Here is a 51,182-nt window from a genome sequence, read left to right on the forward strand (position 1 = left end):
GCATCAAGGGTCTGGTCGTGGGCGTCCAGCAGCGCCTGATAGGCACGGCCGATCAGCACGAAATCGGCATCGGTGCCGCGCAACGCCGCCAGCCGCGCCGACTCGCCTTCCAGCAGGCTGCGCACTTCGAACAGGTCGTAGAGGGTGCGCGGCTGGGAGCTGAACAGATGCATCAGCGCCGAAGTCGCACCCTGCCCCGACAACTGGGCGACAAACGAGCCCTTACCCTGTTCGGTTTCGATGATGCCCCGCGCCCGCAGCAGTTTCAGGCCCTCGCGCAACGCCGTGCGCGACACCCCGAGCTTTTCCGTAAGGCGCCGCTCCGAGGGCAGCAGCTGGCCGGTCTTCAGTACGCCGTCGACGATCAGGCGTTCGATGCGTTCACAGACCACATCCGCCACCTGGTGCCGGGTCGAATCCTTGCTGTGCATGCGCCCTCCACTGGTATGACCAGCTGTGAAGAAAAAACCCGATCAAACGGATCATCAGGCTAGTCCACTGAAATACTTAAGTTTTTATAAAAAACCCGGCATCGCTGGCGAAACAAACTGGTTCGACCAGTCCCCGGCCCCGTGGACAGTAAGGCCAGCCGGGCCAATGATGCAACTGAGCGGCCTGTCCGCCGAGCGCTCATAAAAACAACTCAGGGTCGTTAGCCACCCATGAATATCCTCTACGACGAACGCGTCGACGGCGCGCTGCCCACAGTCGATAAAACGGCACTGCTCCAGGTACTGCGTCAACGCCTGCCCGACCTGGACCTCCTGCACCAGAGCGAAGACCTCAAACCCTACGAATGCGACGGCCTTTCGGCCTACCGCACCACACCGATGCTCGTAGCCCTGCCACGGCATATCGAGCAGGTGCAGGAACTGCTGCGGATCTGCCATGAACGCCGCGTGCCGGTGGTCGCCCGGGGTGCCGGCACCGGCCTGTCCGGCGGCGCCCTGCCCCTGGAACAAGGCGTGCTGCTGGTAATGGCGCGCTTCAACCAGATCCTGCATATCGACCCCGCCGCCCGCACCGCGCGGGTCCAGCCCGGAGTGCGCAACCTGGCGATCTCCCAGGCCGCCGCGCCGTTCGGCCTGTATTACGCCCCCGATCCGTCTTCGCAGATCGCCTGTTCCATCGGCGGCAATGTCGCGGAAAACGCCGGCGGCGTGCACTGCCTGAAATACGGCCTGACCGTGCACAACCTGCTCAAGGTGGAGATCCTCAGCGTCGAAGGCGAACGCCTGACCCTGGGCAGCGACGCCCTGGATGCGCCCGGTTTCGACCTGCTGGCGCTGTTCACCGGCTCCGAAGGCCTGCTCGGGATCATCACCGAAGTCACGGTCAAGCTGCTGCCCAAGCCGCAGCTGGCCAAGGTGCTGCTGGCGGCCTTCGACTCGGTGGAAAAAGCCGGCCGCGCGGTGGCCGATATCATCGCCGCCGGCATCATCCCCGGCGGCCTGGAGATGATGGACAACCTGGCGATCCGCGCCGCCGAAGACTTCATCCACGCCGGCTACCCGGTGGACGCCGAGGCCATCCTGCTGTGCGAGCTGGACGGTGTCGAAGCCGATGTCCACGACGACTGCGACCGGGTCCGCGCGGTGCTCGAACGGGCCGGCGCCACCGAGGTCCGCCAGGCCCGGGACGAAGCCGAGCGGGTGCGTTTCTGGGCCGGGCGCAAGAACGCTTTCCCGGCGGTGGGCCGGCTGTCGCCGGACTACTACTGCATGGACGGCACCATCCCGCGCCGCGCACTGCCGGGGGTGCTCAAGGCCATCGCCGCGCTGGCCGCCGAATACCAGCTGCGGGTGGCCAACGTGTTCCATGCCGGCGACGGCAACATGCACCCGCTGATCCTGTTCGACGCCAACCAGCCCGGCGAACTGGACCGCGCCGAAGCCCTGGGCGGCAAGATCCTCGAACTGTGCGTCGCGGTCGGCGGCAGCATCACCGGCGAACACGGGGTCGGCCGGGAGAAAATCAACCAGATGTGCGCCCAGTTCAACAGCGACGAGCTGACCCTGTTCCACGCGGTCAAGGCGGCCTTCGACCCCGGCGGCCTGCTCAACCCCGGCAAGAACATCCCGACCCTGCACCGCTGCGCCGAATTCGGCGCCATGCACGTGCACGCCGGGCAACTGCCCTTCCCCGAGCTGGAGCGTTTCTGATGACGGCACACGCGGATAACGATGCCAGCGGCGCACTGCTGGAACAGGTCGAGCAGGCGCTGGCCGACGGCACGCCGCTGCTGATCCAGGGCGGCAACAGCAAGGCCTTTCTCGGCCGCATGACCGCCGGCGAGGTGCTCGACACCCGCGCCCATCGCGGCATCGTCAGCTACGACCCCACCGAGCTGGTGGTGACGGTCCGCGCCGGCACGCCATTGCAGGAACTGCTGACAACGCTGGATGCCGCCGGGCAGATGCTGGCCTGCGAGCCGCCGGCCTTCGGCGACGGCGCCACCGTTGGCGGCATGGTCGCCGCCGGGCTGTCCGGCCCACGGCGGCCCTGGGCCGGTTCGGTGCGCGACTTCGTCCTCGGCAGCCGGGTGATCACCGGCACCGGCAAGCACCTGCGTTTTGGCGGCGAGGTGATGAAAAACGTCGCCGGCTACGACCTCTCGCGCTTGCTGGTGGGCAGCTACGGGTGCCTCGGGGTGCTTACCGAGGTGTCGCTCAAGGTCCTGCCCAAACCCCGCCAGTGCCTCAGCCTGAGCCTGGAAATGGACAGCGCCAAGGCCCTGGCCCGGCTCGCCGACTGGGGCCAGCAACCGCTGCCCATCAGCGCCGCCAGCCATGACGGCCAGCGCCTGCATCTGCGCCTGGAGGGCGGCGAAGGTTCGGTGGCCGCGGCCCGCGATCGCCTGGGTGGCGAGCCCTTGGCCGCCGATTACTGGGCCGACCTCAACGAGCAACGCCTGGTGTTCTTCGACGAAGGCCTGCCGCTGTGGCGCCTGTCGCTGCCCAATAACACCGGCGTCCTGGAGCTGCCCGGCCAGCAGTTAATAGATTGGGCCGGCGCCCAGCGCTGGCTGAAATCCGCGGCGCCCGCGGAGCGCATCCGCAGCCTGGTGGAGCGCGTCGGCGGCCACGCCACCTGCTACAGCCACGGCCTGCTGGACAGTCCGTTCCAGCCATTGCTGGCGGTGCTGCTGCGCTACCACCGCCAGCTCAAGGCGCAACTGGACCCGCAAGGGATCTTCAACCCCGGCCGGCTCTACGCCGAGCTCTGAACGGAGACCCGCAGCATGCAAACCACCTTGAGCGAACAGGCGCGCCAGCTGCCCCGCGCCGCGGAAGCCGAAAGCATCCTGCGCACCTGTGTGCATTGCGGTTTCTGCAACGCCACCTGCCCCACCTACCAGCTGCTGGGCGACGAACTGGACGGGCCGCGGGGGCGCATCTACCTGATCAAGCAGGTGCTGGAAGGCCACGAGGCCACGGCCAAGACCCAGCTGCACCTGGACCGCTGCCTGTCATGCCGCAACTGCGAAACCACCTGCCCGTCCGGGGTGGATTACCACAACCTGCTGGACATCGGCCGCGCCGTGGTCGATGCCGCCGTCCCCCGGCCCCTCGGCCAGCGCCTGCTGCGCCAGGGCCTGCGCGCCCTGGCGCCGAACCCGGCGCTGTTCAAGGCACTGATCGGCACCGGCGCCACCTTGCGCCCGTGGCTGCCCGAGGCCGTGCAAGGCAAGCTGCCGCGCCAGGTACAGCCGGCCAAGGCGCGGCCGACCACCGCCCACGCGCGGCGGGTCTTGCTGCTGGAAGGTTGCGTGCAGGCGAGCCTGTCGCCCAACACCAACGCGGCGACGGCGCGGGTCCTCGACCGCCTGGGCATCGCCGTGGAGCCGGTGGCCGAGGCCGGCTGCTGTGGCGCCGTGGATTATCACCTGGACGCCCAGGACGCCGGCCTGGAACGGGCCCGGCGCAATATCGACGCCTGGTGGCCGCACCTGGAAAATGGCGCCGAAGCCCTGGTGCAGACCGCCAGTGGCTGCGGCGCCTTTATCAAGGATTACGGCCACCTGCTGGCCCACGACCTGCGGTATGCCGCCCGCGCCGAGCGGGTCAGCGCCCTGGCCCGGGACCTGGTGGAAGTGCTGCGCGACGAGCCGTTGGAACAGTTGCACGTCCACAGCGACCAGCGCCTGGCCTTCCACTGTCCGTGCAGCCTGCAGCACGCGCAGAAACTCGGCGGCGCGGTGGAGGCGGTGCTCAAGCGCCTGGGTTTCGAACTCACCGAGGTGCCCGACAGCCACCTGTGCTGCGGCTCGGCGGGCACCTACTCGCTGACCCAGCCCGAGCTGGCGCGACAACTGCGCGACAACAAGCTCAATGCCCTGGAAAGCGGCCGCCCCGAGCTCATAGTCACCGCCAATATCGGCTGCCAGACCCACCTCGACGGCGCCGGACGCACCCCGGTGCGGCACTGGATCGAGCTGGTCGAGGCCGCCCTGCCGCCCCTGGATTCTTCCCCTCAACCCAATACCCCTTGAAAGGAGCACGCCATGCACAGCAAAGCCATCCTGGGTCATCGCGAAGTCCAGCGCATTCTTATCGCCGCGCGGGACGAGGCCGAGCGCAACCAGTGGCCGGTGAGCATCGCCATCGTCGACGACGGCGGCCACCCGCTGGCCCTCGAACGCCTGGACGGCGCCTCGCCGATCAGCGCCTATATCGCCGTGGAAAAGGCCCGCACCGCCGCCCTCGGCCGACGCGAGTCCAAGGGTTATGAAGAGATGGTCAACGGCGGACGCACCGCGTTTCTCTCGGCGCCGCTGCTGACCTCGCTGGAAGGTGGCGTGCCCGTGGTGTTCGACGGCCAGGTGATCGGCGCCGTCGGTGTGTCCGGGGTCAAGTCCGGGGAGGATGCCCAGGTGGCGCTGTTCGCCGCCCAGGCGTTGGATTGAGCTGCGAAGGCTGATCCATCAAGAGGGGTTGCAAGAAAAATATCAGGCAGACAATTACCGCCAGCCTTTCAGATTCCCCCGATTTTTTTTGCCTGAAAGGCGTTGCTACGTTCCCAAGGAAAACCTCATGTACAGGACGTTGCAACATGGCTTTCGTAGCACGACAAGGCGACCCCACCACTACTGGAGGTGTGGTCATATCGGGATCCGATACATCATTCATCGAGGGCCAAAGAGTCGCCCGTGTCACTGATACCGTCTGGTGCCCCATGTGCCAGACGGTCGGTTTCATCATCGAAGGACATGACACCTGGCTGGATACCCGACAACCCACGGCGGTCGACGGCAGCCTGGTGCAATGCGGCTGTCCCACAGGGACCCACCGCCTTGTCGCCACTCAGAAATCGACTCTCTCGGAAGACCAGCCGCCCATCCCCATCCACCCCGAATGGCTGCCACTGGGAGTCGCGAACTCGCAGCGCTGGGCCGAGGCGATACAGGAGGGATGGCCACAGAATGAGTTCGCGGACTCTGTACCCGGCGAGCAGGCCCGCGGGATGCGTTTCAAGGGTGCAGAAATCGTCCCGGAACTGCGCCCCATGCTCACCGACCACCAAAGCGTGGAGCCGGGCTTTCATATCGTCCAGTCGCCGATAAGCCGTGCCGCCCTTGAAACGCTTCTTTTCGGCCAACCCGATCCGGCGGTCCTGGAGAAATTTCGCCAGCTCAATTCCCAGCTACCGGAGCGGCTAAGACCAGGACACCTCGTAGTGTTGAGCCATCCCGACAATAACCTGTGTACCCGGGAAGAGTCGTTGTTGATGGAGGCTGCCGAAAAGGTCAGCATCGAACTGGAATCTCTTACGGATGAAGAGACGACATTCATGCTTCAGTACAGGTCTCAGGTGGCCTCGATCCTTGCATACAGCGGAACAGCTACTGGCGTGGGAACAGCGGCGATTGGTAGCCATGTCAACGAATTGAAAGGCACCTTGCAGGATATCGAGAGGCTCCACCAGACGTTCTTCCAACGAGATGGGCACCTGCGTAGCGCCGAGTTCTTTAGCGAGAGACGAAAGCTGTTTACACGCCTGGATAGCCAGTTGATCGGTATCACCAAAATGAGCGTTGCCTTTCCCGAGCATCCAAAGCTCAAAAGCGCCCTGGGAATTTCCAGCAGCCGCCTGGTCCACCGTTGGACCCAAGCGGGCGCAGCGGGCCAGATACCGGGTTACGCCACACACATGGAGGGCATTTCAAGGGCTTCCAGAGTGCTTAAATATGGCGGCTGGCTCGGTATGGCGCTCAGTGGAGAGGCGTCATACATGAAGGTTCAGGATGTTTGTACAGCAAGCAACAAAGACGCCTGCGAGAAGGTGAAACTCACCGAGGCCGGAAGCCTGACCGGTGGGATAGCTGGCGGAGTCATCACAGGCCCGCTACTGGGGACAGGCGTCGCAGGGGGTATTTGCGTAGCGATCGGGGTTCCGACCATGGGTGTCGGGGCTGTGACGTGCGGTCTGGTGGTAGCTGGTGGGATTGCTTACGGGCTTGGAACAGGTGGAGAGTCGGCCGGGGCGTTTTTGGGGGAGCTTATCTATGAAGCAGGGAAGTGAATGATCATTACCACCGCACACATCGTGCTGGGTGCCTGTATCGGGACCACCTTTCTAGGCATGTTCGGCTTGGGTGGGTATTACCTGTACCTGGGTTGTCGGCACATGGGTATCTTGCTGAGCAGCTCCAGGCACTGCTTATTGGTCAACAGGTACAAGTTCCATCTCCAGAGTGGACCCTGGGGAAAAATGGCGCTGGCGGGCGTGGTGGGGAGCGGCTTGTTGCTCGCCCCCTATCTCACCCGACACGGTTTGATGGACAAGGAAGATGTCGCCAACTTTCCTGAGCCGCTTAAAAGCAGATTGATTGTATCGCAGTGCGTTGGCTGGTTTCTGGTGCTGACTCTCTTGCTGGAAGTCGTCGCAGTCAAAGCGACCCACTATCAATCCTGACAAAAGGCCTCTGCTGAAAGCCGTTCAAGGGCCCTTCTCATGATCTAGCCTGTCCCAGTCATCGCCACATGCAGTTGCGTGCTTACACCACCAACTGCGCAATCAGCCAGGCATTGGCCCCGCTGATGATCGCGAACAGGCTCCAGGCGAGGATGCGGGTCGGCCAGCGGTTGACGAACACGCCCATCAACTGAGGGTCGCTGGTCATGCGGATCAACGGGTAGAGGGCGAATGGCAGTTGCAGGCTGAGCACCACCTGGCTCAGCACCAGCAGCTGGCCGACCGCGCCGTCGCCCATCAGCCACACGCCGACGAAGGCCGGCACCAGCGCCAGGCCACGGGTGATCAGGCGCCGTTGCCAGCACGGCAGGCGCAGGTTGAGGTAGCCCTCCATGATCACCTGGCCGGCGATGGTGCCGGTGAAGGTCGAGCTCTGCCCCGACGCCAGCAAGGCCACGCCGAACAGCACGCTGGCCAGCGCCCCGCCCACCAGCGGATCGAGCAGGTGATAGGCGTCCTGCAGCTCCACCACCTCGGTGTGCCCGGTACCGTGGAAGGCCGCGGCGGCGAGGATCAGGATCGCCGCGTTGACCAGCAGCGCCAAGGCCAGGGAGCCGATGGTGTCGATGCGCGCCAGCTTGATCGCATCCCGCCGGCTGGCCTCGTCCTGGCCCACCAGGCGGGTCTGCACGATGGAGGTGTGCAGGTACAGGTTATGCGGCATCACGGTGGCGCCGAGGATGCCGATCGCCAGGTACAGCGGCGCCGCCTCGCCGATCGCCGCCAGCGATGGCGTGAAGCCTCGCGCCACGTCCGGCCAGTAGGGTTTGATCAACAGCAGCTCGACGAAAAAGCACAGGCCGATGGTGCCCACCAGCACTAGCATGATCGCCTCCAGCCGGCGGAAGCCGCGGTTCTGCAAGGCGAGAATCAACAGGGTGTCGAAGGCGGTGATGACTATCCCGGTGGTCAGCGAAACCCCGAGCAACAGGTGGAACGCCAGGGCGCAGCCCAGGACCTCGGCAAGGTCGGTGGCGATGATCGACACCTCCGCCAGCAGCCACTGGGTACGCGCCGTGCGGGTGCTGTAGCGCTGCCGGCAAAGCTGCGCCAGGTCGCGCCCGGTGGCGATGCCCAGGCGCGAGCACAGGCACTGCACGGCCATGCCCGCAAGACTCGCCAGCAGCACCACGAACAGCAGGTTGTAGCCATAACGCGAGCCGGCCTCGATGGCGGTGGCCCAGTTGCCGGGGTCCATGTAGCCGATGGAAATCAGCAGACCGGGGCCGGCGAAGCGCAGGATGCGTTTGAACAGCGGCGCGGTGGGATCGACGACGATGGTGCCGGCGACTTCCGGCGGGCAGAAGGGTGCGGTACCGACTTTGGGGAGAGTGAATTTCACGCGGGCATCCGGAAGGCTGGAACGGTGGCCCAGCTTAGACGTTTCAGCGGACCGGCCCAAGCCTTGATAGCGCCCTGCCCCGGCCTTTTGCCGCCTTGCTTCTGTAGGAGCGAAGCTTGCTCGCGATAGCGGCCTATCAATCACCACAACAGCTGAGCCGCCCCCTTTTCCCCAACCATCCCACACCGCCCAACCACTCCTACAGCACCCGCATTTTCAGGCATGATGCGGGGCAGCCATCCGCGGAGCCGCGCCATGAACACTCCAGCCCAACCCACTGTCGCCCTGGCGATGCGTTCGTATTCCGGGCAGGTCGAGCTGCACGATCACGATTTTCCGCAGATCGTGCTGCCGCAGTCGGGGGCAATGGAGATCGAGGTGGACGGCCGCGGCGGCAAGGTCGATGCCAGCCAGGGCGTGCTGATTGCCCCGGGCGCCCGGCATAGCTTCCTGGCCGAGCGCCGTAACACCTTTCTGGTGCTCGACCTGGATAGCCCCGGCAGCGAACCATCCCTGGCCGATAGCCGCTTCTTCGCCATCGACCCGCAGATCCGCCACCTGCTCGGCTATGCCAGCCACAGCGGCGCCTTGCTCAGTTCCTCCAGCCAGGTCGCCAGCGCCTGGAGCGCCCTGCTGCTGGCCTGCCTGGCCCGCCCGACGCCAAGCGCGCCGCAACGCCAGGCACTGGCGCGGGCCCTGGCCTATATCGAACAGCACCTGGGCAGCCCGCTGAGCGCCCGCGCCATCGCCCAGGCCGCGGGGGTCAGCGAGCGCAGCCTGTACCTGCTGTTCGAGCGGGACATGCACAGCACGCCTTTCGCCTACATTTCGACCCTGCGCCTGGACCGCGCCATCGACCTGCTCGGCCGTACCCTGCTGCCCATCAGCGAGATCGCCCAGCGGGTCGGCTACGCCGATCAGAGCGCCCTGACCCACGCCTTGAAAAAGGCCCGCAACCAGACCCCGGCCGCCCTGCGCAAGGCCGCTCGCGACACCCAGGCGCAGGCTGCGACAAGAGTTCGGCAGGCCTGATCAATACCGCCGTCGCGGCGGCTTCTATGCTGGCCACACCGCCCTTGCCTCGGTGTGCCTATGACCGCCATCCACTCAACCCGCCTCGCCCCCTCCCGCAGCGGCGCCGCCACCGCCATCGGCGTGATCGCGGTGTTTCTCTGGTCATGCCTGGCGCTGCTGACCACCCTCACCGCCGGCATTCCCCCCTTCCAGTTGCTGGCCCTGAGCTTCGCCGTGGCCTGCGGCGCCAGCCTGGTATTGCTCGGCTTGCGGGGGCGCGCCGGTTTTCGTGGCTGGCGCCAGCCCTGGCCGGTCTGGGCCCTGGGGTTCGGCGGGATCTTTGCCTACCACGCGCTGTATTTCTTCGCCCTGAAAGCCGCGCCGGCCGCCGAGGCCAGCCTGATCGCCTACCTCTGGCCGTTGCTGATCGTCCTGCTGGCGGCCCGGGCCGGCGGCGAACCGCTGCGCGACCGGCAACTGACCGGCGCCTTGCTGGGGCTGGCCGGCACCGCGTTCATCATGCAACAGCGCGCTGCCAGCCAGGTCGGCGCGATGCCGGTGGCGGGTTACCTGGCGGCGTTCGGCTGCGCCCTGGTGTGGTCCGGCTACTCGGTGCTCAACCGCCGTTTCAGCAGCGTGCCCAGCAGCCTGATCGGCGGCATCTGCGGGCTGGTGGCGCTGGCCGGGGCGCTCTGCCACCTGATGTTCGAAAGCCCGGTGCAACCGGACTTCAAGCAATGGCTGGCGATCCTCGGCCTGGGGCTGGGCCCGGTCGGCCTGGCCTTCTTCGCCTGGGACCACGCCACCAAACACGGCAACCTGGCCACGCTCGGCGCGCTGTCGTACCTGGCGCCCTTGATCTCCACCCTGCTGCTGATCGTCATCGGGCAAAGCCCGGCCAGTGTGTGGCTGCTGGTGCCGGCGTTGCTGATCATCGCCGGGGCGGTGCTGGCGACCTCGGGCGCGCGCTCTACCCAGGGTTGAGGAGCGTCCGACAAGCGCCACGAAGGCCGCTCCCGCTCCCTTTTATCCGAAATTTCGTGCCACCGCATATCCCGCTGGAGTGCCCCGCGACAGCCGTGGGAAGATGCGCGCCCCCAACGCGTTCACTCTGGAGAATCTGCATGCCCCTGTTCGGTAAACACGCCGCGGTCCTGGTCCTGGCGGCGCTGGCCGGTTTCAGCGCCCTGGACGTGTCCGCGGCCCAGCCGACGAACAAGAAGGCCAAGGTCGAGACCGTCTCGATGCTCGGCGGCAAGTTCAAGTTCAGCCTGCCCAAGGGTTTCATCGCCAACCCGCTGCCGGCCGGCGACGAAGCCAGCGGCACCGCCGGCGCCACCGGCACCATGTACACCAACGCCAGCACCAAGACCGTGGTCATCGCCGCACAAAACCTGATCCCCGATGCGGTGCAGGCCAAGGACAACGACGCGCAGTTCCTCGACAGCGCGGTCTCGGGCTTCCTCTCGCAACAGGCGGCGGCCCTGCCGGATTTCAGCAAGCAGAGCGAAAAAAGCATGACCCGCGGCGGCCTCGGCCTGCGCCAGATCGACAGCACCGCGACCCAGGGCGGCGGCATGACCCAGAGCTCCACCCTGCTCGCCGGCTCCGGCAACCGCATGGCGGTGGTGCAGGTGATTTCGCGGATCAACGACAAGGCCAATCACGACAAGCTGATCAGCCAGATCGTCGGCCAGTAAGCCCTCAGGAACCCGCAGCGACAACGGCCGCTACGGGCTCACCCGCTTCAAGGATTGAGGCTGAGCAACCAGCGGTTCAGGTCCTGGAGTTCGGTGTCACTGATGGTATGGCCGATGCCCGGGTAGGCATGGAACTGCGGAGCCAGGCCCAGCCCGCGCAACAAGCTGTCGGCCTCGGAACCGTCGCTGTAAGGCAGGCGCATGTCCGCAGTGCCATGGGCGATGAAGATCGCCAGCCGCTCCAGGCCCGCGCCGCTCTTGAGCTGCGAGCGCAGCACCGGCAGGATCTTCCCGCTCAGCGCGGCGATCCCGCGGACCGCCTGGGGATGGCGCAGGCCCAGTTCGTAGGACATGATCGCGCCCTGGCTGAAGCCCACCAGGAACACCCGGTCGGCACGGGTGTGGTACTTGGCGACCGCCTGCCGGACGAACGCGTCGATCAGCTTCGCACCGTCGGCCAACTCGGCGGTCACCCCGTCATAAGCGCCTTCGCCCTGCTTGTGAAACCACTGGTAACTGCCCTCTTCCACGGTTTGCGGCGCCCGGACCGAAAGGTAGGTGTAGTCCGCCGGCAACCCGTCCTTGAGGCCGAACAGGTCCTCTTCGTTGCTGCCGTAGCCGTGGAGAAAAATCACCAGGGGCCGGTCGCGCGCGTCGGCCGGGGCCTGTTCCAGATAGAGCAGCGGCAGGTCGTCGTGCAGTGCGCCTTGGGCCTGGACGGAGGCAGACACGCACAGCAGCAACAGGGCCAGGAACTTGAACATGGGATGTCCTTCTGATGACACCGGGGGAAAGCGCCCGTTGCCTGGTTGTTTTGGCCGCGTAGCGGCCATCGCGAGCAAGCTCGCTCCTACAGGGAACCACCTGAATATCAAGGCCGGCTTCAATCGTTGGTCAGCTTGCCGCTGCGGATCGGTTCGCGGCCGGCGACCTTGGCCTGCCAGATACCCGGCTCGGTGTAGCGGCTGCGGTCCAGGGCGAACAGCACGCCGCTGGTGGCGGCGCGCACCACGGTGACGATGTCGTTCAGCGGGTCGACCACCTCGAAGATCGCGTCGCCCCGCTCCACCCACTCGCCGGCCTCGCGCAGGAAGCTGACCACCCCATGGTGCGGGGCGAACAGGTATTGGGTGCCTTCGAACGGCATGCCCTCGCAACAGGCGTCCGGAGTGGCCGGCCAGTGGCCATCAATCAACCCTTGCTCGGCGAGAAAACCGAGGATCGCTTCGCAGTTGGCCTGGGCCTGTTCGACCCGGGTGTCGCCCATGCTGCCCAGCTCCAGGGTGGTGGCGAGGTTGGCCGCTGGAATGGCCGCCCGCGGGAAGTCGCGGGCCAGGCGCAGCCAGGGCGTGGAGCAGGACTCGTCGAACGAACTGCCGCCGGAGTCTTCGCAGAGCAGCGCCACCCCGGCCTTCAGCCGCGCGGCCAGGGACTGCCACTGCGGCCAGTGCTGGGGTAACGCATACAGATGGATCGCCGCCTCGAAATCGCAGTGCAGGTCGAGGGTGATGTCGGCGTCGCAGGCATGGCGCAGCAGCAGGCGCTGCAGGGCTTGCAGTTGCGAAGCCGGGGCCGGCAGGCGGTCGAGGACTTCGCCCATGGTCTGGCGGATCAAGGCGACGTTGGCCGCCGCATCGCTGCCCAGGCGGTCACCGATCAGGTCGCCCACCGGGCCGCTGAGTTCGACGAAGGCGCGGTTGAAATTCTTCCCGCTGCCGCTTTCAAACCGCCCCAGGTGGCTGCTTTGCAGGTGCTGGTCGAGGCCGATGGGGTTGGCCACCGGCACCAGTTCGATCACGCCCTTGAGCTGCCCCTGGGCTTCCAGTTCGCTCAGGCGTTTTTTCAGTTCCCAGGCGGTGCGCATGCCCGGCAGCTCGTCGGCGTGCAGGCTGGCCTGGATATAGACCTTGCGGCTGCCGCTGCCAAAACGGAACACGCTGAGCTGGCGCTGGGTGCCCAGGTGGCTCCAGGGCAAGGAATGGTCGATGCGTTGCATGAAGGGCTCCGGAAGAAAAATGGAGTTCGGCGGGGGCCGTAGCCTGAGGCATTTGCGCGGCCGTGAAAAGGTCGTCGTCCGCTGCCAGGCGGCGCGAGCTTCCTGTAGCCGCTGCCGCAGGCTGCGTTCGGCTGGCACGGCCGTGACGCCCTCAAGATCGCTGAAGGTCCTGCGGACCTTGGCGCAGCCTGCGGCAGCGGCTACAGGGGATCGCCCTGCTCCTCGGCAATCCTGCATCCAGGCGCTACGTCGTCCAGTCCGACACAACAACGCCAACAAAAAAGGCGGCGCCGTCTTCACGGTAGCCGCCTTTTTCAGTGCAGCGAATTACTCGCCGTAGACGTCGAACTTGAAGTACTTGTCCTGCACGGCCTTGTACTTGCCGTTGGCGCGGATCTCAGTGATGGCGGTGTTGAATTTCTCGGCCAGGGCGGTATCGCCCTTGCGCACGGCGATGCCGGCGCCGCCACCGAAGTATTTCGGATCGTTGTACTCGGGACCGACGAAGGCGAAGCCCTTGCCGGCGTCGGTTTTCAGGAAGCCGTCGTCGAGGTTGACCGAGTCGGCCAGCAGCGCGTCGATGCGACCGGACACCATGTCCAGGTTGGCTTCCTGCTGGGAGCCGTAACGCACCAGGTTGATCCCGGCCGGCACCAGCACTTCGGTGGCGAAACGGTCATGAGTACTGGCGCGCAGCACCCCGACTTTCTTGCCCTTGAGTTCGGTCAGCGGGTCCTTGACCTCGGTGCCTTCCTTCATCACGAAGCGCGCCGGGGTGTGATAGTACTTGATGGTGAAGTCGACGTTTTTCTTGCGATCGTCGGTGATGGTCATGGACGACAGGATGGCGTCGATCTTGCGCACCTTCAGCGCCGGGATCAGGCCGTCGAATTCCTGTTCGACCCAGGTGCATTTGACTTTCATCTGCTCGCACAGCGCATCGCCGATATCCACGTCGAAGCCGGTGAGCTTGCCGTCGGGGGTTTTCATCGAGAATGGCGGGTAGCCGGCTTCGATACCGATGCGGATCGGCTTGGCATCGTCAGCCACGGCGGTCAGGGACAGCATGGACAGTGCCAGGGCACCGAACATCACAAGCTTCTTCATTTATAACTCCCGTAGACGGAGGCTCTTATTGGCAGAAAGGTTCGATTGGGGGAAATCGAAGTGGCCAGCAGTCTAGAGCGGCGCCCGGGCGGCAAATTGTGTTTATGCGACAAATACTTACAGAAAAACCACTTCCCGATCAGGACGACGCCGGGCCCGCCCCGTACTGGTGCAATGACCGCGGAAAACCCCGCCGATCCCTGCATGTTTTCGGGTTTTCGTGCCTGGATTGCGGCCTGCAAGTCGTGTGGAGAACGTCTTGGGCAGAGAGCGTCGAACCTGTACCTCGCCGACCGAATACCCTATCGCGGGCAAGCCTCGCACCTATAGAAGCTCCCCTCAATCCTCGGGCTTACGCAACAGATAGGTGTCCATGATCCAGCCATTGGCCTGCCGCGCCGCCTTGCGCACCTGCTGGATCTGCCCGGCGACCTCCTTGAGCCGGCCGGCGATCAGGATTTCCTCCGGCGTGCCGAGGTAGGCGCCCCAGTAGATCTGCAGGTCCTGGTCCGCCACCTGGCGATAGGAGTCCTCGGCGTCGAGCATCACCACCAGGCTGTCGGCATCGCTCACCTGCCCCGCCGCCAGCCGCCGGCCGGTGGTGATCTCGACCGAGCGGCCGATGCGGTTCAACGGCACCTTGTGCTGCGCCGCCAGGGCCTGGACGCTGGTGATGCCGGGGATCACCTCGAACTCGAACGCACAGCGGCCGCTGGCCAGGATCGCCTGCAGGATGCGGATGGTGCTGTCGTACAGCGCCGGATCGCCCCAGGCCAGGAAGGCCCCGGTCTCGCCGTCCGCCAGTTCCTCGTCGATCAGCCGCTCGAAGGTGCGCTGCTTGTCGCGGTTCAGCTCGGCGACGCTGGCCCGGTAATCCACCTCGGCACCGCGCAGCCGTTCCGGGCTTTGCGCTTCGACAAACCGGTAGCCGGGCTGCTCGATGTAGCGCTCGCAGATTTCCCGGCGCAGGTCGATCAGCGCGTCCTTGCTCTGGCCCTTGTCCATCAGGAAGAACACATCGGTGCGATTGAGCGCCTTGACCGCCTGCATCGTGATGTAGTCGGGGTTGCCGGCGCCGATGCCGATGATCAGGAGGGTTTTCATGGGAGCGGGTCTCGGGTGCTGCTCGGGGGATGGAGTATGGCTGGGTTGCGACGGCGCGTCACAGGGCGGCCGCTCTGCGGCCTATCGCGAGCAAGCTCGCTCCTACCATGATTTGCGCCAACCCGGTAGGAGCGAGCTTGCTCGCGAAAAAATCCCCAGGCCACGCCGAGCCAAGCCCGCTAATCGCGCTGATCCAGGCGCAATCTCCAGCGGCCATTGAAGCGCAGTTCGACCTGGGCCAGCGGCTCGACATCGATGGCATTGAAACTGGCCGGCGGGCATTGCATGACGTGCAGCAGCGCCGCGCGGATGACCAGCGGATGGGTCACCGCCAGCACATGCCCGGGCTGCTCGCTCAGCGCCGCCAGCCACGCCGCGACCCGCTCGCACAGCTGCGCCACCGACTCGCCGCCGTGGGGCGCCGAGTGGCTGTCGGCCAGCCAGGTTTGCAGGGCCTCGGGCTGCCCACGGTGCAGATCGTCAAGGGCCAGGCCCTGCCAGCGGCCCATGTCACAGTCGCGCAGCGCCGGCACCGTTTCCACGCTGGCGCCATACAAGGCAGCGGTCTGCCGCGCCCGTTGCTCAGGAGCGCTGAGCAGGCGCGGCGCACGCTTGAACGCCGCGGCCCGCGAGCCCGCCTGCGCCTGCCAGTCCATCTCCAGCGGCTCGTCCAGCGGAAAACACGCCAGCTTCTGGGCGACGGTTCGGGCATGGCAGATCAGGGTCAAGCGGGTGGCCGGCACGGGGAATCTCTCGACGTTGAATGGACGCAGGGGGCAATGTGGCTGCGTTTGTATCATGTGTCGCCGGGGGATTCCCAACTTGTCGCCGCCAGACTTAAGCGCTGGCGAGCCCCGGCCGGGCCAGGTACAGCACCTCATAGCGCTCGGCGCCGCGTGTACTGTCGGGCGCGCTGGCCGAAAGGGTGAAGCGCACCAGCTCCCAGGCCTGCAGGTCGAGGGCGACGAACACGGCGAAGGTGTCCGGGTCATCGGCCAGCCGTTGATTGTGTTCGACCTGCTCGGCCAGCAACCTGGCGCGGTCCGCCAGCGGATCGATCGCCAGGTGTTCGCGATAGAGAGTCCGCGCCTGGTTGCTGGAACCGCGGCGCCAGTCCAGGGGCAGCCAGGACTCGATGTGCGGACGGCCGAACGAGTCGATCACGCTGTCGAAACCGCTGCCCATGAGAAACCGCGCGGCGCCCGCCGGATCGGCCCAGAGGTAGATCGAGGCGTACAGGTTATGCCGCGCGCCGTGCACGCCCCGCTCCTGGCCGGCGAAGACCTTGAACAGCAACCCGTCGACCTCGTCCCACAGGGGCCCGCGATCCGCGGCGCGATGGCGGATCACGCCCATGTCGTAATCGGCGGGCAGGCGGTGTGAATACTGTTTGGCCAACATGGCGATGCTCCTGTGCGTGAAGGTATTGCCAGCTTGCGCAGGGCCAGCCATTACAACAAGATATCGACACATATATCTGCGATAAGTATCCGATATGAGCGAACCCCTCAGGCCGCTGGACATCGACACCGTGCACGCCTTCGTGCTGATCGCCGACTTCGGCAGCTTCACCCGCGCCGCCCAGGCGCTGGACACCTCCCAGGCCGCCATCAGCCTCAAGCTCAAGCGCCTGGAGGAACGCCTCGGCTATCGCCTGCTGGAGCGCACGCCGCGGCATGTGCGCCTGACCCCGGTCGGCGAGCAGTTCATGCAGGCCGCCCGCGACCTGCTGCGCGCCCATGAGCGGGCCCTGGGCGACATGCAGGCGGCACCGGCGCGACGGCTGGTCATCGGCATCAGCGACCACGTGGCCGGCGCGGAATTGCCGCAACTGCTGAGCCGCATCGCCGCCTACGATCCGTTGCTGATCATCGAGGTACGCATCGCCTCCTCCCGGGACCTGACGGCGGCCTTCGACCGCGAGGAACTGGACGCAGTCATCGTGCGCAACGAAGGCGCGCGCCAGGACGGCGAAGTGCTGGTGGTCGAGCGCTTCGGCTGGTTCGCCGCGCCAGCCTGGCAGCAGGTGCCGGGTACCCCGCTGCGGCTGGCGACCATGGCCGCGCCCTGTGGCGTGCGGCATATCGCCGTGCGCGTACTGGACGACGCCGGCATTCCCTGGACCGAAGTGTTTATCGGCGGTGGCGTGATGGCCGTCTGCGCCGCGGTCAGCGCCGGGCTCGGGGTGGCGGCGCTGGCCCATCGGGTGGCGCCGGCCGGTGCGGCGGAGGTTGGCGAACGCCTCGGCCTGCCGCTGCTGCCGGTCAGCGAAATCGTCCTGCTTGCGCGGCCCACCGACGCCCGCTCCGAGGAAACCCTGCGCGCCCTGAGCGCGGCCTTTCGCGGCACCCTGCCGCGCTGATGGCGTGCCCCAAAAAACCTCGAACAGCCAATAAACCTGGGCTTTTTCGCCCTCTTTTGGGGCGTTCGCGGGCGCTTCCATTTTTCACTAGACATGTAGCGTAAATTACATAAATACTGTTTTCACTTTCAGTGAAACAAAAACGACATTCCACTCGCGAAGGCGTTTTATGCCGTCTCTCAGAGACCAGATCACCGACCCGGCCCTCGACCTCACGCCTTCGGAGCGCAAGGTCATCCGTGCCCTGCTCGACCATTACCCGCGCAACGGCCTGGGGCCCATGTCACGGCTGGCCGAGCACGCCGGCGTCAGCGACCCGACCATCGTGCGGCTGGTGAAAAAACTCGGCTTCGGCGGTTATGCGCAGTTCCAGGAAGCGCTGCTCAGCGACATGGACGATCGCCTGCGTTCGCCCAGCACCCTGTTGCAACCGCGGGCCCAGGTCCCTCGGGACGATGCCTGGAGCCATTACCTGCAAGGCAGCCTGCGCAGCCTGGAACAGACCCAGGCCCTGACCCAGCCCGAAGACGTGCGCATCCTGGTCGACTGGCTGCTGGACAGCCGACATGCGCTGTACTGCTACGGCGGACGCTTCAGCAACTTTCTCGCCAGCTACCTGCTCAATCACCTGCGCCTGATGCGCCCCGGCTGCATGGCCTTGGACGACAACGCGCAACTGCCCGACCGCCTGTATGACGTGCAGCGCCAGGACATCGTCCTGCTGTTCGACTACCGCCGCTACCAGAGCCAGGCCCTGCGCGTGGCCAGCGCGGCCAAGGCGCGGCATGCGCGGGTGGTGCTGTTCACCGACATCTACGCCTCGCCCCTGCGGGAGCTGGCGGACCTGATCATCAGCGCCCCGGTGGAGTCGGCTTCGGCCTTCGACACCCTGGTGCCGGCCCTGGCCCAGGTCGAGGCGCTGGTCGCCAGCCTGAGCCTGCGCAGCACCGACCTGGACCGACGCCTGGAAGGCATCGACGCCCTGCGCAACGAATTCGCCACTCACCTGCTGGAGGACAAATAAGGATGGTCTGCCTTCCCCACCACTCGCCCCGCGACCTGCCATTCACCCTCGACCGCACCGCCCTGCTGCTGGTGGACATGCAACGGGCCTGGCTCGATCCGCAGCTCGACCCGCATTTGCAGGTGCCGGACGCCGAGTACTTCATCAAGCGCACCCGTGAGCAGGTGATTCCCAACCAGCAGAAGCTCCTGGCGGCCATGCGCGGCGCCCGGCAGAACGTGCTGCACACCATTATCGAAAGCCTGACCGCCGATGGCCGCGACCGCTCGCTGGACCACAAGCTGTCGGACATGCACCTGCCCAAGGGCAGCCCGCAGGCGGCGATCATCGAGCCGCTCGCGGCACAGGAGAACGAAATCGTCCTGCCCAAGACCTCCTCCGGGGTCTTCAACTCGACCAACATCGACTACGTGCTGCGCAACCTGCAGACCCGCCACCTGATCGTCGCCGGCATCGTCACCGACCAGTGCGTCGACATGGCGGTGCGCGACGCCGCCGACCGCGGTTACCTGGTGACCCTGGTGGAAGACGCCTGCGCTACCTACACCGACGCCCGGCACCAGGCCTGCCTGAATGCGATCAAGGGCTACTGCTGGATCACCGATACCCGGACCGTGCTCGGCCGCCTGCGGGAGATGCAGGCATGAGCCGGAACAACGAGCCGTTGCAGCCGGTGGCCATGACCACCCTGCTCACCACCGACCTGATCGGCGTCAGCCGTGGCCGCTCGTTCCCCAGCGACGAACTGGACAGCTACACCAGCGCCGGCTGCGGCTGGGTCCCGGCCAACAGCGCGTTGACCCCGCAGGACATCATTGCCGAGCCCAATCCCTGGGGCGCCCGTGGCGACCTGCGGCTGATCCCCGACCTGGCCAGCCGGGTCCAGGTCGGCAACGGTCCGGACGCCAGCGCCTCGCCGCTGGACTTTATCCACGCCGACATCTGCGAGACCGACGGCCAGCCCTGGGCCGCCTGCCCGCGCACCCTGCTGCGCAACGAAGTGCAGCGCTACGCCAGCGAGCTGGGGCTGCAGATCACCGCCGCCTTCGAGCATGAATTCAACCTGCACAGCGCCACCGCGCAACCGGAACGCCTGGCCTTCTCCCTGCAGGCCCAGCGCCAGGGCGCGGACTTCGGTGGCTGGCTGCTCAGCGCCTTGCGCGCCGCGGGCGTCGAGCCGGAAATGTTCCTGCCCGAATACGGCAAGCACCAGTACGAAATCACCTGCCGCCCGACCCAGGGCGTGGCCGCCGCCGACCGCGCGGTGAACGTGCGCGAGATCACCCGCGAGATCGCCCGGCAGCTCGGCCATGGCCTGAGCTTCGCGCCCAAGACCGCGGAACACGCAGTGTGCAATGGCGTGCACCTGCACCTGAGCCTGCAGAAATTGGATGGCACGCCGGTGCTGTATGAGGAAGGGCGGGCCAACAGCCTGTCGTCCCTCGGCCAATTCTGGGCGGCCGGGGTGCTCAAGTTCCTGCCCGCGCTCTGCGCCTTTACCGCGCCGACGCCAATTTCCTACGCACGCTTGCAGCCCCATCACTGGAGCGCCTCCTACGCCTGCCTGGGCCAGCGCAACCGCGAAGCCTCGTTGCGCATCTGCCCCACCGTGAGCATCGGCGGCAAGCCCGTGGCGCCGCAGTACAACCTGGAATTTCGCGCGCTGGACGCCACCGCCTCGCCGCACCTGGCCATGGCCGCGGTGCTGATCGCCGGGCGCCTGGGCATCGAACAGAAGTTGTCACTGCGCGCCGTGACCGACGAAGTGCCGGACGAACTGAGCGCAGAACAGCGCCAGGACCGCGGCATCGTCGCCCTTCCGGCCTCGTTGCCGCAGGCGCTGGACTGCCTGCGCAACTGCCCGGAACTGCTGCAAGCCCTGCCAGCCCCGCTGCTGGAAACCTATTTCGCCGTCAAACACCAGGAAGTGAAACTGACCGAGCACCTGACCCCTGCCCAACTCTGTGAGCACTATGCACACCTGTACTGAAACCGCTGAACTGGGGCTGTACACCCGACCGGCCTACCGGCTGCTGCGAGAAGACTCCGCGCACCCGCTGATCCTCGTCTGCGAACACGCCAGCCGTTATATCCCGGCGGCGCTCAACGACCTCGGCCTGGACCCGGAAGCAGCGCGCGAGCACATCGCCTGGGACCCCGGTGCCCTGGAGCTGGCGGAAAACCTCTCGCAGACCCTCGGCGCCACCCTGCTGACGGCCAATTATTCGCGGCTGCTGATCGACCTCAACCGCCCGTGCCAGGCCCACGACAGCATTCCGTTGCAGAGCGAGATCTACCAGATCCCGGGCAACCAGCACCTCGACGAAGCCACCCGCGAGTACCGCCGCAAGCAGCTGTTCAGGCCCTTTCATGCGCGCCTGAGCGGGCTGATCGATGCGCGCCTGGCCGCGGGCCGGCCGGTGCGGGTGGTGGGCATCCACAGTTTCACCCCGCTGTACTACGGCCAGCGCCGCACCCTGGAGATGGGCGTGCTGTTCGATCGCGCCGAGGGTTACGCCCGGCGCCTGCTGGAAGGCATGTCGGTCCACGACGTGAAGATCGCCGGCAACGAGCCGTACAAGATCGACGCCCTGGGCGACATGACCGTGCCGGCCCACGGCGATGCCCGCGGCCTGGATTCGGTATTGATCGAGGTGCGCAACGACCTGCTGCGCACCCCGCAGGCCATACAGTGCTGGACGGATTATCTGGCACCGCTGTTGTAGAAAAGGCTGTGAACCAGGATGGAGCTGTGGTTGTAAAAAAGCTGTTTGCTGTACCGGTACAACAACTATAAAAAACCGCCGTGGCGTGTCTTTAAACCTGCCAGGTTCAAATACATTGCCTGCCGCTCCAGGTCGTCCATCGACATCAGCGTCAGGCATCCGCCCCCCCTTTGGCTGACAAGGAGAACCTCTTCATGGAGATTGAAGAATTCGGCTACAAACAGGAACTCAAGCGCGGCCTGACGCTGCGCGACCTGGTGGTCTACGGGATGATTTTCATGATCCCGATCGCCCCGTTCGGGGTCTATGGCTATGTGAACCAGGAAGCACCGGGCATGGTGCCGCTGGCCTACATCATCGGCATGCTGGCGATGCTCTTCACCGCCCTCAGCTACGGCAGCATGGCCCGCGCCTTTCCCATCGCCGGCTCGGTCTACTCCTACGCCCAGCGCGGGCTCAACCCCCATGTCGGGTTCATCGCCGGCTGGCTGATGCTGCTCGACTACCTGCTGATCCCGCCGCTGCTGTACGTCTATGCGGCCATGGCGCTGAACCACCTGTACCCGGACATTCCCAAGGTCGGCTTCATCCTCGCGTTCCTGGTCAGCGCCACCTTCGTCAACCTGCGCGGCATCACCTTCACCGCACGGATGAACATCGTGTTTCTCCTGGCGCAGCTGGTGGTGCTGGGGATCTTCCTGTTCTACGCCTGGAACGCCCTGCACGGTGGCACCGGTAACGGCCAGCTGACCCTGGCGCCGCTGTACAGCCCGGAGCATTTCCACTTCGGCATGCTGATGCAGGGCGTGTCGATCGCCGTGCTGTCGTTCCTCGGTTTCGATGCCATTTCCACCCTGGCCGAAGAGATCAAGAGCGAGCCGGGCAAGAGCGTCGGCCGCGCCGCGCTGATTACCTTGCTGGTGATGGGCGCGATCTTCGTGGTGCAGACCTGGATCGCCACCGACCTGGCCGCCGGCATGGGCTTCAAGTCGGCCGACACGGCCTTCTACGAGATCGCCGAAATCGCCGGCGGCAGCTGGCTGGCGACCCTGACCGCGGTGGCCACCGCACTGGCCTGGGGCGTGGCAGTGGCCATCACCTCGCAAGCGGCGGTGTCGCGCCTGCTGTTCGGCATGGCCCGCGACGGCAAGCTGCCGAAGATCCTGGCCAAGGTCCACCCCAGGCACAACACGCCGCACGTCAGCATCTACCTGGTGGCGGTGCTGTCGCTGCTGATCTGCTACCTGTTCATCAACTCGGTGGACACCCTCACCTCCCTGGTGAACTTCGGCGCCCTCAGCGGTTTCATGCTGCTGCACCTGACCGTGATCAATCACTACTGGCGCCGCAACAAGTCGGCCCAGGTACTGCGTCACCTGATTTGTCCGGTGATCGGCTTCCTAATTGTCTGCGCGATCATGTACAACATGGGGGTCGATGCGCAGAAACTCGGTTGCATCTGGATTGCCATCGGCCTGGTCTACCTGTTTTTCCTCAACAAGCTGGGCGCCAATACGGCGCTGGCCGATCCACTTTAATCAACACCCCCGGCCGCCGCGGCACCATGAAGGTGCCCCGGCGAATCCGAGCGGGCGCCGACAGGTGCCTGCGTGCCACCGCCCGCCCTCGCGGGCCGTGGCAGTAATGCGTGGAAACCGACAGTGATTGTCAGGTTCGGCGCCCCAGGTCTCGCGGCCAGGCGTCGATCATTTTGATACAGGAGTACATCCATGCTGGTCTTACGCCCAGTTGCGCCAGACGATTTGCCGGAGTTGCAACGGCTGGCCCGTGAAAGCCTGGTGGGGGTGACGTCCCTGCCGGACGATCGACAGCACCTGCTGGACAAGATTCTCGACTCTTGCGCCTCCTTCGCCGCCAAGGTGCAGGCGCCGGGGCCGGAGAACTACTTTTTTGTCCTGCACGACCCGGCCCGCGGCCAGCTGCGCGGCTGCTCGGAAATCCTCGCCATGGCCGGGTTTTCCGCGCCCTTCTACAGCCTGCGCAACCGGCCTTTCGTCAGCAGCTCGCGGGAGCTGAACGTGCAGCACGGCGTGCCGACCCTGTCGCTGTGCCAGGACCTGAGCAACCACAGCCTGCTGCGCGGCTTTCATATCGACCCGGACCTGGTCGGCACGCCCATGGCGGAGCTGCTCTCCAGGGCCCGCCTGCTGTTTATCGCCGCCCATGGCGCGCGCTTCGCCGACACCAGCATCACCGAGATCGTCGGCTACAGCAGCGACGACGGCCACTCGCCGTTCTGGGATGCCCTGGGCAAGCACTTCTTCGACCTGCCCTATGTCGAGGCCGAGCGCCTGTGCGGCCTGCAAAGCCGCAGCTTCCTCGCCGACCTGATGCCGCAATACCCGATCTACATCCCGATGCTGCCCAAGGCGGCCCAGGACTGCATCGGCCAGGTCCACCCGCAGGGTCGCGAGGCCTACGAGATCCTGCTGCGCGAGGGGTTCGAAGCCAACCACTATGTCGACCTGTTCGACGGCGGCCCGACGCTGTACGCCCGCCACAACGGCGTTCGCTCCATCCGCCACAGCCTGATCGCCAACGCCTGCCCGGGCCCGCAGAGCGGCAGCGGCCGGGCCTGGCTGGCGAGCAACGAGCGGCTGGGGCAATACCGGGCCGCCCTGGTGCACCTGGACGAAGCGCCGGGGGACCTGGTCAACCTGGACCCGGAAAGCTTCCAGGCCCTGCAACTGCAAACCGGCGACCCGGTACGGCTGGTCGCCCTATGAAGAATCCCGGACACGTTTGCATTCGCCGCCACAACAGGCGCGCAGAAGGAGCTGCATCATGATCGTTCGCCCGGTACGCATGACTGACTTGCCCGCGCTGATGGCCCTGGCCCAGCGCGCGGGCCTGGGGCTGACCACTCTGCCGGCCAACCAGGATCGCCTGACCCATCGGATCCGCTGGGCCCAGCGGACCTTTGCCGAGCAAGTGGAACGGGCCGACGCCGACTACCTGTTCGTGCTCGAAGACGACGACCAGCAAGTGGTCGGCATCAGCGCCCTGACCGGCGCCGTGGGCCTGCGCGAACCCTGGTACAGCTACCGGGTCGGCATGACCGTCAATTCGGCGCCGAACCTGGGGATCCGGCGGCAGATCCCGACCCTGTTCCTGAACAATGAAATGACCGGCCAATCGGAGCTCTGCTCGCTGTTCCTGCGCCCCGACCAGCGCCGTGACAGCAACGGCCGTCTGCTGTCCCTGGCGCGCCTGCTGTTCGTCGCCGAGTTCCCGCACCTGTTCGGCGACAAGCTGATCGCCGAGCTGCGCGGCAAGGGCGACGAGAACGGCTGCTCGCCCTTCTGGAACAGCCTGGGCCGGCACTTTCTGCAGATGGATTTCGTCCAGGCCGACCACCTCTCCAGCCTCGGCCACAAACCCTTTATCGCCGAACTGCTGCCGCGCCAGCCGCTGTACACCTGCCTGCTCAGCGAACCGGCCCAGGCCGCGATCGGCCAGGCTCACGAAAACGCCGAGGCGGCGCTGGCCATCCTGCGCCACGAAGGGTTTGCCCATCAGGGCCATATCGACATCTTCGACGGCGGGCCGGTGATCGAGGCCGAGCTGAGCAAAGTCCGCGCGGTGCGCGAAAGCCAGGTGCTGCCGCTGCTGGTGGGCACCCCGGACGACGATGCGCCGACCTGGCTGATCCACAACCGCCGCCTGGAAAGCTGCCGCGTCACCAGCGCCCGCGGCCGCCTGGTGTCCGGCTGCCTGCTGGTGGACCGCCTCAGCGCCAAGCGCCTGCAACTGCAACCCGGCGACCTGGTGCGCGCCGTGCCGCTGCTCGCCACCCAGGCCAAGGCAGCGGCGGCCTGAAAACCTGATGACGGCGCTGGCCGATACGAGCAGCGCCGAGGGCCGCAGCCCTGCGGGTCACAGGCTCATTCAAGCTTGAACGCATCATCCAGCGGCACCCGGTAGCCGTTGGCCAGGCGATTGGTTTCGTTGGCCATGCCGACCACCGCCTGCAACTCGCCGAACATCGCCTCTGTCATCCCTGCCTTGCGCGCCGCGGCGGTGTGCGAAGCGATGCAATACGGGCAGTTGTTAGTGACGCTGACCGCCACGTAGATCAGCTCCTTGGTCAACGGATCGAGCGCCCCCGGCGCCATGATCTCCTTGAGGCTCTCCCAGGTACGCCGCAGGGTCGGCGGATGGGCCGCCAGGCATTTCCAGAAGTTGTTCACCTGGTCGACCTGACGGGTACGCATGATGTCATCGAACACCGCCCGCACTTCGGGGCTGGCGTCAGAGTATTCGGTGAGGTGGTTGCTGCTCATTGAAAGCTCCGCTGTGGGGGACGAGGCTTTCGAGTATAGGCAGAGGGATCGGGGGCGCCTGTCGCCACCCCTGTAGCCGCTGCCGAGCCCGCGAGGCTGCGACAGGACCGCAGGTCCTCCAGCGATCTTGAGATCCTTGCGCCTGCTGCGCAGTCGATCGCAGCCTCGCGGGCTCGGCAGCGGCTACAGGGCTACAGGGCTACACGGCTACACGGCTACACGGCTACACGGCTACACGGCTACACGGCTACAGGGTCCGGCCATGCAGAAAATGCAGTGCGTCTGTTCCTGCAATCACTGCTTGGCCGACAGCTCCATGATCATCCGCGCCAGCAGGTAGATGCGCGGCGCCACGCTCTCGACTTCGGCGTATTCCTCGGGGGTGTGGATATTGCCGCCGACGATGCCGAAGCCATCCAGGGTCGGCGTACCGACGCCGGCCGACAGGCTGGAGTCCGCCGCCCCGCCGCTGCCCTCGATGGTCAGCTTGCGCCCCAGCTCGCCGTAGATGCCCTGGGCCATGGCCACCAGCGCATCGGACTTCTCGGTCTGCGGCATCGGCGGCAAGCCGCGTTGCAAGGTGGTCTTGACCTCAGTGTCGGCGATCAGCTTGTTGGCCGACACCCGCGCCAGGTCCTTCTCGATGCGGTCGAACTCCTCCGGCACCGCCGCCCGCACATCCGCCTTGGCGGTGGCCTGGTCGGGAATCACGTTGGTGCGATCGCCGGCCTTGAGCACGGTGAAGTTGATGGTGGTTTTCTTCGCTTCATCCCCCAGCTTGCCCAGTTGCAGGATCTGGTGCGCCGCTTCCATCGCCGCGTTGCGCCCCAGCTCCGGCGCGACGCCGGCGTGAGCCGCCTTGCCCTTGACCTCGACCAGCGCCGTGGCGCTGCCCTTGCGCCACACCACCAGGCCATCGGCCGGGCGCCCCGGTTCCAGGTTCAAGGTCACGTCGTGGGCCTTGGCGGTTTTCTTGATCAAGTCGGTAGCGATCTCGGAACCGGTTTCCTCGCTGGCGTCGAGCAGGAAGGTGATCTGTGCGTAGTCCTTGAACTTGAGGTTATCCAGGACCTTCAGCGCATAGATCCCGGCGACGATGCCGCCCTTGTCGTCCATCACCCCGGGGCCGTAGGCGCGACCGTCCTGGATGCGGAACGGCCGCTCGGCCGCGGTGCCTTCCTTGAACACCGTGTCCATGTGCGCCATCAGCAGGATCCTGGCCTTGCCGGTGCCCTTGAGGGTGGCCAGCACATGGCTGCCGCCGGCAGCGCCGTTGGGGACTTTTTCGATGCTGGCGCCGAGTTTTTCCAGCTCGGCGATGGCGATGTCGCTCACCTGGTTCAGCCCCGCCTCGTAGCCGGAGCCCGAGTCGATGTTCACCAGGCGCTCCAGCAGTTTCAGGGCGTCGCCCTGGTATTGCTGCGCATCGTTCTGTACCTGGGGGTGGGGGGCGGCACTGGCGTGGGTGGCCAGCAGGCCAAGGGCAAGGGTCAGGCCGATACGGGCGGCCAGCAATGAGCGAGGGGAAGTCTGCGTCATGAATCGGTCCTTGTTTCGTGTCGGAAGGTGCCCGCCCACCCTACCTGACAAATTCGCCACCCTCCATGCTGGCGCAATGCTCTGCGAGCGGCCTCACAAGGAGTTCAGCAGGGCCTTTGGCGAGTGGTCGCCGCGGCGGCAGCTGACCTTGTTGCGGCCGGTGGTTTTCGCCTCGTACAAAGCCTGGTCGGCATCGTTCAACCAGTCCAGGGCATCGCTGTGGTCCGGGGAATAGGCGGCCAGGCCGATGCTCAGGCTGACCTGCAGGGCCGGATTCTGCTCATAGCCCAATCCGCCGAAACGGCAACGCAAGGCCTCCATCAGTTCGGCGGCATGCTCCAGCGGCACGTCCGGCAGGATCACGCAGAACTCGTCGCCACCGTAGCGTCCGGCCTGGTCGCTGATCCGCAGGTTCTGCTTGAGCAGCTTGCTCAGCTGGCGCAACACAATGTCGCCGGCGACATGGCCGTAGGTGTCGTTGATGGCCTTGAAATGGTCGATGTCGATCAGCGCGATGGCGCCGCCCTGGTTCTGGGTCGAGGCCTGGCGCCGGCAACGCTGGAACTCGATTTCCAACTGGTCCTTCCAGGCCCCGTGATTGAGCAGGCCCGACAGGCTGTCGGTGCGGCTCAGGGCCAGCAATTCGCGTTTGTGCCGGGACAGGACATTGGCCTGCTGGTAGCAGATAAACCCCAGGGCCAGCGGATACAGGGTCAGCATCGGCAGGCAGGCATAGAGTTGCAGCGCACTGCTCTGGGCCACGAACCCGACGCCGAACAGCAGCAGCCCGACAGCGATCCCCAGCGCTTGCGCCAGGCAACCGGCAAGGAAAAACGGCACGCCGCCCAGGGCGATATTGTTCATCGCCATCAGCGACAGGGTGGTGGTGGTCGGCAGCGGGTTGAAGTGCATGGCCGCCACCCAGAACCCGCCGAGGAAGGCATCCATCAACAGGTTGCGATGCTCGCCGCGAAACGGCACTGCCGAGCGGCGCGCCCACTGGTACGCCAGGTGCGGCCAGATGAAGGCATTGAACAGCATGAACGCCCAGACCCAGGGCGGCGGGCGCAGCGGGTACATGCCCGCGGACACGCAAAGGAAACCGAGGGCCAGCCCCAGAATTCGCGTCTTGTATAGCCTCCTGGCCAGTGAAAGTCCCTTTCCTCCATTGTGCGGCGTCAAGGCCAAGTCGCCTCCGTTGAACGGTACGCAAGCCATGGGATGCGGTCGTGTTCAGAAGTCTATCAGCGCAACGGCAAATAGCCATCACCACTCAGCCCCCCGGAAACCGCTACGGCTCGCCTGGCCGCGAGGGCCCATGCCCGCCCAGGGCAAACCGTGCAGCCGCCCTGCCCGCCTGCATTCATTTGCAGAATGAAGTCCGGAAGAAACTTCGTTTGTCAGCACACCCCGCGCCGACCAGAATCAGGCCCAGCCAACACCGCTACCCTCTTTGTCTCACTACGCCGGGAATCCTTGTTTATGAGCCTGCAGAGCTTCGTCAGCCCAGACCTGATCCGCCAACGTTTTTCACGGGCGATGTCGGACATGTACCGCGAGGAAGTGCCGCTGTACGGCGCCCTGATGGAGCTGGTGGCCCAGGTCAACGCCGGGGTCCTGGGCAGCGACGAGAGGATCGCCCGCCAGCTGCGCAGCACCGGCGAAATCCAGCGCCTGGACCTGGAACGCCACGGCGCCATTCGCGTCGGTACCGCCACGGAACTGGCGACCCTGGGCCGGCTGTTCGCGGTGATGGGCATGCAGCCGGTGGGTTACTACGACCTCACCCCGGCCGGCGTGCCGGTGCATTCCACGGCCTTTCGCGCGGTGCATGAGAGCGCCCTGCAGGTCAGCCCGTTCCGGGTCTTCACCTCGCTGCTGCGCCTGGAGCTGATCGACAACCCGCAGCTGCGCGACTTCGCCGAATCGGTGCTGGCGCGCCGGAGCATTTTCACCCCGCGCGCCCTGGCCCTGATCGATCAGGCCGAAACCCAGGGCGGCCTCGATGACCGCGCCGCCGAGGAATTCGTCGAGCAGGCCCTGGAAACCTTCCGCTGGCACCACAGCGCCACGGTCACGGCCGGGCAGTATCAGCAACTGAGCGCCCAGCACCGGCTGATCGCCGACGTGGTGGCGTTCAAGGGGCCGCACATCAACCACCTGACGCCACGCACCCTGGACATCGACCAGGTGCAAGCGCTGATGCCCGCCCACGGCATCACGCCCAAGGCGGTGATCGAAGGCCCGCCGCGCCGGAAATGCCCGATCCTGCTGCGTCAGACCAGCTTCAAGGCGCTGGAGGAAGCCGTATCCTTCACCGACCAGCCCGACAGCCGCGGCAGCCACAGCGCGCGCTTCGGCGAGATCGAACAGCGCGGCGCCGCCCTCACCCCCAAAGGCCGGGCGCTGTACGACCAACTGTTGAACGCTGCACGCGACGCCCTCGGGGACTTCCCCAACGAAGCCAACGCCCAGCGTTACAACACACTGATGGCCGAGCACTTCCGCGCCTTTCCCGACAACCATGAAGCCATGCGTGAACAGGGCCTGGCGTACTTCCGCTACTTCGTCAGCGACCAGGGCCTGGCCGCGCGCCAGCAGGCGGATCGGCCGACGAGCCTGGAGGCGCTGATCCGCGCCGGGCATGTGCGGGCCGAGCCGCTGGTGTACGAGGACTTCCTGCCGGTCAGCGCCGCCGGGATCTTCCAGTCCAACCTGGGCGACGATGCGCAAAGCCACTACGCCGGCCACTCCAACCGGCAGGCTTTCGAGCGGGCCCTGGGGCGCCCGACCATCGATGAACTGCAGCTGTACGCCGACACCCAACAGCGCTCGCTCCAGGAATGCGCCGCGGCGCTGGGCCTGCCCACTCTCTGATTTTGCGTCCCACAGCATCAGCCAGAACGGCTGATGCTGGCCCTTTTTCGCACTCGCTGCAGGGCAATGGCTACAGGGTGTTTCGCCAGCCCTGATCGACAACATGCCGATACGAAACAGCCCGCCTCGCCCACTCCCCTCCTGCTTACCTTCCCATGACGCCTTCAGGTGCACCGTCAGTCGCCTGGGGGTCGTTACCCCTTTTTATTTTGTCTCTATATGGATACAGTCCTCATGGATTACGAGATCCTGCAGACGACCGTCTTTGCCCAATGGCACACCACACTACGGGACCTGCGCGCCAGGATAGCCATCGCTCGGCGTATCGAGCGGGCGTCGGCGGGCAACCTGGGCGATGTGAAAAACCTCGGCGGCGGTCTCTCGGAAATGCGCGTGAATACAGGCGCCGGCTACCGCCTCTATTTCACGGTTCGCGGCAATACCCTCATCGTCCTGCTGCTGGGTGGCGACAAGTCCAGCCAGCCTGCCGATATCTGCCAGGCCCGTTCCCTGGCCAAGGAGTTCTGATATGTCCGACACACTGGTTCCCTTCGACATCGCCGCCCTGCTCGACAGCGACCAGGCGATCAGCGAATACCTGTCCCAGGTCCTGGCCGATGGCGATACCGACGAACTGATCCGCGCCCTGGGCCATGTCGCCAGGGCCCGGGGCATGACGCAGATTGCCAAGACCACCGGCCAGGGCCGGGCCAGCCTCTACAAGGCTTTTGCCCCGGGAGCCAAGCCGCGCTTCGATACCGTGGTCAAGGTCATGCGCGCGCTGGGCCTGCAGCTGTGCACCACCGTGCCCCGAGGCTGAAGCTGGCCAAGGCGACAGGCAATGCAGCAGGCGGCTGTGTCGCTAAGGCGTCTTGCTGGAGGGGGAGCCGAGCGCTCTTGGCAACCGCTGGCAACAGGCGTCGAACCTGTGCGGGTGGCATGAGCGGCGTTACGGAAATCGTGGGGCGGGAACCCCGAAGAGGGTGTTCGCCCAGTGCTCTGGCCTGGCAATCCATGCACCGGTAAAGAGCCCTTGCACCGGGCGAACGAGAACTATTTTAATCGAACAGGAAAAGAAAGTCCGTGCACATATTCTGAAGAATTCTGAACACAAAGCTGACGGAAAATTTGTCATTCCGCTCACCTTCGTTCAACTCCCCGCACGGACCTCCCGAGATCCGGCGCGCCGGCCGCCACAGCGACCAGCGCCCGGTCTCAGTCAACCTTCGTGCTGTGTCGTGACTTGCAACACATCGGTGTAGGTCACCACCACACTCTGGCCGACCTTGAGGTCTTTCAGGCGGGCCTGGACTTCCGGTTTCTCCACGTCCAGGACCTTCTTGTTGCCCGCCGGCCCCTGGAAGGTCAGCTGGTTGTTCTTCAGGTCGATGTCGGTGATCTTCAGTTGCACCTGCACCTGGCGATAGGCTTCGCCGCCCGGGTTGGGGTTGTCCTTGGTGGCGCGAACCACCCCGGCACGCTCAGCGGAGTTCGGCAGGCCTTTTTCCACATCGGTGTCCAGCACCGCCACTACCGCGTGGGTGACCCGCACATTGACCTGATCGCCCACCTTCAAATTGCCCAGGTCCTTGGCCTGATCGCTGAGTTGCACATGCACCGGCTGGCCCTGGGCGCCTTCCAGCACCACGCGATGCTTGGCGGCATCCACGGAGAGCACCTTGGTCACCAGTTCATCGGCCTCCACGGTACCGGCCAACGGAATGTCGGCGGCGTAAGCATGCAGGCTGGCAGCGGACAACAGAGTGGCCAAGGCAACGGCTTTGGCCAGAGAGTGAAGCGGCTTCATAGACATTCATCCTTGTAATTGAAGACAAGACCCGCGCCTTTCAGGTGCGCGGTGCCGCTTGAGCATAGACGCTGTAAATGCCCATGCCGCCGCGAACCACAGATTCGTTGCTCCCTGTTCAACCACCGAGCGCCCGCACCAGCACAGCCTGGTTCTGCAACTGCGCGGTCTTGATCCGCGACAGCGCGTTCTGTGCCGTGAGTTCGACCCGCTGGGCCTGCAACACATCGAGAAACGGCGCCTCGCCGGCGGCCCAGGAGCGCTGGATCTGCTGCGCCGCCGAACTGGCCTGCGCCGCGGCACTGGCCAGATGCTGCTGGCTCTCGGCATTGCGCCGGGCCGCGGCGAGGGCCGACTCGACTTCCGCCACCGCGCCGAGCACGGTACGGCGATAGCCGAGCAAGGCCTGGCGCCCCTCGGCATCGCGCAGTTCCACCACCGCGCGCCGGCGTCCGCCGTCCAGCAGCGGCACGCTGGCATTGATACCGGCCAGCCAGAAAGTCGAGCTGGCCAGGTTCGCGGCACTGACACCATCGACCAGCGAGCCCAGGGCCGCCGACAGGCTCAGGCGCGGCAGCAGGTCGGCCTTGGCCACCCCGACCCGCGCGTAGGCAGCGATCAGCCGGGCCTCGGCGGCACGGATGTCGGGACGCCGACGCAGCAGGTCGGCCGGGGTGCCGGCAGCCACCAGATCCACCTCGCTCAGTTGCGCCGGGCTGGCGGCGAACTGTTGGTACAGCGCCTCGCTCGGCTGCGCCAGCAACACTGCCAGGCGGTGCAACGAGCGCTGCCACTCCAGTTGCAGGGCCGGCACCTGGGCCGCAGTGGATTCCGACTGGGAACGCGCCCGCAGCAGATCGGCCTGCGGGCTGCTGCCCGCCGCATACAGCTGCTCGGTCAGTTGCAGGGTGCGGCTCTGGCTCTCGGCGTTCTGCCGCACAATGCTCAGGCGCTCTTCCAGCCCCCGCGCCTGGGCATAGGCCTGCACCACCTCAGTGACCAGCGCCACCTTGACCCCACGCGCCTCTTCCGCGCTGGCCTGCAGCTCGGCATCGGCGGCCCGCACGCCTTCGCGAATCCGCCCGAACAGGTCGATCTCCCAGGAGGCATCGAGACCCAGGCTCAGCGGCTCGGTAATCAAGGGGTCGCTGAACCCGGCCTGGTCCGCCGAGATCCGTTGCCGGGCGGCGCTGGCCCCCAGGTTCAGCTCGGGGCTCGCGCCGGCGGCCGCGACGCCGCGCAAGGCACGACTGGCATCGATCCGCGCCAGGGCGATCTGCAGGTCGAGGTTTTCCTCCAGCGCCCGCGCCACCAGGCGGTCGAGCAAGGGGTCGTGGTACAGCGTCCACCATTGCTCGGCAATGCCCGCCGCCGGTATTTGCGGCGCATTGACGAAACGCCCGGCGGGCGCCTCGACAGCCGGTGGCAAGGTCGGCGCGGCGCAGGCCGCAAGCAGCGCCGCGGTAAAGGCCAGGGCGGGAAAACGCAGCAGGTTATTCATGGACCACTCCGGAAGCAGAGACGCTGGATGGGGCCTGCAACCGCCGCTCGCCCCCGGCGAGACGGCGGATCAGGACATAGAAGATCGGGGTGAACAGCAGGCCGAACAGGGTCACGCCGATCATGCCGAAGAACACCGCCGAACCGACCGCCTGGCGCATTTCCGAACCGGCGCCCTCGGACAGCACCAGCGGCAGCACACCGAGGATGAAGGCCAGGGAGGTCATCAGGATCGGTCGCAGGCGCAGGCGACACGCCTCCACCACGGCATCGACGATGCCCTGCCCGTCCTGCTCCTGCTGCCGCGCCACCTCGACGATCAGGATGGCGTTTTTCGCCGCCAGTCCCACCAGCACGATGAAACCGATCTGGGTCAGTATGTTGATGTCCAGGCCCATCAGGCGCACGCCACCGGCGGCGGCCAGCAGGCACATGGGCACGATCAGCAGGATCGCCAGCGGCAGGCTCCAGCTGCCGTACTGCGCGGCCAGCACCAGGTAGACGAAGATCACACAGAGCGGGAATACCAGCAGGCCCATGTTGCCGGCGGTGGTCTGCTGATAGCTCAGGTCGGTCCACTGGTAGGTGATGCCCGGTGGCAGGGTTTGCTCGGCCAGGCGCTCCATGGTTTGCAGGGCGAAGTCGGAGCCCAGCCCGGGCAAGGTGTCGCCGTTGATTTCCGCGGTCGGGAACAGGTTGTAGCGTGGGAAACGCTCGACCCCCAGCGACTCGTGCAACCGCGTGACGCTGGCGATCGGCACCATGTCACCGGCCTCGTTGCGCACCTTGACCCGCGCCAGGTCCTCTGGCGTGACCCGGTACGGCAAGTCTGCCTGGGCCGTCACCCGATAGGTGCGGCCCACCAGGTTGAAGTCGTTGATGTAGGTCGAGCCGAAATAGGTCTCGATGGCCTGATTGATCTGGCTGCTGGGCACCCCGAGCATCTCGGCGCGCTCACGGTCCAGCTCGACGAACACCTGCGGCGTACGGGCCGAGAACGGTGAGTAGACACCGGTCATGCCCTGGGTCGCATTGGCCGCGGCGATCAGTTGCTCGGTGGCCTTGGCCAGGGCCTGGCTGCCCAGGCCGGCACGGTCCTGCAGGCGCATGGAGAAGCCGCCGGTGCTGCCCAGGCCCTGGACTGGAGGCGGCGTGGCGACAATCACCGACGCGCCGCTGACCACTTTCAGGCGCTCACGCAGGTCGGCGGCGATCTTGTCCGAGGTCAGGCCGCGCAGCTTGCGCTTGGACCAGGGCTCGAACACCGGCGCCAGGCCGGACGAGTTGGAAGAGCTGGTACCGGTGACCATGGAGAATCCGGAGAACGTCGGCACCCGATCGACACCCGGCACCTGCAGGGCGATGGCTTCGATCTGCCGGGAAATCTCGTTGGTGCGTTCCAGCGCAGCGCCTTCCGGCAGTTGCACGATCACCACCAGGTAACCGCGGTCCTGGGCCGGAATGAAGCCCTTGGGCGTGGACACCAGCAGGTAAGCCGTGACCGCGATCAATACCGCGTAGATCGCCAGCATCAATGGAGTCCGCGCCACCAGCCCCCGCACGCTGCCGGCATACCCCACCGAAAGCTTGAGGAAGCCGCGGTTGAAACCTTCCGCTGCGCGCGTGAGCAGGCCGGCCACACCGCGCCGTGGCGCCTGATGCGCCTTGGGGTCGTGGCGTCGCAGAATCATTGCCGCCAGCGCCGGCGACAGGGTCACCGAGTTGAACAGCGAGATCGCCGTGGCCACCGCGATGGTGATGCCGAACTGACGGAAGAACTCACCGGAGATCCCCGGAATGAACGCCGTGGGAATGAACACCGCGCAGAGCACCAGGGTGATCGCCACCAGCGCGCCACCCATTTCCTGCATGGTGATCAGCGTGGCCTGCAACGGGCTCTTGCCTTCGGCCAGATGGCGCTCGACGTTTTCCACCACGACGATGGCGTTGTCGACCACGATGCCCACCGCCAGCACCAGGCCGAACAGGGTCAGGTTGTTGATCGAGTAACCGAGCATGGCCATGACCGCGAAGGTCCCCACCAGCGACACCGGAATCGCCAGGATCGGGATGATCGACGGACGCCAGCCTTGCAGGAATACCAGGATCACCAGCACTACCAGGATCACCGCCTCGTAGATGGTCTTGCCCAGCTCGCCGATGCTGTCGGCGATGAACGCGGTGGGGTTGTAGCCAATGCTGTATTCGATGCCTTCGGGGAATTCCTTGCTCAGGTCCTGCATGGTCTGCTCGACCACCTTCATGGTGGCCAGGGCATTGGCGCCGGGACGTTGCAGCACCTGCAAGCCGATGGCCGGATGGCGCAGGTAATAGGTGTTGTTGACGTAGGCCAGGCCGGCGATTTCGGTGCGCGCCACATCCTTCAGGCGCACCAGGCGCCCGGCGCTGCCGGACTTGATGACGATGTTGTCGAAGTCCGCTGGCTCTTTCAGGCGGCCTTCGAAAATCAGGTTGGGCTGGAAGGCCTGGGACGCCACCGGCGGTTGCGCGATCACCCCGCCCGCCACCTGGGTGTTCTGCGCGCGCACCGCGGCAATGATGTCCGCCGGCGTCAGATTGAAGGACGCCACGCGCTCCGGGTCGAGCCAGATGCGCATGGAGTATTCACGGGCGCCCAGCGGATTGATGTCACCCACACCGTCGATGCGCTTGAGGGTATCGGCGACGGTCCGGATAGCGAAGTTGGAAACGTAGAGCTGGTCGTAGGTGCCCTTGGGCGAGGAAATGAAGATGGTCGACAGCTGGGTCGGCGACGACTTGCGCACCGACACGCCGCTGCGCTGTACCGGCTCCGGCAGGCGTGGCGTGGCCAGGGCCACGCGGTTCTGCACCAGCACCTGGGCCTTGTCGACATCGGTGCCGCTCTTGAACGTCACGGTCAGGTTGAGGCTGCCATCGGAGGTCGCCTGGCTGTACATGTAGAGCATGTCCTCGACGCCGTTGACCTCCTGTTCGAGGGGGATCGCCAGGGTCTCGGCCACGGTCTGCGCCGACGCGCCCGGGTAGGTCGCCTGCACCACCACGGTGGGCGGCGCGATGTCCGGGTACTCGGACGTCGGCAGGATCAGGTAGGCCAGGCCGCCGACGATCATCAGCACGATGGACAGCACGATCGCCAGCACCGGCTGTTCGACGGAGATTTTCCCCAGGTTCATAGCGGCGCTCCTTCGCTGGCCGGGGCCTTCGGCGCCAGCGCCAGGGCCTGCTCGCTGGCGGTCGCGGTCTCGCCGACGCGCACCCGCTGGATGCCGTCGACGATTACCCGGTCCTCGGGCAGCAGGCCGCTGGCGACTTCGCGCAGGCCGTCATGCAGCTTGCCCAGTTGTACCGGACGCAGTTCCACCTGGTTCTGCGCATTGAGCACATAGACCACCTTGCGCGTGGCATCGACGCTGATCGCCGTGTCCGGCAGCAACAGCGCCTGATAACTCGGGCGCCCGGAGAACTGCACACGCCCGAACTGCCCCGGGCTCAGGCGCAAATCCGGGTTGGCCACCCGGGCGCGCTGGCGCAGGGTGCCGGTGGACGGGTCGAGGCGGTTGTCGATGAAGTCCATGCGCCCGCTCAGGGTCGGCTCGCTCTGCCCCGGCAGGGCGATGCGCACCGGGTTCTGGCCCGCGGCGCCCTGCTCCTGGCGGCGGTACTTGAGGTAGCTCTGCTCATCGATATCGAAGTAGATGTCGATGGGGTCCAGGGACACGATGGTGGTCAGCAGGGTCGCATTGTTGTTGCCGCCGTTGACCAGGTTGCCTTCGCTGATCAGCTTGCGGCTGATCCGCCCGCTCATGGGCGCGGTGATGCGCGTGAACTCCAGGTCGAGCCGGGCATTGCTCAAGGCGCCTTCGGCGCTCAGGACTTCGGCCTGGGCCGCCTGCCGCGCCTGCAAGCGTTGGTCATACAGGCTGCGGGCAATGGTCTTCGATTCGATCAGCACCTTGGCCCGGGCATACTCCTGCTCGGCCAGGGCCAGCTGCGAACGTACCTGGGCCAGCTTGCCCTGGGCCTGGACCACCGCGGCCTGGAAGGAGCGCGAATCGATGACGAACAGCAGGTCGCCCTTCTTGACGATGGCGCCGTCGGTGAAGGCGACCTTTTCCAGGTAGCCGCTGACCCGCGAACGCACTTCCACCGAATCGGTCGCCTCGAAACGTCCGGTGAAACTGTCCCAATCGATGATCTGCCGGCTCACCGGCTGGCTCACCGAAACCGTCGGCGGCGCAGGCGGGGCCAGTACCTGATCCGGACCGCAGCCGGACAACGCCGACAGCAGCGCCAGGCTGACGGCCGACAACGCGGCAAACTTCATGGGTTTGGATTTCATCGCAGATAATCCTGGTTTCATAACTTTCTCCGGGGTTGGCGAACAACTTTGCAACCCAGTTTTCAGCCACACAAAAGAGTCGGCCGCCTACTTTCCAGCAGCGGCCGCTTGAACTTGAAACTTCAGTTTTGCGTCGAGCCCGCGCTCAGTGCGCGGTTTCTTTCGACAAAGGCGCCGGACTCCTCGGCCTGCACGCCGACCACGGAAGACAAGGCCAGCAAGGTAAGGAACAGGGCTGCGGATTTTTTCAGGCTGAACATGACGGAGAACCTCAGTGATATTTAAGTTGAGCGAATTCTCCGTCTTTGAGAAAAAAGATAAATGCTGCGCAGGGGAAAAGAATATTGAGTCGAAATCATGAATCGACACTTTATTAGTTCAACAAAAAACCACTCACAGTTTGACGCGAGAGATAAATGAATATTGGGTAAATAACTAATGACTGGTACTCACGAATACCTCGTTAATAACCGGTCATCTCCAGGTAACCGCTGCCGGAATGGCTGCCGCTCAACTGCACCGGGCCTTCCCAATAAGGAATGCGCAGGTTCATCCAGGCCTTGGGGTTGAGTGCCTCGGCATTGATATCCAGGCCGTGGCCAGGAATGCGCAGACGCCAGCGGGTGGGCAGCGTGCGCCCGGCCACCTTGGAGTCCGCCAGCGGGGTGAGCTGGATATCGTCCTTGTGCAGGGTCCGGGCGTGGCCGTTGGGCTCGATCCAGGTGCCGGTGATGTAGGGCGGCTTGTGGTTTTCCCGCACGCGAAACAGCATCAGCCGCTCGCCGCTGTCCAGGTGCAGGGAGAACCAGTCCCAGCCGCTCTGCCCGGCCGCCAGGGGCTGGCTGCTCCATTCGCGGTCGAGCCAGGCCGGGCCGCTGACCTCATAGGTCTGGCCGTCGATCTGCAGGCTGCCGGTGGCCTGGAAAAACGGCTGGCTGTAGTAATAGGAGGCCTGGCCCCGCTCGGACTTGCGGCTGTAGCCGCCCTCGCCCTGAAGCACCAGGGGCTTATCGCTGCGCAACTGCAAGCGGTAGGCGAAACCCGGGCCACTGGCCTGCAATTGCATATGGGCCAGCGGGTCAGGATCGGCGTCGACGGACTGGCTGGTAAAACTCCAGTCGTCGATCCAGGCCTTGAACGGCTGCACCGTCACCCCGGCCTGCCCCACTCCGCCGCGGGCATAACGTTCGGCGGCGTGATGGCTGTTGGCCGAGGTGGCGGCGGCGTGACCGAGCCAGACATTGGGTGCCTGCCAGCCGGGCTGGTCGGGCTCGGCGCGCAAGGCACTGCGAAACAGCGTCCACTGCACGCCGAAGCGCTGGCCGTCGCCGGCCTTGAGGTCGGCGGTGAGGTACCACCACTCAATGCGAAAACCGTCATGCACACCATGGTCCGCCGGAAAGCTGAACACCCGCCCCGGCACCACCTGGGTGAACGCCGCGGCGTCCTCGCCCAGGCCGGCGAAACCTTGCGCCGGCTCGGCGCCTTTATCGCAACCGCACAGGGCTGCCACCAGCAACAGGCCAAGCAGCCGTTCAATCTTCATGGGCGAAAGTCCTGAGCAGATCCGCCGGCTGGCTGCGATACAACCGCAGCAACGGCCAGGCCGATGCAAGCAAGGTAGCCAATACCGCCAGGGCCAGCAGTTGCACCAGTTGCAGCGGGAACACCCGCAACGGCAGGCGCCAGCCGAAGGCCTGGACGTTGATCACCGTGTCCAGGCACCAGGCCAGGGCGATGCCCAGCGGCAGCGCCAGGAGCAAGGTCAGCAGCGCCAGCAGCCAGGTCTGCCCGAGGTTGAGCAGCATCAGCTGGCGCCGGCTCACCCCCAGCGCCCACAGCGGCGCGAGCTGGCCGAGGCGGCTCTGGCTCTGGGTCAGCAGGCTGATAAACAGCGCCACGCCGGCCACCCCCAGGGTCAGGCTGTTGAGCGCGGCGGTGGCGGCGAAGGTGCGTTCGAATATCTGGCTCGACCAGCCCTTGAGCTGCGCCTGTTCGACGATGCGGCTGTCGTCGAGGCCAAAGCGCTGCTGCAAGGCGCTTACCAGCGGCGCCACGGCGGACGGTTCGAGGCGCAGATTAAAGCGGTTGGGCGTCAGCTGCGGCCAGTGCGCCAGCAGGTGCTCGGCATTCACCAGCAGATGGCCCCTGGGGTTGCCGTAGTCGGCGTAGATCGCCACCACTTGCGGCGCCCACTGCCCCACCGGCACGGGAATCTCCAGCCGATCGCCCAGGCGCACCTTGAGCCGGCGCGCGGTCTGTTCGCTGAGCATCAGCGTGTCGGCGCTGGCCAGTTGGGTCCAGGGCTGCTCGCCCAGGGCTTCGAGCAAGGGCCAGTGCTGGCGGTAGCTGGCATGGTCGATCACCCCGTACAAGTCCGCCGGCCAGCCTTGCAGTTGCAGCGCCACCTGCCGGACGGGCAGTACCGCGGCAATGGCAGGTTGTTCCGGCAACCAGCCTTGCAGTTCCTGTGCCTGCGCCGGGGTCTGCGGATTGATGTACAGCTCGGCGCTCAGGCGCTGGTCGAGCCAGTCGGTGAAGGTCTGGCGAAAGCCGGCGGTCATGCTGCCGGCGCCGATATTCGCAGCCAGGGCCAGCAGCAGCGCCATCAACGCCAGGCTCAGGGCCGGCAACTGCTGCCGGCAATCGGCGAGGAACCACTGCCCGAGCACCGAGCGGCTGCGCCCGAGCAGTGCGCTGAGCAATGCATTGAGCAGCACCGGCAGCCCCAGGGCCGCCCCCAATAGCAAGCCCGCCATCAGGACAAAACCGCTGCCCAGGCTGTCGCCCCAGATCCAGGCCGCGCCAGCCAGCGCCGCCAGGGCCGTCGCCACCCAGGCCTGACGCCGCAACCAGCGCGCATAAGCCTGGTGCCAGGCCTGGGGATCGGCCAGCGCCAGCAGCGGTAGGCGCGCCGCCCGCAGCAGACTGTTGGCCCCCGCCAGCAAGGCGCCGAGCAGGCTCAGGCCAATGCCGCCGAACCACCACCAGGGGCTCAGGCTCAACTGCCCCGCCACCTCGGCGCCATACAGGCCGCGCAGGCTGGCGGCGACATCCGGCAACAGCACGCTGGCCAGCAGGTAGCCGCTGAGCACCCCGGCCAGGCCGCCGAGCAAGGCCAGGCCGCCCAGTTCGACACAGAGGCAGGCAATCAGCATCCGCGCGCTGACTCCGCAGGCGCGCAGGGTGCGCAGCAGGCCGCGCCGCTGCTCCAGGGCCAGGCCGATGGCCGCGTGCACGATAAACAGGCCGACCAGGAACGACAGGAAACCCAGGGCATCGAGGTTCAGGTGAAAGCTCTCGGTCAGGCGCGCCAGATCGTTTTCCTCACTGCCGCGCTTGAGCACCAGCAGGCCCTTGAATGCATCGGGCAAGGCCGGCGCGCTGGCGGCGAAATCCGCCGGCAACAGCAGCCGTGAGAGCTGCTGCGGCAAGCCCAGCAGCGGCTGGGCAAAACCGATGTCCACCAGCAGCAACCCCGGGGCCATGTCCGCCTGGCTGTGCAGCGGCGGCAGTGGCTGGCCGCTCGCGGTGGTCGGCCGATCGCCTTCGCGATAACCAAGGGCTTGCAGGGTCTGCGGGGCGATCCAGGTGCTGCCCGGCGGGCTGACGAATTCGACCATTTGCGCGGAATCCAGCACCTGGCCGGCGACCACCGAACCAGCCGGCAACGACAGCGGCTCGATCCCCAGCAATTGCAGGCGCTGCTGCTCATGGCCCTTGAGCGTCAGCCGGCCTTGCACCACCGGCGACACCGGCCAGCCGGCCCGGCGCAGGCCGACGAACGCCTCCTGGGAAAACGGCGCGCCATTGGTCGTGGCCAGGCTGGACTGGGGCGCGCCGCCGATCAACTGGCTGGCCTTGGCGTAACTGTCCCGCGCCTGACTGTTGAGCGCCTGCACCCCGGTCAACAGGCTGGTGGCCAGCCACAGCCCGGTCAGCACACTGAAAAACTGCACCGGGTGCCGCCGCCAATGGCTGAGCAGCGCCCGCAGGCTGTGCCAGAAAACCCGCACCTCAGTGCTCGCCCGCGCCGGCCAGACGCCCGCCATGCAGCAGCGCGATCCGCCCCAGGCGACTGGCCACGCGCTGGCTGTGGGTGACCATCAACAGGCTGGTGGGGGTATCGACCAATAGCTCCAGCAACAGCTGCAGCACGTCGTCGCTGGTGGCTTCGTCGAGGCTGCCGGTGGGTTCGTCGGCCAACAGCAGCCGCGGTTTGCCGGCCAGGGCGCGGCCCAGGGCCACCCGCTGTTGCTGGCCGCCAGACAGTTGCTCCGGGTAGCGCCGCAACAGCCCCCCCAGGCCCAGGCGCTCCACCAGTTGCGCCTGCCAGCGTTCATCGAAACGCCCGGCCAGCCGCGCCTGGAACCCCAGGTTGTCCTCCACCCGCAGGCTGCCGATCAGGTTGAACTGCTGGAACACCAGCCCGACCTCGGTCCGCCGCCAGTTGGCCAGCTGGTTTTCGTTCATCCGCTCCAACTGCTGGTCGCCAATGCGGATGCTGCCGCGATCGACCTTGTCCAGGCCGGCGATCAAATGCAGCAAGGTGCTCTTGCCACTGCCCGACTCGCCCATCAGCGCCAGGCTGCCGCCCTGCTCCAGCTGCAGGTCGACCCCCTGCAACACCGTCAACGGGCCCTGGGGCGTGGCGTAGCTTTTGCAGACGGCTTGTACATCGAGCATGGGCGGGCTCTGGCAGCGGAAGGAAGGCTCAAGGATAGCGCTTGTCAGAACATGAGGGTTTGCGGTGCATCACTATGGCCTCTCAGCCCGCGCGCCCCGCTCGCGGGCTGACTTCATCCAGACCTACAGCTCCACGTATCCTCTCGCCTCGCTGAACGCGACGATTTCTCTCGGCGGCGTCACGGTATTCAGCGGCTTGCGCCAGTAACCAACACCATGCCATTGCCCATGCTTGAAGCCCACTTCGGGATAGGTGCCGATATGGGTGAAGCCCAGTGCTTCATGAAGACCAACACTGGCGGCGTTGGGCTGGGCAATGCCGGCGTAAGCGGCATGGAAGCCTTGTTGCTCGAGGATCGGCAGGAGCCGCTGGTAGAGTGCGCGGCCAATGCCACGGCGGTGTGCCGCGGGGTCGATATAGACCGTGACATCCACCGACCAGCGATAAGCCTCCCTGGCGCGATGCTGACTGGCATAGGCATAACCAACGACCGCGCCGTCCAACTCCGCTACCAGGTAGGGATAAGTCGCCAGTGTCGCCTCGATCCGCCCCGCCATTTCCTCGATCGTTGGCGGGATGAGCTCGAACGAGATGACCGTATCCGACACCATAGGCGCGTAGATTGCCTGAATGGCCGGAGCATCGGCCGGCGTTGCTATCCTGATCTTGCCCATCCTGTTTTCTCCTTGCCATTGCTCGTCATATGCCGTGTGAGCTGGCGAATCTTATCGGTTTCAAGTCCGATGCAGAGCATGGGGGCGGACAATCCAAAGCGACTTGCCTTGCACGGACCCAGGACGACGGCGTGATAGAGATCAGCAGTCGCCAGGACTCGGCCGAGCTTACTGCACCGGCCAAGCATTCATCGGCAACAAATTCTGTGCATGGTTCACGCCAATACGCCGGTAGCGTTCATCGAGCATCAGCGTCAACAGATCCAGCCGCGCCCAGGGTTCGACCTGCGCCCAGCGGTATTGATTCGGACTGTTCGAACCGCGGATGGGCAGTGGCTGCCCATCCTGGCTAAAAGCGACCCCATGGAAGTGACTGCGGCGCCGCGGCGGTCTGCCGGGTGAACCCTGTCCGGCGTAGCGTCGTTCCCGCAGGCCTGCTCCGCGAGCGAGCCCTTGTCGGTGGGCGTTACTTCGGTTGCTCCACGACCCGCAGATAGGGTTTCAGCGTCTTGAAGCCTTGCGGGTATTTCCTCCTGGCGTCCTCGTCGGATACCGAGGTGGGAATGATCACATCCTCGCCCGGGCGCCAGTTCACCGGGGTGGCGACGGTGTGCTTGGCATTCAGTTGCAGGGAATCGAGCAGGCGCAGCACCTCATCGAAATTGCGCCCGGCGCTCATCGGGTAGATCAGCATGGCCTTGACCTTCTTGTCCGGGCCGATGATGAACACTGAACGCACGGTGGCGTTGTCCACGGCGGTGCGCGCGCCGCCACTGGCATTGGGGTGGATCATGTCGTAGAGCTTGGCCACCACCAGGTTTTCGTCGCCGATCATCGGGTAGTTGACCGCATGCCCCTGGGTTTCCTGGATGTCGCCGACCCAGGCCTTATGGTCGCTGACCGGGTCGATACTGAGCCCGACAATCTTGGTGTTGCGTTTGTCGAACTCCGGCTTGAGCCTGGCCATATAACCGAGCTCAGTGGTGCACACCGGGGTGAAGTCCTTCGGATGGGAAAACAGGATCGCCCACTTATCGCCGATCCACTCATGGAAGTGCAGCGGACCTTCGGTGGTGTCGGCAGTGAAATCGGGTGCTTCGTCGCCAATGCGGATTGCCATGGTTGGTCTCCTTGCAGTGACTGGGAGGGGTAGTTGTCAGGGAACTGACGGCTGTTGCGGTGGCGTTCGGGTACGGCGTGAACCTGTCGGCGCGAATCAGTATAGGAGACGCACCAGGGCCGGGTGAGCGCAGACAAAAAAGCCCGGCAGTGCCGGGCTTTGGTCTCGGGTCCGCCTTCAGAAGCGGTAGTTGGCGCTCAGCTCCAGAGGCCGAGGTGCCGGTAACGTTCGTCGCAGACGTGCCGGCTGAAACCTTCGAGGCCCCAACCCATGAACCAGCACCGCCCCTATCGACCTGGGGTGACGAACTATTAGTATTGCGCCCCTTTTCTTCATCGCAGGACGCAAAGATGAATTACACCCAGGCCCAACTGAAATACCGGCTGTCCATCGCCGCAGGCGCATTGCTATTTACCGGCGCCTTGATCTCCACCGTGTTTTCCACCCTGAAAATGCTCCACTGGCGCATGAACAGCTACAGCGACGCCGCGGCGCTCCTCAACCGCCAGATCAAGGACTTTGTGTCCATGGTCCACAACAACACCCAGCCCCTGGAGTGGTTCTGGGACAACAGCCCGACCCCCGACTTCATCCACCTGAGCACCCCGCCCCACTGGAAATTCCTGGTGATCTACCTGCTGATCTTCATCGGCGCGGCACTGTTCACCTGGGGCCGGACCCTGATGCGCAAAGTCGAAGAAGTCGAACCCCTGATCCAGGCTCGACTCAATGCGCCAGCAGCAGAAGGCGTTATGGTCATGACGTTGCAGCAACTGGAGGAGTCGACTCCGGTGGACGCCGTGCCTTCGTTCTTTTCGCAGGTTCGACTGCTTTGTGTGCTGCCGTTGGGGATAGGGGTGGTTTATCTTGGGGTGCTGTGGATGTTGCACATTTTATAAGCCCGGAGGTGGATTGAGCTCTTTGTGATGTTCATGGGTTGCGCCAAATCACGGTGGCCTTTTCAGAGCGCGTCTAATGTATGAAGTCGCCATGGGAGCCAAAACACAAAATGGTCCACATGCGGTAATGATCATAATCGGCAGCAAATGGCCAGAAGCGGTCATCGAATGTCTACGAATTCAGAGGCGATTCACTGATTGAATTTAAACAATATTAAAATTGCCGAATTATTTACAACTTGCTTCTCCATGAAGACGTTTCAATCTGGAGAGGCTTTATTAATTTCTTCTACGAGTAATTATGGATGCCTATAAATAAAATTTGGTCGAGCGACCTCAAAGGATATAACACGGATATGGCTGATGAGAAACACCTTAGACTTCAAAAGCTAAACCTTCTTATTGGCCCGAACAATAGTGGTAAAAGCAGGCTTCTCCGATCGCTATTTTCAACCCCCGTGAAAAACTTAAAGGTCGGGCTCGGAGGCGACTTTCAAGATGCTTGTCATCAGCTTGGCGATATCTTCAAAATCATTTCAGGTCGCGATTCTATAATCGGATTGAATTGCAAGGAACTCATGGAGATTTATTCTGGAAAATGCAAAAGCATAGAAGAAATAAAATCCATCATTGAAAACTTGTCAAAAATATTAAGTGATGCCGCCAACCCTAACTTGACCTATTCCAGCGATAGAGATTTGAGCGCATTCTATGAAATCCGAGGGATAATTCGGACACACTTCCCTGCCAACGAACTTAATCACATCACAAGATTGAGCAGTGGAACTGCGGACTTAAAAAGACATTACATTCCTATACTTCGAGGAATGAGACCATTGGGGGATAGTTCTGACCTTTATCTTGAGCGCACCTTTAAGGACTATTTCCCAAGACTACAAAAAGACTCCTTAAAAATTGTAACAGGCTTCGACTTGTACAATTTATTGGCGCGTTTTTTGTTGGGACAACCCGAAGAGCGTGAACGAATTAGAGAGTACGAACGAATATTAGGAAATGAGTTTTTTGGCGGAAGGGAAATAACGTTAATCCCTCAGTACGGCAAAGACACCGTTGCAGTTAAAATTGGGACTGATGATCAATTCTCTATATATGATTTAGGTGACGGTCTCCAACAAGTAATCATTATCACCTCCGCCGCATACCTAGAGCAAAATCCATCTGTGTTTTTTATTGAGGAGCCAGAGGCATGCCTGCATCCAGGCCTCTTGAGGAAGCTGGCACTTTTTTTACTTAATCATACAAGCCATCAATACTTGGCTACGACCCATTCAAATCATTTGCTTGACCTTGCTGAAAACATTAAAGATGTTGTGGTTCATAGGGTCTCCAAGAGTGATGGTGAAGATCGTCCAGAGTTTCAGATTCAAGAGTGTACGAGGGATAGAGAACTATTAGCAGAGCTTGGCGTGCTCGCTTCCTCGGTTTATCTAGCCAATTCTACTATTTGGGTTGAAGGTATAACTGATCGGCTTTATCTGAAAGTATTTATGAAGAAGTATTTGGAAGATCTGAGCGATTCGGTTTTCAAGGTGACACTTGAGGGATTATTAGAGAACTTCCATTATGCGTTCGTTGAGTATCAAGGTGGCACACTTGGTCATTGGGCTTTTGACGATGGAGATGCCACGGACAGGTTAAACGCCTCAAGGCTTTGCGCAGCCGCTTTTCTTATTGCTGATGGAGATATTTTAGGCAAAGGTGATCGGTCCGAAACATTGAACAACGAACTGAAAGAGCGATTTCACTTACTACCAAGCAAGGAGATTGAGAATTTGCTGCCAACAAATATTATAGAAGAAGCTGCCAGAAGAATATTTCATCGAAAAAAAGCCAAGACTACTATTGGACTGGAAGCTTCCGACATAAAAAAAATATTAAATAGAGCTGTATCGGCGCCTGACCATGGTATCGGCTATCACTTAGATAGATGCCTTGGCTTGAAGGGCAAGGGAAAATCCACTCGACGTATTTTTGCAGATGAAAGTGGAACTATAAACGAGAAGGTTAAATTCTGCCGAGAGGCTATTGAGGTGATGAATGCAATAGACTGGACATTACCTGATACAGCTAGAGAATTATGCACAAAAATATATGCTCATATTATGAAATTTAATCATTAGTTTCTTTATATCTTACTGAATCGCCTCCGGCTTCTTAAACGCATCCGACCGGTTATTTTGGACGCAAGAAACCCTCAAGCCTAACAACCACTATTGGCCCAAAGCGAACTCGTAATTTTTAAAAACGGAGCATTTTGTGCGTTTCTGTTTCTAGCATCCTATACAGGGTTACTAACTGGGCGTGGCATTCGTGATAGGTTGTGACGCTCACGAGTTTTTGACAGGAGGTCATCATGGCTAAACCAGCGGCGCGTAAGAGCGACCCATCTAGTTGCCCTATGCCAGGGCACGGTACCAACCCTATCGCGACAGGCTCTTCTGATGTGCTTTTCGATGGCCTACCCGCTGCACGCCAGGACGACACTTGTACTTGTGGCAGTGCGTTGTCGTCGGGTCTGTCTTCAACCGTCTTCATAAACGGCAAAAATGCCGCCACCATCGATACGGGGGGAACCCATGGCAGCATCGTCATCGGTGGATCGAGTACGGTAATCATTGGTGATACCCATGCACCCTGCGAATTCATTTCTCCTGAGCTTTTAGCCGGCCATGCAAGATGGATCGGCTTCAGAATTCCTGCTGACGAAAGCTATGAGGGCTTATCGTGCACCGCTCATTTTGACGATGGCTCATCACTCCCTGGCGTGTTTAATAAAGAAAATACCGTGAAGTTTTCGAACCCATCGGGCAAGACGTGCTTGATGCTCAAGTTCGAAGATGAAGCGCCTGCTGAGGCCCCCTCTCTCACTGAGAGCTTATTGAACAAAATTCTAGGATAAGGAACATCCTGTGACAGAACCGTACATCGTCACTGGCAGCTATATTGTTCAGCGCGAGCATGCTTTAAAAGACTCTCCACTCGATAGGGCCTTAGAGCTGATGGAGGGCGCTGCGCTGAGATTTTCTTTGGATGCTATCTCTGATGAAAAAATCAGGGCTAGCTATCTCAGGAATATCAAACGCATGTCTCAGCAAACAATGGAGGACGTGAAAGCAGGAAAAATTACGGCGCAAGAAGGTGTAGCGTTCAGCCATGAAATGCGAAACAAAATTTTGATAGAACATCGTAAGTGGACTTCTGCGCAGGGCCTGGCGGTCGTTCAAAGGAAGAAAAAAGACGGTAGGACACTAAAATGGCTTTTGGATCGTTACTCCAACGATCTCTTCAAAAAGAGCTATGAAAACCTTTCAGCCGCAGAGCAAAAGAAGGTTCATTACACCATTTTGGAAGCCGCCGGCCGGGATGATGCCAAGTTTACGAAAGGCACTAAAAAAATGCTGATCATGGGCAAACTCGGCGTTCTCGTGACCGCTGCGCTGGCGACTTATCAAATCCTGAATGCTGAGAACAAACCAAAAGAAACGGCCCGACAAGGCATCCTCGTCGGAGGAGGTGCGTTAGGCGGCGTACTAGCTGGGATGGGCGTCAGTGCGTTGTGTGGCCCTGGAGCTCCGATCTGTGCAATTGCGGTCATCTTGGCGGGATCAGTGGCTGGTAGCGTCGCAGGCGGCGTGGTCGCGGACTCGCTTGATGAGGAACTGGAGGAGTTTTCGCATTGGGACATTTTCTGACCGAGCCACAACTGACAGAAGTCAGAACCGCACTGTCTGAGCCATTCAACTATTTTCCGACCGATTACGACTACATCGCGCGACAGGTCAAAGGCGTCGATCCTGACGTACTCTACGAAATCTTTTATTCAGAAGTGGCGCCCGTGTGCTTCTCCAACCTTGCAGCAGTCTTGCCCTCTGTCTGGACAGGCTTTGACCCCGACTGGCTCAGAGCCAGGATCGAGGAAAGGCTGGAAGCGCGGAAGCGTAATTGGTTACGCAGGCAGTTTGATAAGGTGCTGGTTCTATGGCTGAAATACAACTACGACTACATGTGGAAGGAAATTGCTTGCAGGCTTTGAGGTTCGGTTATGAACTGACATTAGCGCATGATCGACAACAGAAATAAAAAAGGGTCGCAGCAACAGAGGGGCGTCAAGTCAATGTAATTACGCCCCACCACCGTCGCCGCTAACGCTCCGACACAACCACTCAAACATCTCAGCCAGCGTGCAGTTGCAGCGCTTAAGCTCCGCTCCTATAGTTCGGCGTCGCAGCCAAATTCGCGAACGACCTTGGCCGGTCGAATTACAACGCAGTATCAGCACTCACAACACCTTTGCAGTCACCTATCTGGTGCTCGCGACAGGATGTTATGACAGCTGTACGCGGTGGTTCTCCGGTCGTCATATACGCGTACAGCTGTCATTTCCCTCATCGTCGGCAACACAGGTGATTGCTCCCTACACAGGAGCTGCACCGATGATTGACCAGCCACTCTCGCGCTTCACCCCCGTCGATACCCACGACGCCGATCAAGCGGTTTTCTACCTCGATACTCAAGCACCTTTAAGCGATCTGGCCAGCAGTGCGGCCCATCGCTTCACCGTGGTGCGCGACCTGATGGACAGCCTGTCCACGCTGAACCTGAAAGACATTTCCGACTGCGATCTGGCGCGGGTGACCCGAGGCGTGCATCTGCTGACCCGGGAAGGGTGTGCGGTGTTGGAGGTGATTCAGTGGCGCACGGCGCAGGAGCCCTGAGCGCTATTGAGCCTGGGAGGCTGTTTGTAGCCGCTGCCGAAGGCTGCGATCGGCTGCGTAGCAGACGCAAACCCTGCCTCCCGGCTTTACCTGCTACACCGCGTCGTCAGGTTTGGCGTGCGATCTGCGCCCGATCGCAGCCTTCGGCAGCGGCTACAGGAAGCGTTCAGGCCGCTGACTCAGCCTTCGCACCTTTTGAGGAGATCCCCGTGCAATATCCCATCTGCATCGAGTGGGGCGACGAGCACACTGCTACCGGCATCCAGATTCCTGACATTCCTGGCGCGGTCACCGCCGGCGACACCTTCGAGGCCGCGTACAGCGCCGCCATCGAGATCGCCCACGTCATGCTCGAAGAACTGGCCCGTGAGGGACAAGCCATTCCCCTGCCCTCGCCCACCGGCACACACCGCACCAACCCCGACTTCGAGGGGATGGGCTGGGGCATGCTGGATATCGATATCACGCCTTACCTGGGCAAAACCGAGAAGGTCAATGTGACCCTGCCGGGTTACGTGATTCAACGAATCGACCGTTTTGTTCGGGAGCACAACATCAAGAGCCGGTCGTCTTTTTTGGCGGATGCGGCAATGGAAAAGCTGGGGCGTTAAGAACCGAGAAGCCCCCCTACGCACAACCCCGGACGCGAGGCCGACCGGCAGGCCGCCCCGCGTTGCTTTGGCTTTTGATCTGAACGCTATGGTCCGAGATCAAAAAAATTTCGCCGAAACGGCTTGAGTTTCGACACGGTTGCTCGTTCCGGTGGGGCGGGTAGATCAAAATGCGCGCCCTGCCAGTCGGCGCTAAACCTGTAGCCGCTGCCGAGCCCTGGCGAGGCTGCGATAGGACCGAAGGTCCTCCAGCGGTCTCAAGATCCTGCGCCCGCTTCGCGGTCGATCGCAGCCTCGCTAGGGCTCGGCAGCGGCTACAGAGACTGCATTCTCAGCCAGGCCGGCCGGCAGGCCGCCTCGCGTTGCTTTTGATCTGAACGCCCCGTTAACCACGATGGCCGAACGCAGGTATTGAGCCGTGGGTAACCCGGCAGGGATGCCGGGTTAGCCGCCCCAGGCCATGGATGGCCTGTGGCGGCGGCCCGCGGATCAATGCCGGAGTGAGGGTATGCCGAGCCTAGGCGAGGCACCGAGTGGTGGGGCAAAGCATTTTGGTTACTTTGGACTGGGCCGGCTTCCGGATCTTCCAAAGTGACCCGCCGTAAGGGCCATCCCTTTCAAGGTCTTGGGTAAAATCCGCTGAAATTCAGTCAGGAAGACCCGAACGATGTGGGCCGATGTACTAGCGCGATTCGAGAAAAAAGCACCTGCCAGCGTGATGGCCAAACTTGCCTTG

49 protein-coding genes (1 of these 49 running past the window's edge) are annotated in these 51,182 nt (G+C 63.9%); 27 read left to right on the plus strand and 22 right to left on the minus strand.

Going from position 1 to position 51,182, the window contains the following annotated elements:
• Positions 1-431, minus strand: the 5' portion of a protein-coding gene (glcC, locus tag DK261_RS06290; RefSeq protein WP_016702766.1) for a transcriptional regulator GlcC. The gene continues 334 nt to the left of window position 1, outside the view; 431 of the gene's 765 nt are visible here — the first part of the coding sequence; the start codon lies at positions 429-431; its stop codon lies beyond the left edge, outside the window.
• 231 nt (positions 432-662) lie between these two features.
• Between glcC and glcD the strand changes: the two genes are divergently transcribed.
• The 6 genes from glcD (at position 663) to DK261_RS06320 (ending at position 6,915) form a co-directional block, all read left to right on the plus strand.
• On the plus strand, positions 663-2,162 hold the full coding sequence (gene glcD, locus DK261_RS06295) for a glycolate oxidase subunit GlcD (RefSeq protein WP_009048205.1): 1,500 nt from the start codon (positions 663-665) through the stop codon (positions 2,160-2,162).
• Positions 2,162-3,226, plus strand: coding sequence for a glycolate oxidase subunit GlcE (gene glcE, locus DK261_RS06300; protein WP_110175412.1), 1,065 nt, complete (start codon positions 2,162-2,164; stop codon positions 3,224-3,226). Before glcD ends, glcE begins: the two co-directional genes overlap by 1 nt.
• A gap of 15 nt (positions 3,227-3,241) precedes the next feature.
• Entirely contained in the window at positions 3,242-4,492 is a 1,251-nt protein-coding gene (gene glcF, locus DK261_RS06305; protein ID WP_110175413.1) for a glycolate oxidase subunit GlcF, read from the plus strand.
• A 12-nt stretch (positions 4,493-4,504) separates the two neighbouring features.
• Positions 4,505-4,906 (plus strand): heme-binding protein, encoded by a 402-nt coding sequence (locus DK261_RS06310; RefSeq protein ID WP_009048202.1) that lies wholly within the window; start codon positions 4,505-4,507, stop codon positions 4,904-4,906.
• Between the two features lie 146 nt (positions 4,907-5,052).
• The gene (locus DK261_RS06315) at positions 5,053-6,522 is read left to right on the plus strand and encodes a PAAR domain-containing protein (RefSeq protein ID WP_110175414.1); all 1,470 of its coding nucleotides are present in this window, start codon (positions 5,053-5,055) and stop codon (positions 6,520-6,522) included.
• A complete protein-coding gene (locus DK261_RS06320; RefSeq protein ID WP_110175415.1) occupies positions 6,523-6,915 on the plus strand; it encodes a hypothetical protein in 393 nt (130 codons plus the stop codon). It abuts the gene before it with no gap.
• 82 nt (positions 6,916-6,997) lie between these two features.
• Here the strand turns inward: DK261_RS06320 and DK261_RS06325 are convergent, their stop codons facing one another.
• Positions 6,998-8,317, minus strand: coding sequence for an Nramp family divalent metal transporter (locus DK261_RS06325; RefSeq protein ID WP_038580317.1), 1,320 nt, complete (start codon positions 8,315-8,317; stop codon positions 6,998-7,000).
• A 255-nt stretch (positions 8,318-8,572) separates the two neighbouring features.
• Here DK261_RS06325 and DK261_RS06330 point away from each other — a divergent pair, with 255 nt between their 5' ends.
• The 3 genes from DK261_RS06330 to DK261_RS06340 all read left to right on the plus strand — a co-directional run bounded on the left by DK261_RS06330 (position 8,573) and on the right by DK261_RS06340 (position 11,031).
• Positions 8,573-9,349 (plus strand): AraC family transcriptional regulator, encoded by a 777-nt coding sequence (locus DK261_RS06330; RefSeq protein ID WP_110175416.1) that lies wholly within the window; start codon positions 8,573-8,575, stop codon positions 9,347-9,349.
• Positions 9,350-9,409: 60 nt separating this feature from the next.
• Positions 9,410-10,315: a DMT family transporter gene (locus DK261_RS06335; protein ID WP_110175417.1), complete on the plus strand. Its 906-nt coding sequence runs from the start codon at positions 9,410-9,412 to the stop codon at positions 10,313-10,315.
• Between the two features lie 140 nt (positions 10,316-10,455).
• Positions 10,456-11,031: a hypothetical protein gene (locus DK261_RS06340; RefSeq protein ID WP_110175418.1), complete on the plus strand. Its 576-nt coding sequence runs from the start codon at positions 10,456-10,458 to the stop codon at positions 11,029-11,031.
• A gap of 47 nt (positions 11,032-11,078) precedes the next feature.
• Here DK261_RS06340 and DK261_RS06345 read toward each other — a convergent pair whose 3' ends face one another.
• The 6 genes from DK261_RS06345 to DK261_RS06370 all read right to left on the minus strand — a co-directional run bounded on the left by DK261_RS06345 (position 11,079) and on the right by DK261_RS06370 (position 16,639).
• Positions 11,079-11,795, minus strand: coding sequence for an alpha/beta hydrolase (locus tag DK261_RS06345; RefSeq protein WP_110175419.1), 717 nt, complete (start codon positions 11,793-11,795; stop codon positions 11,079-11,081).
• A 119-nt stretch (positions 11,796-11,914) separates the two neighbouring features.
• On the minus strand, positions 11,915-13,027 hold the full coding sequence (locus DK261_RS06350; RefSeq protein WP_009048195.1) for a succinylglutamate desuccinylase/aspartoacylase family protein: 1,113 nt from the start codon (positions 13,025-13,027) through the stop codon (positions 11,915-11,917).
• A gap of 327 nt (positions 13,028-13,354) precedes the next feature.
• On the minus strand, positions 13,355-14,134 hold the full coding sequence (locus tag DK261_RS06355) for an ABC transporter substrate-binding protein (protein WP_009048194.1): 780 nt from the start codon (positions 14,132-14,134) through the stop codon (positions 13,355-13,357).
• 339 nt (positions 14,135-14,473) lie between these two features.
• The gene (cobF, locus tag DK261_RS06360) at positions 14,474-15,238 is read right to left on the minus strand and encodes a precorrin-6A synthase (deacetylating) (protein WP_103330813.1); all 765 of its coding nucleotides are present in this window, start codon (positions 15,236-15,238) and stop codon (positions 14,474-14,476) included.
• Positions 15,239-15,417: 179 nt separating this feature from the next.
• Entirely contained in the window at positions 15,418-15,981 is a 564-nt protein-coding gene (locus tag DK261_RS06365) for a histidine phosphatase family protein (RefSeq protein ID WP_103330814.1), read from the minus strand.
• Positions 15,982-16,075: 94 nt separating this feature from the next.
• On the minus strand, positions 16,076-16,639 hold the full coding sequence (locus DK261_RS06370; RefSeq protein WP_041988381.1) for a DUF4865 family protein: 564 nt from the start codon (positions 16,637-16,639) through the stop codon (positions 16,076-16,078).
• Positions 16,640-16,733: 94 nt separating this feature from the next.
• Here DK261_RS06370 and DK261_RS06375 point away from each other — a divergent pair, with 94 nt between their 5' ends.
• The 8 genes from DK261_RS06375 to astA all read left to right on the plus strand — a co-directional run bounded on the left by DK261_RS06375 (position 16,734) and on the right by astA (position 25,190).
• A complete protein-coding gene (locus DK261_RS06375) occupies positions 16,734-17,600 on the plus strand; it encodes a LysR family transcriptional regulator (RefSeq protein ID WP_053268639.1) in 867 nt (288 codons plus the stop codon).
• Positions 17,601-17,769: 169 nt separating this feature from the next.
• Entirely contained in the window at positions 17,770-18,624 is an 855-nt protein-coding gene (locus DK261_RS06380; protein WP_009048189.1) for a MurR/RpiR family transcriptional regulator, read from the plus strand.
• Positions 18,625-18,626: 2 nt separating this feature from the next.
• Complete coding sequence (locus DK261_RS06385) at positions 18,627-19,271, plus strand: isochorismatase family cysteine hydrolase (RefSeq protein WP_009048188.1); 645 nt, start codon at positions 18,627-18,629, stop codon at positions 19,269-19,271.
• Positions 19,268-20,614 carry a glutamine synthetase family protein gene (locus DK261_RS06390; RefSeq protein ID WP_053268638.1) on the plus strand — a complete coding sequence of 449 codons (1,347 nt, stop codon included), beginning with the start codon at positions 19,268-19,270 and terminating at the stop codon, positions 20,612-20,614. Before DK261_RS06385 ends, DK261_RS06390 begins: the two co-directional genes overlap by 4 nt.
• Positions 20,598-21,350 carry an N-formylglutamate amidohydrolase gene (locus DK261_RS06395; RefSeq protein ID WP_028682915.1) on the plus strand — a complete coding sequence of 251 codons (753 nt, stop codon included), beginning with the start codon at positions 20,598-20,600 and terminating at the stop codon, positions 21,348-21,350. The genes DK261_RS06390 and DK261_RS06395 overlap by 17 nt, the downstream gene beginning before the upstream one ends.
• A 194-nt stretch (positions 21,351-21,544) precedes the next feature.
• Positions 21,545-22,888: an APC family permease gene (locus tag DK261_RS06400; RefSeq protein ID WP_096373683.1), complete on the plus strand. Its 1,344-nt coding sequence runs from the start codon at positions 21,545-21,547 to the stop codon at positions 22,886-22,888.
• A 192-nt stretch (positions 22,889-23,080) separates the two neighbouring features.
• The gene (locus tag DK261_RS06405; RefSeq protein ID WP_110175420.1) at positions 23,081-24,097 is read left to right on the plus strand and encodes an arginine N-succinyltransferase; all 1,017 of its coding nucleotides are present in this window, start codon (positions 23,081-23,083) and stop codon (positions 24,095-24,097) included.
• Positions 24,098-24,155: 58 nt separating this feature from the next.
• A complete protein-coding gene (astA, locus tag DK261_RS06410) occupies positions 24,156-25,190 on the plus strand; it encodes an arginine N-succinyltransferase (RefSeq protein WP_009048183.1) in 1,035 nt (344 codons plus the stop codon).
• A 65-nt stretch (positions 25,191-25,255) separates the two neighbouring features.
• Here the strand turns inward: astA and DK261_RS06415 are convergent, their stop codons facing one another.
• The 3 genes from DK261_RS06415 to DK261_RS06425 all read right to left on the minus strand — a co-directional run bounded on the left by DK261_RS06415 (position 25,256) and on the right by DK261_RS06425 (position 28,411).
• Positions 25,256-25,654, minus strand: a complete 399-nt coding sequence (locus DK261_RS06415) for a carboxymuconolactone decarboxylase family protein (RefSeq protein WP_110175421.1) — start codon at positions 25,652-25,654, stop codon at positions 25,256-25,258.
• 294 nt (positions 25,655-25,948) lie between these two features.
• Positions 25,949-27,193 carry a M20/M25/M40 family metallo-hydrolase gene (locus DK261_RS06420; RefSeq protein ID WP_101282104.1) on the minus strand — a complete coding sequence of 415 codons (1,245 nt, stop codon included), beginning with the start codon at positions 27,191-27,193 and terminating at the stop codon, positions 25,949-25,951.
• Between the two features lie 93 nt (positions 27,194-27,286).
• On the minus strand, positions 27,287-28,411 hold the full coding sequence (locus DK261_RS06425) for a diguanylate cyclase (RefSeq protein ID WP_009048180.1): 1,125 nt from the start codon (positions 28,409-28,411) through the stop codon (positions 27,287-27,289).
• Between the two features lie 264 nt (positions 28,412-28,675).
• Here DK261_RS06425 and DK261_RS06430 point away from each other — a divergent pair, with 264 nt between their 5' ends.
• From DK261_RS06430 to DK261_RS06440, 3 genes are all read left to right on the plus strand, one after another.
• Positions 28,676-30,070 (plus strand): VOC family protein, encoded by a 1,395-nt coding sequence (locus DK261_RS06430; protein ID WP_110175422.1) that lies wholly within the window; start codon positions 28,676-28,678, stop codon positions 30,068-30,070.
• 234 nt (positions 30,071-30,304) lie between these two features.
• Positions 30,305-30,598 (plus strand): type II toxin-antitoxin system RelE/ParE family toxin, encoded by a 294-nt coding sequence (locus tag DK261_RS06435; protein WP_016705075.1) that lies wholly within the window; start codon positions 30,305-30,307, stop codon positions 30,596-30,598.
• A 1-nt stretch (position 30,599) separates the two neighbouring features.
• Positions 30,600-30,890, plus strand: a complete 291-nt coding sequence (locus tag DK261_RS06440) for an addiction module antidote protein (protein ID WP_038631365.1) — start codon at positions 30,600-30,602, stop codon at positions 30,888-30,890.
• Positions 30,891-31,289: 399 nt separating this feature from the next.
• Here DK261_RS06440 and DK261_RS06445 read toward each other — a convergent pair whose 3' ends face one another.
• From DK261_RS06445 to DK261_RS06485, 10 genes are all read right to left on the minus strand, one after another.
• Positions 31,290-31,877 (minus strand): hypothetical protein, encoded by a 588-nt coding sequence (locus tag DK261_RS06445; RefSeq protein ID WP_009048176.1) that lies wholly within the window; start codon positions 31,875-31,877, stop codon positions 31,290-31,292.
• A 118-nt stretch (positions 31,878-31,995) separates the two neighbouring features.
• Positions 31,996-33,378, minus strand: coding sequence for an efflux transporter outer membrane subunit (locus DK261_RS06450; RefSeq protein WP_009048175.1), 1,383 nt, complete (start codon positions 33,376-33,378; stop codon positions 31,996-31,998).
• A complete protein-coding gene (locus tag DK261_RS06455) occupies positions 33,371-36,553 on the minus strand; it encodes an efflux RND transporter permease subunit (RefSeq protein ID WP_110175423.1) in 3,183 nt (1,060 codons plus the stop codon). The genes DK261_RS06450 and DK261_RS06455 overlap by 8 nt, the downstream gene beginning before the upstream one ends.
• The gene (locus DK261_RS06460; protein WP_038631359.1) at positions 36,550-37,740 is read right to left on the minus strand and encodes an efflux RND transporter periplasmic adaptor subunit; all 1,191 of its coding nucleotides are present in this window, start codon (positions 37,738-37,740) and stop codon (positions 36,550-36,552) included. Before DK261_RS06460 ends, DK261_RS06455 begins: the two co-directional genes overlap by 4 nt.
• 101 nt (positions 37,741-37,841) lie before the next feature.
• Positions 37,842-37,979, minus strand: a complete 138-nt coding sequence (locus DK261_RS33145) for a hypothetical protein (RefSeq protein ID WP_016705072.1) — start codon at positions 37,977-37,979, stop codon at positions 37,842-37,844.
• Between the two features lie 203 nt (positions 37,980-38,182).
• Positions 38,183-39,265: a lipocalin-like domain-containing protein gene (locus tag DK261_RS06465; RefSeq protein ID WP_110175424.1), complete on the minus strand. Its 1,083-nt coding sequence runs from the start codon at positions 39,263-39,265 to the stop codon at positions 38,183-38,185.
• Positions 39,255-41,771 (minus strand): FtsX-like permease family protein, encoded by a 2,517-nt coding sequence (locus tag DK261_RS06470; RefSeq protein WP_256597551.1) that lies wholly within the window; start codon positions 41,769-41,771, stop codon positions 39,255-39,257. Before DK261_RS06470 ends, DK261_RS06465 begins: the two co-directional genes overlap by 11 nt.
• The gene (locus DK261_RS06475; RefSeq protein ID WP_110175425.1) at positions 41,737-42,405 is read right to left on the minus strand and encodes an ABC transporter ATP-binding protein; all 669 of its coding nucleotides are present in this window, start codon (positions 42,403-42,405) and stop codon (positions 41,737-41,739) included. Before DK261_RS06475 ends, DK261_RS06470 begins: the two co-directional genes overlap by 35 nt.
• 123 nt (positions 42,406-42,528) lie before the next feature.
• Positions 42,529-43,080 carry an arsinothricin resistance N-acetyltransferase ArsN1 family B gene (locus DK261_RS06480; protein ID WP_028682904.1) on the minus strand — a complete coding sequence of 184 codons (552 nt, stop codon included), beginning with the start codon at positions 43,078-43,080 and terminating at the stop codon, positions 42,529-42,531.
• A gap of 466 nt (positions 43,081-43,546) precedes the next feature.
• Positions 43,547-44,200 carry a peroxiredoxin gene (locus DK261_RS06485; RefSeq protein WP_110175426.1) on the minus strand — a complete coding sequence of 218 codons (654 nt, stop codon included), beginning with the start codon at positions 44,198-44,200 and terminating at the stop codon, positions 43,547-43,549.
• Between the two features lie 350 nt (positions 44,201-44,550).
• On the opposite strand from DK261_RS06485, the gene DK261_RS06490 reads away from it, so the two are divergent.
• The 7 genes from DK261_RS06490 (at position 44,551) to DK261_RS06520 (ending at position 50,446) form a co-directional block, all read left to right on the plus strand.
• Positions 44,551-45,099, plus strand: coding sequence for a YniB family protein (locus DK261_RS06490; RefSeq protein ID WP_110175427.1), 549 nt, complete (start codon positions 44,551-44,553; stop codon positions 45,097-45,099).
• 356 nt (positions 45,100-45,455) lie between these two features.
• Positions 45,456-47,240 carry an AAA family ATPase gene (locus tag DK261_RS06495; RefSeq protein WP_256597552.1) on the plus strand — a complete coding sequence of 595 codons (1,785 nt, stop codon included), beginning with the start codon at positions 45,456-45,458 and terminating at the stop codon, positions 47,238-47,240.
• A 233-nt stretch (positions 47,241-47,473) separates the two neighbouring features.
• Entirely contained in the window at positions 47,474-48,019 is a 546-nt protein-coding gene (locus DK261_RS06500; RefSeq protein ID WP_110175429.1) for a PAAR domain-containing protein, read from the plus strand.
• Between the two features lie 10 nt (positions 48,020-48,029).
• A complete protein-coding gene (locus DK261_RS06505; protein WP_110175430.1) occupies positions 48,030-48,812 on the plus strand; it encodes a hypothetical protein in 783 nt (260 codons plus the stop codon).
• Positions 48,797-49,153, plus strand: a complete 357-nt coding sequence (locus DK261_RS06510) for a hypothetical protein (protein WP_110175431.1) — start codon at positions 48,797-48,799, stop codon at positions 49,151-49,153. Before DK261_RS06505 ends, DK261_RS06510 begins: the two co-directional genes overlap by 16 nt.
• Before the next feature lie 400 nt (positions 49,154-49,553).
• On the plus strand, positions 49,554-49,835 hold the full coding sequence (locus DK261_RS06515; RefSeq protein WP_106696967.1) for a hypothetical protein: 282 nt from the start codon (positions 49,554-49,556) through the stop codon (positions 49,833-49,835).
• Positions 49,836-50,044: 209 nt separating this feature from the next.
• A complete protein-coding gene (locus DK261_RS06520) occupies positions 50,045-50,446 on the plus strand; it encodes a type II toxin-antitoxin system HicB family antitoxin (protein ID WP_110175432.1) in 402 nt (133 codons plus the stop codon).
• Positions 50,447-51,001: 555 nt separating this feature from the next.
• Here the strand turns inward: DK261_RS06520 and DK261_RS33325 are convergent.
• On the minus strand, positions 51,002-51,182 hold a 181-nt coding region (locus DK261_RS33325; RefSeq protein WP_218278172.1), incomplete at its 5' end, for a hypothetical protein.

The organism is Pseudomonas sp. RW409, assembly GCF_003184125.1.
GTDB classification, from domain to species: domain Bacteria; phylum Pseudomonadota; class Gammaproteobacteria; order Pseudomonadales; family Pseudomonadaceae; genus Aquipseudomonas; species Aquipseudomonas chlororaphis_I.

Coding starts and splice junctions, on each gene's coding strand:
- DK261_RS06475 (WP_110175425.1), bottom strand. CDS start 42,405: ATGCTCGATGTACAAGCCGTCTGCAAAAGCTACGCCACGCCCCAGGGC.
- cobF (WP_103330813.1), bottom strand. CDS start 15,238: ATGAAAACCCTCCTGATCATCGGCATCGGCGCCGGCAACCCCGACTAC.
- DK261_RS06395 (WP_028682915.1), top strand. CDS start 20,598: ATGCACACCTGTACTGAAACCGCTGAACTGGGGCTGTACACCCGACCG.
- DK261_RS06320 (WP_110175415.1), top strand. CDS start 6,523: ATGATCATTACCACCGCACACATCGTGCTGGGTGCCTGTATCGGGACC.
- DK261_RS06515 (WP_106696967.1), top strand. CDS start 49,554: ATGATTGACCAGCCACTCTCGCGCTTCACCCCCGTCGATACCCACGAC.
- DK261_RS06440 (WP_038631365.1), top strand. CDS start 30,600: ATGTCCGACACACTGGTTCCCTTCGACATCGCCGCCCTGCTCGACAGC.
- DK261_RS06405 (WP_110175420.1), top strand. CDS start 23,081: ATGCTGGTCTTACGCCCAGTTGCGCCAGACGATTTGCCGGAGTTGCAA.
- DK261_RS06345 (WP_110175419.1), bottom strand. CDS start 11,795: ATGTTCAAGTTCCTGGCCCTGTTGCTGCTGTGCGTGTCTGCCTCCGTC.
- DK261_RS06330 (WP_110175416.1), top strand. CDS start 8,573: ATGAACACTCCAGCCCAACCCACTGTCGCCCTGGCGATGCGTTCGTAT.
- DK261_RS06335 (WP_110175417.1), top strand. CDS start 9,410: ATGACCGCCATCCACTCAACCCGCCTCGCCCCCTCCCGCAGCGGCGCC.
- DK261_RS06355 (WP_009048194.1), bottom strand. CDS start 14,134: ATGAAGAAGCTTGTGATGTTCGGTGCCCTGGCACTGTCCATGCTGTCC.
- glcE (WP_110175412.1), top strand. CDS start 2,162: ATGACGGCACACGCGGATAACGATGCCAGCGGCGCACTGCTGGAACAG.
- DK261_RS06500 (WP_110175429.1), top strand. CDS start 47,474: ATGGCTAAACCAGCGGCGCGTAAGAGCGACCCATCTAGTTGCCCTATG.
- DK261_RS06400 (WP_096373683.1), top strand. CDS start 21,545: ATGGAGATTGAAGAATTCGGCTACAAACAGGAACTCAAGCGCGGCCTG.
- DK261_RS33145 (WP_016705072.1), bottom strand. CDS start 37,979: ATGTTCAGCCTGAAAAAATCCGCAGCCCTGTTCCTTACCTTGCTGGCC.
- DK261_RS06460 (WP_038631359.1), bottom strand. CDS start 37,740: ATGAAACCAGGATTATCTGCGATGAAATCCAAACCCATGAAGTTTGCC.
- DK261_RS06310 (WP_009048202.1), top strand. CDS start 4,505: ATGCACAGCAAAGCCATCCTGGGTCATCGCGAAGTCCAGCGCATTCTT.
- astA (WP_009048183.1), top strand. CDS start 24,156: ATGATCGTTCGCCCGGTACGCATGACTGACTTGCCCGCGCTGATGGCC.
- DK261_RS06340 (WP_110175418.1), top strand. CDS start 10,456: ATGCCCCTGTTCGGTAAACACGCCGCGGTCCTGGTCCTGGCGGCGCTG.
- DK261_RS06420 (WP_101282104.1), bottom strand. CDS start 27,193: ATGACGCAGACTTCCCCTCGCTCATTGCTGGCCGCCCGTATCGGCCTG.
- DK261_RS06385 (WP_009048188.1), top strand. CDS start 18,627: ATGGTCTGCCTTCCCCACCACTCGCCCCGCGACCTGCCATTCACCCTC.
- DK261_RS06465 (WP_110175424.1), bottom strand. CDS start 39,265: ATGAAGATTGAACGGCTGCTTGGCCTGTTGCTGGTGGCAGCCCTGTGC.
- DK261_RS06390 (WP_053268638.1), top strand. CDS start 19,268: ATGAGCCGGAACAACGAGCCGTTGCAGCCGGTGGCCATGACCACCCTG.
- DK261_RS06375 (WP_053268639.1), top strand. CDS start 16,734: ATGAGCGAACCCCTCAGGCCGCTGGACATCGACACCGTGCACGCCTTC.
- DK261_RS06370 (WP_041988381.1), bottom strand. CDS start 16,639: ATGTTGGCCAAACAGTATTCACACCGCCTGCCCGCCGATTACGACATG.
- DK261_RS06425 (WP_009048180.1), bottom strand. CDS start 28,411: ATGGCTTGCGTACCGTTCAACGGAGGCGACTTGGCCTTGACGCCGCAC.
- glcD (WP_009048205.1), top strand. CDS start 663: ATGAATATCCTCTACGACGAACGCGTCGACGGCGCGCTGCCCACAGTC.
- DK261_RS06415 (WP_110175421.1), bottom strand. CDS start 25,654: ATGAGCAGCAACCACCTCACCGAATACTCTGACGCCAGCCCCGAAGTG.
- DK261_RS06450 (WP_009048175.1), bottom strand. CDS start 33,378: ATGAATAACCTGCTGCGTTTTCCCGCCCTGGCCTTTACCGCGGCGCTG.
- DK261_RS06490 (WP_110175427.1), top strand. CDS start 44,551: ATGAATTACACCCAGGCCCAACTGAAATACCGGCTGTCCATCGCCGCA.
- DK261_RS06445 (WP_009048176.1), bottom strand. CDS start 31,877: ATGAAGCCGCTTCACTCTCTGGCCAAAGCCGTTGCCTTGGCCACTCTG.
- DK261_RS06480 (WP_028682904.1), bottom strand. CDS start 43,080: ATGGGCAAGATCAGGATAGCAACGCCGGCCGATGCTCCGGCCATTCAG.
- DK261_RS06350 (WP_009048195.1), bottom strand. CDS start 13,027: ATGCAACGCATCGACCATTCCTTGCCCTGGAGCCACCTGGGCACCCAG.
- DK261_RS06495 (WP_256597552.1), top strand. CDS start 45,456: ATGGCTGATGAGAAACACCTTAGACTTCAAAAGCTAAACCTTCTTATT.
- DK261_RS06430 (WP_110175422.1), top strand. CDS start 28,676: ATGAGCCTGCAGAGCTTCGTCAGCCCAGACCTGATCCGCCAACGTTTT.
- DK261_RS06380 (WP_009048189.1), top strand. CDS start 17,770: ATGCCGTCTCTCAGAGACCAGATCACCGACCCGGCCCTCGACCTCACG.
- DK261_RS06485 (WP_110175426.1), bottom strand. CDS start 44,200: ATGGCAATCCGCATTGGCGACGAAGCACCCGATTTCACTGCCGACACC.
- DK261_RS06470 (WP_256597551.1), bottom strand. CDS start 41,771: ATGGCGGGCGTCTGGCCGGCGCGGGCGAGCACTGAGGTGCGGGTTTTC.
- DK261_RS06315 (WP_110175414.1), top strand. CDS start 5,053: ATGGCTTTCGTAGCACGACAAGGCGACCCCACCACTACTGGAGGTGTG.
- glcF (WP_110175413.1), top strand. CDS start 3,242: ATGCAAACCACCTTGAGCGAACAGGCGCGCCAGCTGCCCCGCGCCGCG.
- DK261_RS06435 (WP_016705075.1), top strand. CDS start 30,305: ATGGATTACGAGATCCTGCAGACGACCGTCTTTGCCCAATGGCACACC.
- DK261_RS06455 (WP_110175423.1), bottom strand. CDS start 36,553: ATGAACCTGGGGAAAATCTCCGTCGAACAGCCGGTGCTGGCGATCGTG.